The 56,959-nt window shown below is 45.2% G+C and carries 55 protein-coding genes, 1 tRNA gene and 5 pseudogenes; 24 read left to right on the forward strand and 37 right to left on the reverse strand.

Annotation, left to right across the window (positions count from 1 at the left end; genetic code table 11):
* Window positions 1–550: 550 nt before the first annotated feature.
* The 6 genes from H8S52_RS10160 to H8S52_RS10185 all read right to left on the reverse strand — a co-directional run bounded on the left by H8S52_RS10160 (window position 551) and on the right by H8S52_RS10185 (window position 11,521).
* On the reverse strand, window positions 551–6,391 hold the full coding sequence (locus tag H8S52_RS10160) for an N-6 DNA methylase (RefSeq protein ID WP_002560999.1): 5,841 nt from the start codon (window positions 6,389–6,391) through the stop codon (window positions 551–553).
* A complete protein-coding gene (locus tag H8S52_RS10165) occupies window positions 6,381–6,833 on the reverse strand; it encodes a DUF1896 domain-containing protein (protein ID WP_002561000.1) in 453 nt (150 codons plus the stop codon). Before H8S52_RS10165 ends, H8S52_RS10160 begins: the two co-directional genes overlap by 11 nt.
* A gap of 239 nt (window positions 6,834–7,072) precedes the next feature.
* Complete coding sequence (topB, locus tag H8S52_RS10170; protein WP_002561001.1) at window positions 7,073–9,160, reverse strand: type IA DNA topoisomerase; 2,088 nt, start codon at window positions 9,158–9,160, stop codon at window positions 7,073–7,075.
* A 61-nt stretch (window positions 9,161–9,221) separates the two neighbouring features.
* Window positions 9,222–10,790: a DUF3945 domain-containing protein gene (locus H8S52_RS10175; RefSeq protein ID WP_002561002.1), complete on the reverse strand. Its 1,569-nt coding sequence runs from the start codon at window positions 10,788–10,790 to the stop codon at window positions 9,222–9,224.
* Between the two features lie 20 nt (window positions 10,791–10,810).
* Window positions 10,811–11,161, reverse strand: a complete 351-nt coding sequence (locus tag H8S52_RS10180; protein WP_004291454.1) for a helix-turn-helix domain-containing protein — start codon at window positions 11,159–11,161, stop codon at window positions 10,811–10,813.
* Window positions 11,162–11,164: 3 nt separating this feature from the next.
* On the reverse strand, window positions 11,165–11,521 hold the full coding sequence (locus H8S52_RS10185; protein ID WP_002561004.1) for a helix-turn-helix domain-containing protein: 357 nt from the start codon (window positions 11,519–11,521) through the stop codon (window positions 11,165–11,167).
* A gap of 280 nt (window positions 11,522–11,801) precedes the next feature.
* Here H8S52_RS10185 and H8S52_RS10190 point away from each other — a divergent pair, with 280 nt between their 5' ends.
* The 5 genes from H8S52_RS10190 (at window position 11,802) to H8S52_RS10210 (ending at window position 15,924) form a co-directional block, all read left to right on the forward strand.
* Window positions 11,802–12,101: a helix-turn-helix domain-containing protein gene (locus H8S52_RS10190; protein ID WP_019131010.1), complete on the forward strand. Its 300-nt coding sequence runs from the start codon at window positions 11,802–11,804 to the stop codon at window positions 12,099–12,101.
* A gap of 31 nt (window positions 12,102–12,132) precedes the next feature.
* Window positions 12,133–12,438 carry a helix-turn-helix domain-containing protein gene (locus H8S52_RS10195; protein ID WP_002561005.1) on the forward strand — a complete coding sequence of 102 codons (306 nt, stop codon included), beginning with the start codon at window positions 12,133–12,135 and terminating at the stop codon, window positions 12,436–12,438.
* Window positions 12,439–12,628: 190 nt separating this feature from the next.
* Window positions 12,629–12,832: a helix-turn-helix transcriptional regulator gene (locus tag H8S52_RS10200; protein ID WP_002561006.1), complete on the forward strand. Its 204-nt coding sequence runs from the start codon at window positions 12,629–12,631 to the stop codon at window positions 12,830–12,832.
* Between the two features lie 52 nt (window positions 12,833–12,884).
* The gene (locus H8S52_RS10205; protein ID WP_186909737.1) at window positions 12,885–13,817 is read left to right on the forward strand and encodes a DUF1837 domain-containing protein; all 933 of its coding nucleotides are present in this window, start codon (window positions 12,885–12,887) and stop codon (window positions 13,815–13,817) included.
* Window positions 13,801–15,924, forward strand: a complete 2,124-nt coding sequence (locus tag H8S52_RS10210) for a DEAD/DEAH box helicase (RefSeq protein ID WP_004355287.1) — start codon at window positions 13,801–13,803, stop codon at window positions 15,922–15,924. Before H8S52_RS10205 ends, H8S52_RS10210 begins: the two co-directional genes overlap by 17 nt.
* Before the next feature lie 102 nt (window positions 15,925–16,026).
* On the opposite strand, the gene H8S52_RS10215 is transcribed toward H8S52_RS10210, so the two are convergent.
* The 3 genes and pseudogenes from H8S52_RS10215 to H8S52_RS10225 form a co-directional block, all read right to left on the reverse strand.
* Complete coding sequence (locus tag H8S52_RS10215; protein ID WP_002561010.1) at window positions 16,027–16,389, reverse strand: hypothetical protein; 363 nt, start codon at window positions 16,387–16,389, stop codon at window positions 16,027–16,029.
* Between the two features lie 12 nt (window positions 16,390–16,401).
* Complete coding sequence (locus H8S52_RS10220; RefSeq protein ID WP_002561011.1) at window positions 16,402–17,637, reverse strand: site-specific integrase; 1,236 nt, start codon at window positions 17,635–17,637, stop codon at window positions 16,402–16,404.
* 331 nt (window positions 17,638–17,968) lie between these two features.
* A pseudogene (locus H8S52_RS10225) lies at window positions 17,969–18,094 on the reverse strand (AraC family transcriptional regulator); the annotation flags it as partial.
* Between the two features lie 101 nt (window positions 18,095–18,195).
* Here H8S52_RS10225 and H8S52_RS10230 point away from each other — a divergent pair.
* From H8S52_RS10230 to H8S52_RS10250, 5 genes are all read left to right on the forward strand, one after another.
* Entirely contained in the window at window positions 18,196–18,705 is a 510-nt protein-coding gene (locus H8S52_RS10230) for a nitroreductase family protein (RefSeq protein WP_186909738.1), read from the forward strand.
* An 8-nt stretch (window positions 18,706–18,713) separates the two neighbouring features.
* The gene (locus H8S52_RS10235; RefSeq protein WP_186909739.1) at window positions 18,714–19,391 is read left to right on the forward strand and encodes a type 1 glutamine amidotransferase domain-containing protein; all 678 of its coding nucleotides are present in this window, start codon (window positions 18,714–18,716) and stop codon (window positions 19,389–19,391) included.
* Window positions 19,392–19,469: 78 nt separating this feature from the next.
* Entirely contained in the window at window positions 19,470–19,709 is a 240-nt protein-coding gene (locus H8S52_RS10240; protein WP_100738405.1) for a hypothetical protein, read from the forward strand.
* Entirely contained in the window at window positions 19,687–20,082 is a 396-nt protein-coding gene (locus H8S52_RS10245) for an RteC domain-containing protein (protein WP_186909740.1), read from the forward strand. Before H8S52_RS10240 ends, H8S52_RS10245 begins: the two co-directional genes overlap by 23 nt.
* A gap of 172 nt (window positions 20,083–20,254) precedes the next feature.
* Window positions 20,255–20,545 carry a helix-turn-helix domain-containing protein gene (locus H8S52_RS10250; RefSeq protein ID WP_255470043.1) on the forward strand — a complete coding sequence of 97 codons (291 nt, stop codon included), beginning with the start codon at window positions 20,255–20,257 and terminating at the stop codon, window positions 20,543–20,545.
* A gap of 41 nt (window positions 20,546–20,586) precedes the next feature.
* Here H8S52_RS10250 and H8S52_RS10255 read toward each other — a convergent pair.
* The 6 genes and pseudogenes from H8S52_RS10255 to H8S52_RS10280 form a co-directional block, all read right to left on the reverse strand.
* Window positions 20,587–21,316 (reverse strand): annotated as a pseudogene (locus tag H8S52_RS10255) (hypothetical protein).
* Between the two features lie 12 nt (window positions 21,317–21,328).
* A complete protein-coding gene (locus tag H8S52_RS10260; protein ID WP_186909741.1) occupies window positions 21,329–22,234 on the reverse strand; it encodes a relaxase/mobilization nuclease domain-containing protein in 906 nt (301 codons plus the stop codon).
* Window positions 22,200–22,583, reverse strand: coding sequence for a MobC family plasmid mobilization relaxosome protein (locus tag H8S52_RS10265; protein WP_128577441.1), 384 nt, complete (start codon window positions 22,581–22,583; stop codon window positions 22,200–22,202). Before H8S52_RS10265 ends, H8S52_RS10260 begins: the two co-directional genes overlap by 35 nt.
* A gap of 156 nt (window positions 22,584–22,739) precedes the next feature.
* On the reverse strand, window positions 22,740–23,741 hold the full coding sequence (locus tag H8S52_RS10270; RefSeq protein ID WP_186909742.1) for a toprim domain-containing protein: 1,002 nt from the start codon (window positions 23,739–23,741) through the stop codon (window positions 22,740–22,742).
* A gap of 308 nt (window positions 23,742–24,049) precedes the next feature.
* The gene (locus H8S52_RS10275; RefSeq protein ID WP_186909743.1) at window positions 24,050–25,282 is read right to left on the reverse strand and encodes a VapE domain-containing protein; all 1,233 of its coding nucleotides are present in this window, start codon (window positions 25,280–25,282) and stop codon (window positions 24,050–24,052) included.
* Window positions 25,263–25,571 carry a helix-turn-helix domain-containing protein gene (locus H8S52_RS10280; RefSeq protein ID WP_186909744.1) on the reverse strand — a complete coding sequence of 103 codons (309 nt, stop codon included), beginning with the start codon at window positions 25,569–25,571 and terminating at the stop codon, window positions 25,263–25,265. The genes H8S52_RS10275 and H8S52_RS10280 overlap by 20 nt, the downstream gene beginning before the upstream one ends.
* A gap of 339 nt (window positions 25,572–25,910) precedes the next feature.
* On the opposite strand from H8S52_RS10280, the gene H8S52_RS10285 reads away from it, so the two are divergent.
* From H8S52_RS10285 to H8S52_RS10300, 4 genes and pseudogenes are all read left to right on the forward strand, one after another.
* Entirely contained in the window at window positions 25,911–26,198 is a 288-nt protein-coding gene (locus H8S52_RS10285; RefSeq protein WP_186909745.1) for a helix-turn-helix domain-containing protein, read from the forward strand.
* Window positions 26,199–26,202: 4 nt separating this feature from the next.
* Window positions 26,203–26,376: pseudogene (locus H8S52_RS10290) on the forward strand (DNA-binding protein); the annotation flags it as partial.
* A gap of 187 nt (window positions 26,377–26,563) precedes the next feature.
* Window positions 26,564–27,868: an AAA family ATPase gene (locus H8S52_RS10295; RefSeq protein WP_186909747.1), complete on the forward strand. Its 1,305-nt coding sequence runs from the start codon at window positions 26,564–26,566 to the stop codon at window positions 27,866–27,868.
* Window positions 27,846–28,382, forward strand: a complete 537-nt coding sequence (locus tag H8S52_RS10300) for a hypothetical protein (protein ID WP_175631453.1) — start codon at window positions 27,846–27,848, stop codon at window positions 28,380–28,382. Before H8S52_RS10295 ends, H8S52_RS10300 begins: the two co-directional genes overlap by 23 nt.
* A gap of 216 nt (window positions 28,383–28,598) precedes the next feature.
* Here the strand turns inward: H8S52_RS10300 and H8S52_RS10305 are convergent.
* Window positions 28,599–28,694 (reverse strand): annotated as a pseudogene (locus H8S52_RS10305) (DNA-binding protein); the annotation flags it as partial.
* Between the two features lie 339 nt (window positions 28,695–29,033).
* Between H8S52_RS10305 and H8S52_RS10310 the strand changes: the two are divergent.
* Both H8S52_RS10310 and H8S52_RS10315 read left to right on the forward strand, forming a co-directional pair.
* Window positions 29,034–29,321, forward strand: coding sequence for a helix-turn-helix domain-containing protein (locus tag H8S52_RS10310; protein ID WP_186909748.1), 288 nt, complete (start codon window positions 29,034–29,036; stop codon window positions 29,319–29,321).
* A gap of 4 nt (window positions 29,322–29,325) precedes the next feature.
* Complete coding sequence (locus H8S52_RS10315; RefSeq protein ID WP_186909749.1) at window positions 29,326–29,607, forward strand: helix-turn-helix domain-containing protein; 282 nt, start codon at window positions 29,326–29,328, stop codon at window positions 29,605–29,607.
* A gap of 108 nt (window positions 29,608–29,715) precedes the next feature.
* On the opposite strand, the gene H8S52_RS10320 is transcribed toward H8S52_RS10315, so the two are convergent.
* The 7 genes from H8S52_RS10320 to H8S52_RS10355 form a co-directional block, all read right to left on the reverse strand.
* Complete coding sequence (locus H8S52_RS10320) at window positions 29,716–30,156, reverse strand: hypothetical protein (protein WP_186909750.1); 441 nt, start codon at window positions 30,154–30,156, stop codon at window positions 29,716–29,718.
* A 219-nt stretch (window positions 30,157–30,375) separates the two neighbouring features.
* Complete coding sequence (locus tag H8S52_RS10325; protein ID WP_186909751.1) at window positions 30,376–30,726, reverse strand: hypothetical protein; 351 nt, start codon at window positions 30,724–30,726, stop codon at window positions 30,376–30,378.
* A 53-nt stretch (window positions 30,727–30,779) separates the two neighbouring features.
* Window positions 30,780–32,015, reverse strand: coding sequence for a site-specific integrase (locus H8S52_RS10330; RefSeq protein ID WP_186909752.1), 1,236 nt, complete (start codon window positions 32,013–32,015; stop codon window positions 30,780–30,782).
* Window positions 32,016–32,617: 602 nt separating this feature from the next.
* Window positions 32,618–33,616 (reverse strand): virulence RhuM family protein, encoded by a 999-nt coding sequence (locus H8S52_RS10340; RefSeq protein ID WP_007480398.1) that lies wholly within the window; start codon window positions 33,614–33,616, stop codon window positions 32,618–32,620.
* Between the two features lie 2 nt (window positions 33,617–33,618).
* On the reverse strand, window positions 33,619–34,482 hold the full coding sequence (locus H8S52_RS10345; RefSeq protein WP_232305922.1) for a hypothetical protein: 864 nt from the start codon (window positions 34,480–34,482) through the stop codon (window positions 33,619–33,621).
* Window positions 34,472–35,062 carry a hypothetical protein gene (locus H8S52_RS10350; protein WP_007480396.1) on the reverse strand — a complete coding sequence of 197 codons (591 nt, stop codon included), beginning with the start codon at window positions 35,060–35,062 and terminating at the stop codon, window positions 34,472–34,474. Before H8S52_RS10350 ends, H8S52_RS10345 begins: the two co-directional genes overlap by 11 nt.
* 7 nt (window positions 35,063–35,069) lie before the next feature.
* A complete protein-coding gene (locus H8S52_RS10355; protein ID WP_223804907.1) occupies window positions 35,070–36,347 on the reverse strand; it encodes an ATP/GTP-binding protein in 1,278 nt (425 codons plus the stop codon).
* A gap of 310 nt (window positions 36,348–36,657) precedes the next feature.
* Here H8S52_RS10355 and H8S52_RS10360 point away from each other — a divergent pair, with 310 nt between their 5' ends.
* The 4 genes from H8S52_RS10360 (at window position 36,658) to H8S52_RS10375 (ending at window position 38,845) form a co-directional block, all read left to right on the forward strand.
* Window positions 36,658–37,065, forward strand: a complete 408-nt coding sequence (locus H8S52_RS10360) for a TIR domain-containing protein (RefSeq protein WP_007480394.1) — start codon at window positions 36,658–36,660, stop codon at window positions 37,063–37,065.
* A 12-nt stretch (window positions 37,066–37,077) separates the two neighbouring features.
* Entirely contained in the window at window positions 37,078–38,058 is a 981-nt protein-coding gene (locus tag H8S52_RS10365) for a caspase family protein (RefSeq protein WP_007480393.1), read from the forward strand.
* 7 nt (window positions 38,059–38,065) lie between these two features.
* Window positions 38,066–38,608, forward strand: a complete 543-nt coding sequence (locus H8S52_RS10370) for a toll/interleukin-1 receptor domain-containing protein (protein ID WP_007480392.1) — start codon at window positions 38,066–38,068, stop codon at window positions 38,606–38,608.
* Between the two features lie 63 nt (window positions 38,609–38,671).
* Window positions 38,672–38,845, forward strand: coding sequence for a hypothetical protein (locus tag H8S52_RS10375; protein WP_007480391.1), 174 nt, complete (start codon window positions 38,672–38,674; stop codon window positions 38,843–38,845).
* A gap of 58 nt (window positions 38,846–38,903) precedes the next feature.
* Here the strand turns inward: H8S52_RS10375 and H8S52_RS10380 are convergent, their stop codons facing one another.
* The 6 genes and pseudogenes from H8S52_RS10380 to H8S52_RS10405 form a co-directional block, all read right to left on the reverse strand.
* Window positions 38,904–40,208, reverse strand: coding sequence for a sigma-54 dependent transcriptional regulator (locus H8S52_RS10380; RefSeq protein ID WP_032536786.1), 1,305 nt, complete (start codon window positions 40,206–40,208; stop codon window positions 38,904–38,906).
* Window positions 40,205–42,543 (reverse strand): annotated as a pseudogene (locus tag H8S52_RS10385) (hybrid sensor histidine kinase/response regulator). The gene H8S52_RS10380 and the pseudogene H8S52_RS10385 overlap by 4 nt, the downstream one beginning before the upstream one ends.
* A 129-nt stretch (window positions 42,544–42,672) precedes the next feature.
* The gene (locus tag H8S52_RS10390; RefSeq protein ID WP_119204089.1) at window positions 42,673–44,031 is read right to left on the reverse strand and encodes an efflux transporter outer membrane subunit; all 1,359 of its coding nucleotides are present in this window, start codon (window positions 44,029–44,031) and stop codon (window positions 42,673–42,675) included.
* Window positions 44,032–47,145 (reverse strand): efflux RND transporter permease subunit, encoded by a 3,114-nt coding sequence (locus H8S52_RS10395; RefSeq protein WP_118122380.1) that lies wholly within the window; start codon window positions 47,143–47,145, stop codon window positions 44,032–44,034.
* Window positions 47,142–48,266: an efflux RND transporter periplasmic adaptor subunit gene (locus H8S52_RS10400; protein WP_032536655.1), complete on the reverse strand. Its 1,125-nt coding sequence runs from the start codon at window positions 48,264–48,266 to the stop codon at window positions 47,142–47,144. Before H8S52_RS10400 ends, H8S52_RS10395 begins: the two co-directional genes overlap by 4 nt.
* Window positions 48,263–48,802, reverse strand: a complete 540-nt coding sequence (locus H8S52_RS10405; RefSeq protein ID WP_333473178.1) for a GNAT family N-acetyltransferase — start codon at window positions 48,800–48,802, stop codon at window positions 48,263–48,265. The genes H8S52_RS10400 and H8S52_RS10405 overlap by 4 nt, the downstream gene beginning before the upstream one ends.
* 291 nt (window positions 48,803–49,093) lie before the next feature.
* Here H8S52_RS10405 and H8S52_RS10410 point away from each other — a divergent pair, with 291 nt between their 5' ends.
* Both H8S52_RS10410 and H8S52_RS10415 read left to right on the forward strand, forming a co-directional pair.
* Window positions 49,094–50,179, forward strand: a complete 1,086-nt coding sequence (locus H8S52_RS10410; protein WP_186909754.1) for a sensor histidine kinase — start codon at window positions 49,094–49,096, stop codon at window positions 50,177–50,179.
* Window positions 50,160–50,915: a LytTR family DNA-binding domain-containing protein gene (locus H8S52_RS10415; protein ID WP_186909755.1), complete on the forward strand. Its 756-nt coding sequence runs from the start codon at window positions 50,160–50,162 to the stop codon at window positions 50,913–50,915. The genes H8S52_RS10410 and H8S52_RS10415 overlap by 20 nt, the downstream gene beginning before the upstream one ends.
* Window positions 50,916–50,938: 23 nt before the next feature.
* On the opposite strand, the gene mobA is transcribed toward H8S52_RS10415, so the two are convergent.
* The 3 genes from mobA to H8S52_RS10430 form a co-directional block, all read right to left on the reverse strand.
* Window positions 50,939–51,361, reverse strand: coding sequence for a conjugal transfer protein MobA (mobA, locus tag H8S52_RS10420; RefSeq protein ID WP_032536658.1), 423 nt, complete (start codon window positions 51,359–51,361; stop codon window positions 50,939–50,941).
* A 279-nt stretch (window positions 51,362–51,640) separates the two neighbouring features.
* Window positions 51,641–52,108 carry a DUF3408 domain-containing protein gene (locus tag H8S52_RS10425; protein ID WP_032536670.1) on the reverse strand — a complete coding sequence of 156 codons (468 nt, stop codon included), beginning with the start codon at window positions 52,106–52,108 and terminating at the stop codon, window positions 51,641–51,643.
* Between the two features lie 303 nt (window positions 52,109–52,411).
* On the reverse strand, window positions 52,412–52,609 hold the full coding sequence (locus H8S52_RS10430) for a hypothetical protein (RefSeq protein WP_032536659.1): 198 nt from the start codon (window positions 52,607–52,609) through the stop codon (window positions 52,412–52,414).
* Between the two features lie 65 nt (window positions 52,610–52,674).
* Between H8S52_RS10430 and H8S52_RS10435 the strand changes: the two genes are divergently transcribed.
* Window positions 52,675–52,986, forward strand: coding sequence for a helix-turn-helix domain-containing protein (locus H8S52_RS10435; protein WP_032536671.1), 312 nt, complete (start codon window positions 52,675–52,677; stop codon window positions 52,984–52,986).
* Window positions 52,987–53,039: 53 nt separating this feature from the next.
* Complete coding sequence (locus tag H8S52_RS10440; protein ID WP_032536661.1) at window positions 53,040–53,345, forward strand: helix-turn-helix domain-containing protein; 306 nt, start codon at window positions 53,040–53,042, stop codon at window positions 53,343–53,345.
* Between the two features lie 150 nt (window positions 53,346–53,495).
* Here H8S52_RS10440 and H8S52_RS10445 read toward each other — a convergent pair whose 3' ends face one another.
* The 5 genes from H8S52_RS10445 to thiL form a co-directional block, all read right to left on the reverse strand.
* The gene (locus H8S52_RS10445) at window positions 53,496–53,633 is read right to left on the reverse strand and encodes a hypothetical protein (protein ID WP_255470037.1); all 138 of its coding nucleotides are present in this window, start codon (window positions 53,631–53,633) and stop codon (window positions 53,496–53,498) included.
* Window positions 53,634–53,692: 59 nt separating this feature from the next.
* Window positions 53,693–54,067 carry a hypothetical protein gene (locus tag H8S52_RS10450; protein ID WP_032536663.1) on the reverse strand — a complete coding sequence of 125 codons (375 nt, stop codon included), beginning with the start codon at window positions 54,065–54,067 and terminating at the stop codon, window positions 53,693–53,695.
* Window positions 54,068–54,069: 2 nt separating this feature from the next.
* Window positions 54,070–55,305, reverse strand: a complete 1,236-nt coding sequence (locus H8S52_RS10455) for a site-specific integrase (RefSeq protein ID WP_118164605.1) — start codon at window positions 55,303–55,305, stop codon at window positions 54,070–54,072.
* Between the two features lie 245 nt (window positions 55,306–55,550).
* Window positions 55,551–55,623 (reverse strand) — tRNA-Phe (locus H8S52_RS10460).
* 233 nt (window positions 55,624–55,856) lie between these two features.
* Window positions 55,857–56,918 (reverse strand): thiamine-phosphate kinase, encoded by a 1,062-nt coding sequence (thiL, locus tag H8S52_RS10465; RefSeq protein WP_186909756.1) that lies wholly within the window; start codon window positions 56,916–56,918, stop codon window positions 55,857–55,859.
* Between the last annotated feature and the right edge of the window lie 41 nt (window positions 56,919–56,959).

The following is a 56,959-nucleotide window of genomic DNA, read 5'->3' on the forward strand; positions in this document are numbered from 1 at the left end:
TATTATTACTGCCGCATAACGATTACAAAATTACACAAAAAAATATATCTAACAAAAGTGGGAGGATTTTTTAACTTTTTACCATAGACATTTTATTAGGGAAGCGTAGGTTCAACTGGTAAGTACAAATAAGTAGAAATGTTTGAACAACAACGTTTTAGGAAGTTGAAAAAAATCAAGTTTCTCTCTCGGTATAACGTTTATTTTGGCCAATATCTTCTTTAGTTTGGCATTTGAGTATTTCCCATTCGTGTTCTATTTAGCTCCTTATTATGAGTATGTAGCAAGTTGCTTATCAAATTCAGCCTCTTTGAGGGTCAAATATGGTTTTGCAAATGGTGACTGACAAGACATAAACAAGGTCAGCAGGATTTTTTACATAAATGGACATGAATGTATATAACCTAAAATAAGAATAAATTTTAATAAGGGCTGCCCAAAAAGAAAAAAAATGCAGTTGCCATCCTACAGATACTTGCAGAAAGGATAAAATTTACTTTTAGACCTTTTGGGATAGCCCTTATTAATACTTCAGATAAAATTCCTAAGGTTATATTTTCAATCCTTTGGACCGGGTTTCCTCCTTGGCATACAGCCCCGGATGCCCAGTTATGGTGTGATTGGCGATAATACTTTCCGATGGATTGCGTATTTGCGGTGATGTATCTTCGGGATATTGCCTGATACCGTTTCGCACACCTTTCGCTTCCGGTTTGACCTGTTGCCCTTCATGCTCCTTTTCGGTGATTTCGGGTGTAGGCGGCGCAAGTTCCAGCTGTATCTTGCGGTCAAGGGCGGCAAGTTCGGACTTCAACTGTTTCAGTTCTTCCTCCTTCTTCCACACCTTGCCTGCTATCTCCTGCAACTGCGGTATCTCACGTTCCAAGACCTCATTCTTCGCTTTATACTGGTCGATGATGGAGGGGATTCTCTCAATCGCGTTGAGGAAGTTGCGGGCGGCGGCCAACGGGTCAGCCAGCGCCAGATGCCCGTTGTTGTAGGTGTACTTGTAGTTCCCCTCGACCACGAAGCGGTTGTCGGTAAACTCCAATCCCTCTTTGAGTATCCTTTCGCTGACCACCTTTATCGGGAAACCGTAAAACTCTCCAACCTGCGTGTACAACCCTCCGGTCGTGGCATTCTTGGCTATCTCCTGCAAACGCTTTCCGATGACTTTCTCATCGGCGGAATCCACTCCGTCCACCTTTATTATATTAAGGTGATTGCCCTCCTTGTCGGTCTGCACCACAGAGAGGAAGCGGTTCCAGTCCTCCGTCATGGCATCTATGAAAGCTGTGTTGTTGCCCAGCTCGCGGGTCTTCGATTCCAGCTTGAACTCCGAATCACGCTTGCCCTTGTTGAACGACTTGCGTTCCCCTTCGAGCGAGGCGATACGTTTTTCCAGTTTCGCCTTGTCCAGCAGGTCGGTGTTGCCGGATAGCAACGCCATATATTCCGAGAAGTTCATGCCCGATTTCTCGTCCATTGCCCCCTCGTCGATGGTACGCGCTTCCATAGCACCGCTTTTAAGCTGGCTGATGAAAGTCTGCTTGCAGTGCAGGAGGTTGAACTTGTAACTGTCCAGTGATTTTTCCACCGCGTAGATTATTACGTCCACGTTGTTCCCGGCGAAATGCTTGGCTATCTCGTTGCCTGCTCTAACTCCCCGTCCGTCACGCTGTTGCAGGTCGGACGGTCGCCACGGCGTATCAAGATGATGAATTGCCACACACCGTTTCTGTGCGTTCACACCCGTTCCGAGCATGGAGGTGGAGCCGAACAGCACACGCACCGTCCCGGCGTTCATGGCATCTATCACCGCCTTCCGAGCCTTGTCGGTCTTGCACTCCTGAATGAAGCGCACCTCGCTTGGCGGTATGCCGTAGTCCTCCGTCAGTTTGCGCTTGATTTCCGAATAGACGTTCCACCCATCGCCCGGCTGGTAAGTCCCCAAGTCAGAGAAAACGAACTGCGTGCCTTTCTGCGCGTCGTATTTTTGATAATACTCCGCGATTATTTTGGCACAGTGGCTCGCCTTGTTGTCGGGGTGGTCTTCGTAATGCGGGTCTATCATGCGCATGTCGAGTGCCATCTTCCGGGCATAGTCCGTGGCGATAAGCATCTTCGCCTTTTCCTCCGTTTCCGAAAGCGGCAGTCTGCCCAACAGGGTGGCGTCGCCCGTCTTGGCGAATTGCATCAGCTTCTGTATGAAGTCCTCCTGCTCCGGCGTGGGCGGTATGTGGTGCAGTATCTCGTTTTTGTTGGGACGGTCCACGCCCACATCCTCCGCCGTGCGGTAGTCCGTGATTTCATTATAGAAGGCGGCAAGCTCCGGCACTTTGATGAAGTAGCGGAAACGCTCCTTCTGCACCACGTTGTTCGTCACGTTGAACTCAAAATCCGTTGTCTTCTTGGCAAATATCGCCGACCACGCATCAAAACATCGAATGTCCTGCCGTTCCAGCTCCTTCGGGCGCAGGTACTTGAACAGCAGGTACAGCTCAGTCAGCGAGTTGCTGATAGTCGTGCCGGAGAGGAAGGTCGCCCCCAAGTCCTTGCCCGTGCGCTCCTGTATGGTGCGGATAGCAAAGAGCATGTTCAGTGCCTTCTGGCTTCCCTCGCTGTTCCCCAATCCCGCCACACGGTCGTGGCGCGTGTTGAAAGTCAGATTCTTGAACTGGTGCGATTCATCAATGAAAATGTGGTCGATGCCCATCTGCTTGAAGTCCACCACGTCGTCCGTGCGTGACTTTATGGCGTGTTCCACCTTCTCCAATTTCGCTTCAAGGTTATGCTTGCGCTTCTCCAGACCTTTCAGCATCGCCCGCGATACGTTCTTTCCCTGCTGGCGCAGCACTTCGAGGTTTTCCTCCACCGTGTCAAGCTCCGCTTGCAGGATGCGCTGCTGCAACTCCGGCGACTGCGGTATCTTGCCGAACTGGTCGTGCGACATAATGACACAATCGTAGTCGTTGTTCTTGATGTTGTTGAAGAAACGCACGCGGTTGGCGGTCGAAAAGTCTTTCTCCGAAGCGTACAGAATCCTCGCGTTGGGATATGCCGCTTGATAGGTGGCGGCAATCTCCGCAACATTGGCTTTCAGCCCGATAATCATCGGCTTGTGCGCCAAGTTCAGACGCTTCATTTCATGCGCGGCGATGCACATTATCAGCGTCTTGCCGGTTCCAACCTCGTGGTCACAAATTCCGCCGCCGTTCTGTTTCAGCATCCAGACGCAATCCATCTGCGAGGGATAGACGCTCCTGATGCCCCGGCTTGCCAGCCCTTTCAGATTGAGGTCGGGAAAAGTCTGATGCGAGCCGTCATACTTCGGGCGCACGAAACAGTTGAACTTGCGGTTATACATCGTCGTCAGCCGCTCCTTGAACTGTGGCGACTGCTCTTCGAGCCATTCGGAGAAGCCGTTTCGTATCTCGTCAATCTTGGCGTTGGCGAGCTGTATTCCCTCGCTGTCGCGCACCTTGATGTCGTTGCCATGCTCGTCCCTGCCGATGGACTTCATCATGTCGGGACAGGTGTTGTGCAGGGCGTGTTTCAGAAGGTGCATGCCGTCATAGTTACGGTAATACCCCTTCACCAGAAACTCGTCCGTGATTTTCATGGTGCGGTAGCCGCACGCCACCGAAAACTCGTCCATGCTTGCAGAGTAGGCGATTTTCACCTCCGTGTCGAACAGCCGGCTCATGTAGGCGGCATAGACACCCGTCGGAATCCAGCGTTCCCCGAAATTGAAATCAAGGTCTTCAAAAGCGATGCGCGGCGGTTCGGCATCTTTCAGAGCCTCCAACGCCTGCTTCACCTCCGGCATACGTTCACTTTCGGGGTTTTCGCCCATCCAAGCCTCTATGCGTTCCGCTTTCTCTATCACGTTTCCGGCAATAAAGCGGTCCTTAATCTCGTAACCGGTTACGAGCGGATTGTAATAGATGCGCCCTTGCAGGGCTGTGAGCAAATCCTCCGCCGTACTGTCGGTTATCTCCCGCATATAGTCGAGATCGACAGTGCCGAACTTGTTGAGCGACGCGGACAGTGCTTCTTCGGGTGAGCCGACGTTGGCATGGCTCTCCACGGAGAAGGAAACGGGACGCTCGAAGATGTCCGCCTTGACAAACTTCCCGTTCTCCGCCCGTTCCAGCGAAAGGATGTCACGCCCGCCCGCGTCCATCATCACTAACTTCACGTTCTGCTTGGCGTTGAGGTTGCCGTAGCGCATGACAAACTCATCGTAACAGGTGTTTAGATGCTCTCGCCACGGGACATTTGCTTCATGCAGGTTCGATTCATAGCGGTACAGCCGCTCGTAGGCGTCACGGAGTAAAACATACTGTAACGCCTTCTCCTTCTGGTAGCCTTTCAGGTCGAGCGGCTGGAATGTCGCCCCGTATGGCGTGATGTCCTTCAGGTAGCCGATGTTATGACGCCCCCTGTCAGCCACCAGCGACCCTTCGCGCAGGTGCATCTCCGGCGTGCGGTGGTAGGCACGCGGCGAAAGGTCCACGACTTCTTCCTTCGGCTTCTCCGCTTCGATGTCGGGGAAAAGGGAGGTCGCCACCGCTTCCGGTGGGGTATCTGTAACGGCAGGTGCGGTGACTGCTTCCGGCTGTGTTTCCTCCTGCCGTGGTTGCTCACGGGGAGTGTCCGGCACGGCTTTCACTTCCATCTTTTCCGCCGCCGCTTGTTTCTCGTTATGCTGCCTTGCCAGTTCCCGAAGTTCCTTCCTGCGTTCCGGCGTCAAATCCATCATCATCTCGTAGAAGCCGTTGATGGGAGGATTGGTATCCCAGTCCAACGTGGCATAGATGTCGTCCGGGTCGGCAGGCTTGGCGGTGTTCTCCGTTTTAGCCTCCTTGTTCTCTGTTACAGTCTTAGGGGTGGTAGCCGTCGGCACAGCCGTAACATTTTGTGTGACATGCACCTGTGGCTTGGGTAGAACGCGCCTTGCCGAGCTTTCCTTTTTCGCCTCCTTTTTCTTTTTGGCGGTTTTCGGTTGTTGGCTGACTTCTTCCGTCATCCCCCAGAGATCGAGCAAGGATAGCTGCACACCGTCAGAATATTTCGGACGTGGCTCTATCTCCGGCTTTTCCTCTGTGGGTTGCGGTTTCTCCGTCGGAGTTTCCACCGCCTGCATCGAAGATGTTGTTTCCATCTTTATGGCAGTACGCTCCACCTCCTTTTGAACGGTAACTTTTTCTTCCGTTCCCGACTGCCGGATTGAACCCGAATACAGACGCATGGCGAGCCTGTAATGGAAATCCTCGTCGAGCATACGGTGCAAATCCCCGGCGATGCCTGCTGCCTTGCCCTCGTGCAGATAGACCATAGCGGGCTTCCCGTATGGGTCGGTGTCAAGTTTCGCCGTCGTATGCACGATGCGTTCCGGGTGGTGGATGAAATAGGCGTTGTCGGTCAGGTCGGTTTTCGTGTCCGTCTGTATTACGGTCATCAGCCGCTCGTCCTGCGACATTTCCTTCTTGCTGAGGTTCTTTTGCAGGACAATCAGGTCACTGCCCACTTCTGTCCCCGCGTTGTCCGTGAACAGGTTGTTGGGCAGGCGTATCGCGGATACCAGATCAGCCTTACTGAACAGCTCGTTACGCACGGAGGTCTTGGTGCTGTTCAATACCCCTTGCGAGGTGATGAACGCCACGATACCGCCGTCACGCACGGCATCCAGTCCTTTGAGAAAGAAATAGTTGTGGATGGCTTTCTGGGCGGAGCGTCTGCCGAATGAGTCGCTCCGCTGAAACTCAGGGTCGAACACGGCTATGTCTCCGAACGGAATGTTGGACACCGCCAAGTCGAAATAATTGTTGAACGGTCTTTCGATTTTCTCAAAACCGCAGGTGCGCGTTTTCTTGCCGGGATAGAGATGCCTCAGGATTGTACCCGTGAGCAGATCCTTCTCGAAAGCCATCACATCCGCATTGGGGTTGTGCCGCAGCATGGAATCCACGAACACGCCAACCCCCGCCGACGGTTCGAGCATACGGGCGGGGCGGACGCTGTAATCTGCCAGCACGTCCGCGATGGTGTCGGTTATCTCTTTGGGGGTGTAGAAAGCGGTCAGCACGGACGCTTTCAGCGAATCCACAAACCGCTTGTACTCTGTTTCGTCCTTGCTGTTCTCACGGATAAGCCTGTGCAACTCCACTGTCGGGGCGAACAGTTCGAGGTCGGATTTCGCCCACCGGACGGCATCCGTCAGTTCCTTTGCAGGGTTGAGGATACATTTCAGACCGCCGAAACCGCAGTACCTTTGAAGTATGGCACGCTCTTCGGTTGTCGCTGTCCTGTTTTCCCTGTCAAGGATGAATGCCGTCCGTATCGCCTCGATGTTGTCCCGCAGTTTCTGTTTGCGGTTAAACGCCATATTCCCCGATGTAAAGGACGGTTGCCCCCGTCAGCTCCGTGTAGAGCAGGTCGTAATCGGAAGACAGGGCGAAGTTGTCGTCCGAAAGGTCATAGACGGAGAACACGTTGCCGACAAGCGGCATGAGTTTCAGAATAAAGGCTTCTTGTTTCTCTTCCGGCACTTCGTCGAAAAACTCGCTCTCCACGACTTCACGGAGAATGGCGTACCGGGAATAGCGCAGCCCGCGCAGCAGCGTGTCCATCGCCTGCTCTTGCGCGCCATCGGCGGGATAGCCTTCGAGCCGCGCCTTTTCATACGTTTCGGCGGCACGGTCGGCCCGTTCCCGTATGAAAGCGGTGTCAGTCGCCTGTTCAAACTTGTTCGTGCGGAGGTAGTCCAGCAGGTACAGACCGTAATAGGAAAAGTCGGTCTGACCCTCGTTTTTCTTCTTGTTGTTCATTACTTTGGAGTTTAGTGGATTGATATTTAACGGGATAATTGATTGGAAAAAGGAAGAAAAAGGCACTCGGTATCCCTCCGAGTGCCACCACTAAATCCAAAGTATGAGTGTAATCCGGTATCGAAGAACAATTCATTACTCTGAACAAGTGGCAAAGTTAGTGCAAATCGAAGACAATACGAAAAAAACTTGTTTGTTTCTATTGTTGAGATGCAGCCTAACTTATCAAAAGTTAGTGATTATTTCCTTTTTTTCGGATAGGAAGACTTGCATTTCTTTTCCGGGAACACGAACGTCGTGTTATATTCCCCGTCAAAGGCGACTATGGCATCGAAGTTCTTGCCCTGCTTGCTCTTGAAGCCTTTGAGCGGCTTGGTGTGCCCGTCGGTGAGCAGGTCTTTGATTTCGTCGTCGGACAGGGTGCGTCCCGCTTTCTGCCGGAACACGGGCAGTCCGCACTCCGTGTTGTCGCAACGTACCACCTTGCCGTAGAACCGCATCCTGCCCGTGCCGCACTTGGGACACGCGCAGCCGGAATCACGGCTGCCGAAGAGCTTGTCGCACGAGAGCAGTTCGGAGGTGATTTCCCGTGTGTACGCCTCTATCTCCTTGCGGAAAGTGTCGGCGGGCAGTTCCCCGCGCTCGATACGTGCCAGTTCCTTTTCCCATTCGCCCGTCATGGCTACATCGGCGATGCGCATCGTCTTCACCACGGAATTGAGGGCGAGTCCCTTTTCGGTGGGAACAAGCGACTTCTTGCAGCGTTCCATGTAACCGCGCTTGAAAAGCGTTTCGATGATGGACGCTCGTGTGGCGGGAGTGCCGATGCCGCAGTCCTTCATCGCCTGCCGCAGCGCGTCGTCCTCAATTTCCTTGCCCGCTGTTTCCATTGCCGAGAGCAGGGTGGCTTCGGTATGCAGCGGCTTGGGTTTGGTCTTTCCTTCGGTGATGGAGGTGGCTTTCAGCGTGAGCGTGTCGCCATCCTGCCAGCCGGGGATGGTAGTTTCCTCCTTTTCCTCGCCATAGACGGCACGCCATCCGGCTTGCTTCACGACACTGCCTTTCACGGTGAACTCCACTCCGGCACATTCTGCCGTGACAGCAGTCACGTCCTTGACGCATTTTTCGGAGAATGCCTCTATCATTCGTCCGGCAATCATCTGATAAATGGTGCTGTCCTCTTTGGAGAGGAAGAGCGGTTTCTCTCCCGTGACGAGCAGGGCATGGTGGTCTGTTACCTTGCCGTCATCCACGCTACGGCGTGTCGGGATGGCTTTTGCCCGCACCTTGTCTTTCCATTCGGGCTGCGTGCCGATAAAGGCGAGTAGCTTGGGGATTTCAGCGAACACGTCTTCGGGGATGTAGCGGCTTCCCGTTCTCGGATAGGTTATCAACTTCTTCTCGTAGAGCTTCTGCGCGATTTCAAGCGTCTGTTCCGCCGTGAAGCCGTGCTTGGCGTTGGCTTCTTTTTGGAGCGTGGTCAGGTCGTACAGCAAGGGAGTTTCTTCCGTCTTCTCCTTACGCTCTGCTTTCGTTACCGTTGCGCTGCCTGCCGCCTTTACCTTATTATATAGCTCCGTTGCCGGTTCTTTCGACTTCCATTTCTCGGAGGATGAGAGTTTCACGACCTCGCCGTCGCAACCGTCTGTTGCGATATGGAGCTGCCAGAATGCTTCGGACGTAAAACGGCGGTTCTCCCAATAGCGTTCACACACCATCGCCAGCGTGGGTGTCTGCACACGCCCCACCGAATACGTGCCATGTCCGGCGGCTATGGATAACGCCTGAGTGCCGTTGATGCCCACGAGCCAGTCGGATTCGCTCCGCGCTTTGGCGGCGAGGTATAGGTTGTCGTACCTGCTGCCGTCTTCGAGGTTGCGCAGTCCCTCACGGATAGCCTTGTCGGTGAGCGAGCTGATCCACAGACGCACGAAAGGAGTGGTGCAACCCGTATAGTGGTAGAGGTAGCGGAAGATAAGCTCTCCCTCGCGTCCGGCATCGGTCGCCACGATGATTTGTTCGCTTGTGTCGAACAGTCTTTTGATGACTTTTATCTGCGACACCACGCCGCTGTCGGGCTTGTAACCTTTCTCCGTCCTGACCTGACGGGGGACGAGCGTGAATGTGTCGGGAATAATCGGGAGGTTGTCACGGACAAATCCGCGCACGCCGTAGCCGTCGGGCATGGCAAGCTGAACGAGGTGTCCGAATGCCCATGTCACGGCATAGCCGCCTCCTTCGAAATATCCTTCCTCTCTCTTTGTCGCGCCCACGATGCGGGCGATTTCACGTGCCACGGAGGGCTTTTCTGCAATGATTGTCTTCATGTTTTCTTGCTTTTTTGTTGATACTTTGGATTTTATTTTGGATTCAGTGGCGGACACGGGATTACATTTTCATGCCTTTGTTGTTCTTCTTTTTCGGCTTCTCCTGCTGCTGTTGCTGGCGGTCGTCCTTTGGGGCGGTCTGACCTTTCTGCAAAGGCTCTTTCAGGTTCTTTGTCGCCTCGTTGGTTTTGCCCTCGTTGTTCACCGCCACCTGTGTGCGGCTCTCGTTGGACGGGGCGACCTGCTGGGCGTTGTCGGGGTTCGTTTCGTAGCGGTACGGGCGGCCCTTCTCCGGGTTGAACTTGATATACATCGTGGCATGGAAGCCCTGCTTGTCGGTCACGTTCTCCAGTTTCACGGCTTTACCCGCCACGTAGTCGGCTTTCTGCTTGTCGGTGAAGTTCACGCCGCTCCATTTGCTGATGGGGCGGATGCTGCCGTCCTCGTTCATCCACGTGTTGCGGCGTTGCTCCTTCTTGGTCTGTGCGGCATTTTCCCCGCCTTGCGCCTGACTTTTCGAGGTGTCACCTTTGGCTTCCTGCGTCTGTGCGGTACGGGGCGACCTTCCGGTTCCCGGCACGAACTCCACGCCGCGCTGCTCCACGTTCACTTGAAGGGTGGTGACGAACTTCCTGCCGTCGTTGCGCTCGATGAGCTTGTCGCGCACGGGCAGTCCGGCGCGGAGCATGTCCTGCTCCTGTTTGGTGATTTCCGTCTTGCCGATGCGCTCCGGGATGCGCACCTTGTTTGCCGGAATGTCCGTGATTTCATTCGTCTTGCGGTCGATGCTGATGTAGGAGGGGATGATTTCGCCCGTTTCCCTGTCCACAATGTCCACGACCCTGCCGAGGTTGCCCGTTTCGCGCAGGTTCTTCCGGTCATCGTCGGAGAATTTGTGTTCCTTGTACTCATCTAACTTCTGCTCCTTGCGGATGAAGTGCGGCACGAGGCTGACATTTCCCTCGCCGTCCTTCTTGAAGGAGAGGCGGGCGTCCAGCTCGAATGATTCGCCGCCGAAGGTGGGCTTGACCTTTACCAAGTCGGACTTGCCGTAGTGGAGCATCTTCGTAAGGTCTCCGGACTTTTCAAGGTCGTCACGCTTCACGCCCCATCTGTCCTCCAGCTCCTGCCAGTTGATTTTGCTCTCGTTGATGGGTTGGTAGCCCTGTCTGCCCTGCGTCTGTTGCGGGCTTTCCTGCTGTTCTTTCTGTTGTTCCATGTTTTCCTGTTTTTGAGGTTCTTGTTTCTCTGTCTTTTGTGCCGCCATCTCTTCCTGCACCTGCTGTTGATAAGGGAAGGTGTCGATTTTGTGCGGTGCAAGGATTTGTTTGTTCTGGTACGGATGCTGAAGCAGGTCTTTCATCACGCCAAGCATGGAATCCACTTGGTCTGCCGCGATGCGGTAGAAACCGAAGCGGCTGGGTTCCTTGCACTGCCGGAAGAAGTTCTTGAAGAAGTTGTCCAGCACGTCGCCGTGTCGGTCGAATTGCAGGAAACTCTGCGCGTTCTCAGCTTTCGCAGGGGTACGCTTGGGTGTGTCGTCTGCATTCAGCCCGGCTACCACGCTGATCTCGCCCGTCTTCTCGTCACGGACTACCAGCACGTCCTTTTCGTCTTTTTTCTTTGCCATTTGAAAAATGTTTTAATGGGTTATTTATGAAAGAAATTATGGATACGAGCCTTGTAGAAGGCTATATCTTCTTTTTTGAAGTCCTTGATATGGTTGGAAAGGAATGTCAGCACATCCTCCTCGCTGTAATAGGTTTTCTTGCCCAGTGTCTTGTAGGGCAATGCGCCGACACTGCGGTAGCGTTGCAGTGTGCGCTTGCTTATCTGGAGCAGCATGCACAAATCCTGATTGTCGAAAAGGCGGATGCTTTCCGTGATAGTAGGCTGTTTCCCCTCAGCCTTCATCGCCAGCAGCAGTTCGTCCTGACGGTCGAGCCGTTCCATCAGCTTCTGCATCCAGCCCTCGAAGTTGTTTCGTGTGAGCAGTTCCATGACCTATGTCCTCCTTCCTTTTGGTTTGCCGCCAGTGCGCAGCGTGTGGTTGCGTTTCAATTCCTGCGGTGTCGCCGCGTCCTCGTTGACGGCACACGCTTCAAGCAGGCGGTCTATTTCCGACTGCCGGTAGCGGCATTTACCGCGAAGCACGACATAACCGATGCGTTGCTCGCTGCGCATACGCTGGAGGGTGCGGGTACTCACGTTAAGCAGGTGCGCCGCCTCGCGTGTGGTGAGCAACCTGTCGGGCGATGCCGCTTTCTTGTCGCCGGAGGCGGCACGGACGTGTGCCGCAATCTCCGCTATCTGTTCCGTCAATGACCGGAAGGCAGAACTTTCCATCGTTATCACTTTCATATTCAGTCCTTTATTTTTGTTTATTTTCATGAACATAGGCTGCGCCTCGGCATACCGTTCAAGCAAGTTTGACGCTCTACACTCGGCTTGCTCTATGTTTCTGCGACAAAATTCGGCAATAAACAAAAGGGGCTTTAACAACTCACTACGTGACTCACGTAAGATTTTTACGGAAGATGGCTCCGTAACCCGGTCAAACGGTGCAACAGGCAGCCTTTCAGCGGAAAACGGTACGTGTTAAGGGCTGCATCGTTACCTTTGCGGGCAAACCGATAATTGCATGAATATGGAAATAGTATCTATCGAGAAAAAGACTTTCGAGATGATGGTGGCGGCATTCGGCGCACTCTCGGAGAAGGTCGCCGCCCTAAGGCGCAAAAGCGACACGGGGCGCATGGAAAGATGGCTCACGGGCGAGGAGGTCTGCGGGCAGTTGAGAATAAGCCCGCGCACGTTGCAGACGCTGCGCGACAGGCGGCTTATCGGCTACTCGCAGATAAACCGCAGGTTCTATTACAAGCCGGAGGAGGTTAAGAGGTTGATACCGCTTATCGGCACGCTCTATTCGCACGGCAGATGATTTGATTTATTCACCCACTGAATCCGAAGTTATGATGAACGAGACCAACGATGTTTTTACGATGGAAGACGAGCCGATAGCCTCTGTGATGCAGGATATGCGCAAAGGCTCGAAATGGCTGTCTGTATTTCTGGAAAGTTACCGCCCTCCGCTGGACGGGGAACGTTACCTGACTGACGGTGAGGTGGCGGAACTGCTCCGTGTCAGCCGACGCACCTTGCAGGAATACCGCAACAACCGCGTGTTGTCCTTCATACTTTTGGGAGGGAAGGTGCTTTACCCGGAAACGGGGCTGCGCGAGGTGCTGGAAGCGAACTACCGCAAGCCGCTGGAGTGAGGCGGCCAACATGAAAAAGGAAACGGGCGACATTTTGTGGTGCTGCCCGTTTACTTTTTATATACTTGGGTGTTTTAATGACCTTAAAACCAGTTTTTTGATTGATCCAACCAATTTCTATCGTTAGAAATTCATATAGTTAATAAAAAGTTGTAACTTTGCATTTAACGCAATCTAAAAATTAATTGTAATGGCAATTTTAAACAACATTAAAAATGTACTATCAGAAAAAGGAGTTATGAGCAAATGGTTGGCAAAACAATTACAGAAAGATCCTGCAACAGTATCTAAATGGTGTAATAATCATTCTCAACCTGATTTGTACACATTTGTTCGTATTGCAAATTTGCTTGATGTTGATGTTCATGAACTTATTTGTCATACAAAAAAATAGTATCTAAAGGAATATAGATGTTTCACCATTTTTAAGCATGTAAATAAAGTGTATGAGCAATAAAATTTGGAATTTTGATATATTAGTTGATGATTGTTTTGTTAATTTTAATACAAAAAAGCAAGAAATAAATCCAGATCATAATGACAGGTTATTATCAGTTGCTAATGGCTTTGAAGATGGCAGTTGGAGATATCGTCAATTCAAAGAATTTGTTTTCAGTAATATTGCAGAAACAGCTTTGTCTGCACAAGAACGAGAGAAATTAATAGATAATGATTACGGTAGGCTTATTGAGGCTGCCAAACATTTACGACTTGTTGACAAAGAGCAGAATGGAAAGGGAAGTGAAATAGCGGAAATTATTCTATATGGCATAATGAAGAACCATTATAAAGCCTTATCTGCAATACCTAAAATTTTTTATAAACAGAATGATAATGATAATGCAAAGGGCTCTGATTCTGTACACATTGTAATTGACCCAAATGGAGGCTTTCAACTTTGGTTAGGAGAAGCTAAATTTTATAATTCTCTTGAGGATGCGCGATTATACGAACCAATAAATTCTGTTGAACAAATGTTGCGCAAACCTATTATGAAAAAGGAATGCGGAATAATGACCAATCTCAATGAACTTGATAAACAAATTGAAAACCAAACATTACTTAAAAAGATAAAAGAATGTTTCGATGAGAATACTTCCATTGACGAAATACTACATATACCTATTCTTTTATTACATGAATGCCAGATAACAGCAAGTACTACTGAAATGAGTGATGAGTATAAAAATAGTATTATTTCTTTTCATAGAGATCGTGCTCATTCGTTTTTTAAGAAGCAGATCAACAAGCTTAGTTCTGTTCATAAGTATTCGGAAATAAACTTTCATTTGATTCTTTTTCCTGTTCCTGATAAAACAAAAATAGTAAACTGGTTTATTTCACAAGCAAAAAATCTCAAAAATGATGCAGACGAATGATATATATAATACATGTTTAGATATAAGTAATGTTCTAAATGCTGGTGATATAAGTAATGCAAGATCCAAAGTAATTACATTACTTCATGAGATTAATGGTACTAACAATAATTCATATATGGAATTAGTCAACCATCTTATTCGTGAAGTGGGGCTTTTACCGTATATTGATACATATACTGCATCTTGGGAAGATCGGTTTGTATGTGAAGTTTTTAAAGTTAATATTGGAGAAAGAAAACCTTGTGTCTTACATACTGCTCAATCACAGGTATTAAAGAAGTTATTAGAAGGGAAAAGCGTTGCGGTGAGTGCTCCTACAAGTTTTGGTAAAAGTTTTGTTATTGATGCATTTATTGCGATTAAACAACCAATTAATGTTGTAATATTAGTACCTACGGTTGCTCTTGCAGATGAAACAAGAAGACGAATTTGCCGAAAATTCTCTCATCAATATAAAATAATTACAACAACAGATGTAGAACTTGCGGAGAAAAACATATTGGTATTTCCGCAAGAAAGAGCTTTTGCCTATATAGATAAACTTCCTTCAATTGATATTCTAATCGTTGATGAGTTTTATAAGGCAAGTACAAATTTTGATCTTGAAAGAAGCTCCACTTTACTCAGTTCAATGGTAGAACTCGGAAAGAAAGCTAAACAAAGATATTATCTTGCCCCAAATATCCATGAAATAGAAGAAAATGTATTCACTGAAGGGATGACATTTCTGCGTATGGATTTTAAGACCGTTGTAACGCATGCATGGCGGTTATATAAAAGCAGACCAAAGAATGAAGATAAACAGAGTTTTAAGACACGTAAACTTATTGAATTAATAAATACAGGTATAGGTAAAGCTTTGATATATACCGGCACATATAAGGGAATTGAAGAAGTAACAACAATTCTTAACAGAAATTTATATAATAAAGACTCTGAACTGCTTGCTAATTTTTCTGATTGGCTGGAATGCAATTATGGAGAAAAGTATATTCTTAAAGATTTAGTCAAACATGGTATTGGTATTCATAATGGTCAGCTACATCGTTCTCTTAGTCAAATTCAAATAAAACTATTTGAAGAACAGAATGGGTTAGATTATTTGGTATCGACCTCGTCTATAATTGAAGGAGTAAATACTCAAGCAGAGAGTGTCGTTTTATGGTCAAATAAGAACGGGGCTCATAAGATTGATTATTTTACCTTTCGCAACATCATTGGACGCGCAGGCAGAATGTTTCGTTATTTTGTAGGTCGTGTCTATATGCTTGAAGAGCCACCAAGTCAAGAAAATACTAAATTGAGATTAGAGTTTCCTGATGATGTAGTAAAAAAACTTGATGGAAATGACCCCGGTATAAAATTGAATAATGAACAATATGTAAAAATTCAACGATATCAAGATGAAATGATAGAACTTCTTGGAACGGATATTTGGCATAGAATTGAAAGAATACCACAAATCAGAAGTTGTAAACCATCAATGTTAAAGATAATTGCGGAAAAATTGAAAACTGATTCCAATTGGCCAACAAATTGCGATGCTTTACAAAACAATAATACATGGGAATGGAGGGATGCTTTAGGAGATATCATAGAAATTTTGGAATATCATCGAAAAGGACATTTACGGTATTATGCATGTGCATGTAGTAATGGATGGAAAATGACTATAAAAGAGCTATATAACACAGTAAAAGATTATGGTATTACATATGAGGATATATTTACATTTGAAAGATATGTATCCTTTAATCTCTCATCTATTATTGCGGTAATTAATATTATACGTCAAGAACTTTATCCTAATTCCTCAAATATCGCCAATTTTGTATATAAAGCATCAAATGCCTTTTTACCTAAAATTGTATTTCAACTTGAAGAATACGGATTACCGAGGATGATTAGTAAAAAGATACAAAATGCAGGTCTTATAAATCTTGAAGACGATTCTAAAGAGATTACAATCGTTATACAGGAATTTAACACGATAGGAATTGAATACCTTGAACAAAAAATACCTAATCTCCATTCATTTGACAAATATATATTAAAACATTTTATGAACGGAATTCGTTGCATAACGACAAATCAAAAGAATTAAATAATAGCCATATTATTACCTCTATATTTTTTGAGATATGATATGGCTATTTAGATAAGGATCCATATAGAAATTCTTTCGTATAATTTTCATTTGATATCTTCAACAGTACGCAGTTTTTCCGTTCTGTATAAACATCACGTATGTTTGCCGCTTCTCTTGTGAGAGAACCTTTCCTACCAGCCACATGCGGAACAGGTAGGTGTTGTAGGTGTTCAGCCGAAAAGCAATCAGAATAATGATTTCAGGCGCGTACACGTCCGCGTACAGCCCGTTTTCAAGCTGCATGTAGCGGCACACCTTGTAGTCGTTCAGCACGTCAGACTTGCGGACGGCTTTGATGACGGCGTTCACTGCCGGGACGGTCGTATGGAACAGTCCGGCTATTTCGGTGGCGGTCATCCACACATCGTTACCGGTTACGCTGACCGCCTTGTCCTCTATGATGATTATGTCACGTTTCATGGCTCCTCTTTTTTAGATGGTGCAACCTGCAAATTCCTCGACGTTGTTTAACCTTGCGGCAAGGTTTTCCATATCCTGATTGAGTTTTTCTTTGGTTATCTTCGCGTAAATCTGCGTCGTCTTTATGCTCTTGTGTCCAAGCATGGAGCTGACCGTTTCGATGGGTACGCCGTTGGAAAGGAAAACTGTCGTGGCTGCCGTGTGGCGGCTTTGATGCCACGTGATATGCTTGGTGATGCCGCAACGCTTGGCGACGGCACGGATACCGGCAAGGCACGTGTTATAATGCGGAACGGGGAATATCCTGCCGTTCTCGCATAGCCCACGGTATTTGCCGATTATGCGGTTGGCGATGTCAAGCAGGCGGATGTTGGACACCACGCCCGTTTTCTTGCGGTTGATGTTTATCCACTCGTGTTCGTCGAAATAGGTACGGATATTCTCTTCCGTGAGGTTGCGCATATCCGCGAACGACAATCCGGTGAACGCACAGAACAGGTAGAGGTCGCGGTACAGTTCCTGTTTGGCGTTTTTCAGTTTCCCCTCCATCAGCAGGCGTATTTCGTCTTTGGTCAGGAAACTGCGTGTCGTTTCCTCCTTCTTGATTTCATACTCGCGGAACGGGTCGCGTGTCAGCCACTCGTTGTTGATGGCTATGAACACCATTGTCCGTAGCGGGCAGACGTACAGCCACACGGTATTGGTGCAGCAGTGCTTGTCCGTGCGCAGGAACATCTCGAAGTCGGAGATGAAAGCGGGAGTAAGCTCTTTTAGGGCGATGTCCTTCACATGGTAGCGGATGTCGAGGAACTCTTGCAGGTGCTTGTAAACGACACGGTACTTTTCCAGTGTACCTTTTGCTTTCATGCCTGCTTCCACCTGTTTCTCATAGTTCTCGTTGTGCCGACGGAACACCTGCATCAGCGTGTGGTAGCGGTGTTCCAGTCCGAGAAAGGCGTTCTTTACCTTCTCCGCCGTGACGAAGTTGTCACGCTCCATGATTTCCTGATAGTGTCTGTTGATGCGCACCCGCATCTTGTCAAGCATACGGTTCGTTTCGAGTGCCGCCGCGCTTCTGCCCGTGACACGTCCCCCTTTGGTGTCCCACAGCTTCGGATCGACACTCAACTTGCAACTGAACTGCGTCTGGCTGCCGTCCACCGTGATGCGTCCCATGACGGGAACCGTCCCGTCCTTTTTCACTACCTGACGCTTGAGGTAGTAGATTACTGAAAATGTACTCTTCATCGTTCTTAATTTTTGGATTTCAAAATTAGTTGGTGAAGAGTCCGGTGTCGGTACGCAAAACGGGGAGGAACGGCGCAATCTTTTTTCCGTAACCGTATTTGTTACGTGAGTTGTGGGTAACTCACTATAACATAGTGTCTTGTTTCGCCATTCGTACCCGTTTGTCGCATTTTCGGACATGGTTACGAACAAGTAACGTTGCGGCGTCAAGATTTGGCTTCGGCAAGGATTGTAATGGCTTCACGAATTATCGCCACTTTAACTAAAACCCTTGTAACTCAATTCTATCACTATATCTTTCCGCATTTCACTTTTTTGTAGTAACTTTGCATTGTAAACCTGTTCCGGAAAGGATATAAACTAATTCAAAAAATGTATGTTCATGCTCTTTAAGAGGAGATTCTTCGAGCTCTTTTACGCTGATTTCAAACGGCTGATGTAGATTTTCCTTTTTCATGTTGCAAATATACTGTATTTAGGAAAATATATACTAAAAACAAAGAATGAAATCGGTATAATTTTGCTCTCTGAAATAATCTTTTAAATTATATATGAATTATGAACTTCTTAGAATTAGTAAAAGAACGCCATTCTGTTAGGCATTATGCACAGCAAGTGGTAGAAAAAGAAAAACTGGACTACATTTTGGATTGTGCTCGTTTGGCTCCTTCGGCAGTCAATAAACAACCGTGGACATTTATTGTAGTACAGAGCGATTCCCAAAAACAGAAATTAGCTAAGTGCTATCCGGCAAAATGGTTTACGGAAGCTTCTGTATATATTGTTGTATGCGTAAATACTGATATTGCATGGAAACGACAGTTTGATAATAAAAACCATGCTGATATTGACGGGGCTATAACTACTGAGCATATTTGTTTAGCAGCAGCAGAACAAGGGTTAGGAACTTGTTGGGTATGCAATTTTGATGTTGCGATTTGTAAGGAAAATCTTGATTTAGAAGCATATATTCAACCTATAGCAATAATTCCCATTGGCTATCCAATCAGCAAAGAACATCAACTATCTACGAGAAAGGAAATTAATGAAATTGTTTCATATATATAAATTAGGAAATGAAAAAGAAGATATTATTTGTTGTTACCAGCCATGATAGATTGGGAAATACCAATAATCCAACAGGTTATTATTTATCAGAAGTAAGCCACCCTTGGTCTGTTTTGATAAGTGCTAGGTATGAGATAGATTTTGTAAGTCCCAAAGGTGGTAAAGCTCCAGCAGAAGCAGTCGATTTGACAGATGAAATAAATAAAGCGTTTTGGGAAAACTCGGTTTATCGATTTAAAATAGAGCATACATTAAATCCCCAAGAAGTTAATCCTGTAGAATACATTGCAGTTTTTTATGCTGGGGGACACGGAGTTATGTGGGATTATCCTAATAACCAAGATTTAGGAAGAATAGCTCAAACAATTTATGAAAATGGGGGTGTTGTAAGTGCTGTCTGTCATGCGTCAGCAGCTTTATTGAATGTAAAATTATCAAATGGAGAGCTATTAATCAAGGGTAGAAAAATAAATAGTTTCACGAATGAAGAAGAAAAATTCCTTAATACAGATTCAATAGTACCATTTATGCTTGAAACAGAACTAAAAAAAAGAGGTTGTCTTTTTGAAAAATCCGGTTTGTGGAAGTCACATGTTACAGTAGACCATAGAATTATAACAGGACAAAACCCTCAATCTGCCTTAGAGGTTGGAAAAGCTATTTTGCAAGAATTAGAAAATCTATAAAATTGAAGCAATATAGTGAGTTTCTTTATTTTAGGATAATAAGGAATACTCACTATATTCTTAGTTATAGCAATTAATATGAATAAATTATTACAACAGAAGTTTTTTCGATTATTATCGGAATATTCTCAACGTAAAGTTTCTGCATCCGAGTTGATAGAAGCTATTAATGAATTAGCAGCCTATGTAGCCGATTTTAGTATTAATGAGCAAGATTATAGCGTATTAGTACGTTATTTCTCCTTTGGCTTGCATCGTCTTAAATCGTATCGAGTGCGGTTTGAGCAAGAAAAAAATGCCCTATTTGCACTTAATTGATGAAACGATAGGACTTTTAAACACCGAAATTCGCCTTATCGAATGGCGTATCAAGTACCCGGAACAGCTACAGCAACGTACCAACAAACAAGTCCTTTCCCCTCTATATCTCGCTGACAAAACAGCCCTTATCAACATCATGGAAATGGTAAGCGGTCTGTTCCTCTCCAAAGACATCGTGTATCAGAACGGTAAGCCCGCCTACTTGGTGGACTTGGCGAAAGCTTTTGAATGGCTGTTCAATATCAAGATAGGCGACTGTTACCAAAAGCATGAGGACGTGATAAAACGGAAACCGGGCAAACTGACCGAGTTTCTTAATGGACTGGCAGACCTTATCAGAAAGGAACATGACAAGAAAGAATATAGATAATCAGTGACTTATGATTTATTTATAGGGGATTCCATTAGCTCCCCCATAATTTCTTTGCGCCTGTTTTCTGAACTTTGCTTCATCAATCGATTGACAGACCATAATGTATAATCAGAAAAATGAAGCAATCATGTATATAGAGAATGACGATTTCAGCGTATGGATGTAGAAGCTGTACGCCAAACTGGAAGAACTTTGCAAGGATGTACGGGTACTGCGCAATGCCGACAGGGTGCTGCCCGAAGATGACAACCTGCTGGATAATCAGGACTTGTGCCTGCTGTTCAAAGTAAGTATCAAGACCCTGCAACGCTACCGGGCTATCGGTGCGCTGCCGTATTTCACAATCAGCGGAAAAGTATATTACAAGGCTTCCGATGTCCGGGAGTTCATCAAGGAGCGGTTCAGCGTTACCACGCTGCGCCAGTTCGAGAAAGAACACTGCACGAAGAAAAAGGAGTGAATTAAAAAGCCGGGGCGGTTCTGCTCCGGCTTTGCTTTGGCTTATGGCTTGCCCAGCTTGTCGGCTTCCTCCTTTAGCTGCTCGGCTTGCTCGTTCAACAGCCTTGCCCGTTCCAACGCTTCCGCCTGCTTCCTGCTGCGGTATTCAAAGCCTTTCACCGAATCGGTTAGGCTTCGGATGAAAGCGTTGTCCCGTTCCCGGCTGAACTTCGTTTCCAGCAAATCAAGGCTGTTGCCGTCTGCCTTTCCTTTCATCAGGATATAGCGGTATTTTATATCATTGTCCTGTAACCGCTGCATTCTTTGTATAAACCGCACATTCAATGCAAGCGACACAAGACAAATGATTATCCCTGCTGAAAGAAGAAAGAACTTGGGTTTCAGGTAGGGAGTTACCCGGTATATCAGTTTGTCATGCCATGAAACGGGCGTTGTTTCCCCGGTCGGTGTATCATCAGCCGGGAACAACACCTTTAACCGCTCCTTGAAATATCGGTGCGAGGTCACGATAAGCCCCTTTATATCTTCAAGGTCTTGTTTTTGGTTCTCGGACTGCCCTTTTCCGATACTGCCGATTTGGTTTAGAATCTCCTGCACCATGTTTTCAGTAATGCCGGATTTACCTTGCATTTCCGAAATGCGCTGTTCGATAACGTCCAGTCGGTTAATCGTTTCCTCCCGGCTGGCTGGCTGGCGTTACCTGCTTCTCCTGCCGTTCTTTCAGTTCCGTAACCATGGAGAGAAGCCCCTCCAAAATTAAGTTATTTTCCATGTCCTTATAATTTTAAGTGTCGTTTCTTTTTCTTTCACCGGGATTGTCGGGTGTTTCATCAGCCGGAGAGGACGGGGCGGAGAACAGACCGCCCAAGCCTGCCAGTAACGGACTGTCGGCTTTGCCCAGTGTCTGCGATAGCTCCTGAACAGGTGCGGAAACCGTCTGTCGGTTGCTTCCGGTAGTGTTCAGCCCCGCATCCCCGAAACATTTATCCAGCTTGGAGAAACTGAAACTGCGGTCTATCTCCGAACCCTTGAACGTATATTCGTCTTTGGAAAAGGATATACCCTGCACTTCGCCAGTCTGTTCCCTGTACTTGAAATGAATCCCGATACCCTTTTCTGCCAGCCGGGTTTGTAACTGTCGCCAGTTCCTTGATTTCCCGATTTCATCCTTTACGGCATTGTAAATCTCGTATTTGGATTTGTCCGGTTCTCTCAAACGGTGCTGCTTTACATGCTCCTTGCCTTTAGCGAAATAAAGCCCGTGTTTGGCTTTCAGCTTCTTGCATACCTGCTCGTTGCGGTACATGTCGTTCCTGTCCGAAATAGTCTTGCCGTTGTTGTCTATGCGGTTGAACACGATATGCACGTGCGGGTGTTCCCGGTCTTGGTGGCGCACGATAATATACTGCGTATTGGTGATTTTCATTTCACGCATGTACTCCTGTGCAAGCTGTATCATTTTCCCGTCTGTCAGCTTGGGTGCGTCCACCGGGGAATAGCTTAGCGCAATATGTCCGACAGGCTTTTTCAGGTCGGGGTTCATCCCGGCTTGCAGAATGAAACTGCGTATGATGTCCCGGTTGCTTTCCGCTAACACTCCCTCCGAATGAAGCAAGGCAGCCTGTTCCTTGCCCAGCACGTAATTTACACAGCCTTTAAATCCGCTTCCCTTTTTTATTTTTCCAATCATCCGACAGTTGGTTTATGATTTCGACAATCCTGTTTTTGAGTTTCACCAGTTCCACCGCCACCAGTGCGAACCCTCCGGCATTCGCCCGGTGCGCCAGTTGGTTGATGTTGTTGGCTTCGCTCGCCAGCTTGCGGATAGTGTCCGCATCCTGCCTGTTCAGCCGGGGCGTTACCTCTGCCGAAACGACCGCCTGCCGGACGTACTCGCTGACGTGCAGCCTGGCTTCGGTGGCTCGCTTCCTGATTGCGTAGAACTGTAACTCGGTCAGTTTCGTGCTGACTACCCGGTTCTGCTTGTCTATCCGGCTTTTTGCCGGGCGACCTCCCGGCTTGTTCCTTATCCCTGTCATGTGTTTTTGCTTTTAGGTGGTATCTTAAAAATTGTGACCAACGGGAGAAATTTTCTTTGCTGTCAAGCAAAGCAAGGTGTTTCGGTCTACCGAAACATAACCTTGCTCTCCCTAATCACACAGCCTGCCGTCGGTTCATGCCGCCAGCCTTGCAGGTCACATCCTTAGCCCTCTCTTTCTTTTTTCACCCGGATTTTGTCTGTTGCCCTGCTCCGGCTGGGATATGTTGCCGGGCTGCTTCATCCTGCTTTCAAAGCCCCGCTTTTCCGGCTGGCTTGCCTTTATCCCACGCAGATAGTCGTTCAGGTCATTGTGACCGCTGTACAGGTGTGATGCGTCACGTACACGCCATTTGTATTCCTGCCTTATGGCTTCAACCGCTTTCCTGCCTGCCTCGTCATTGTCAAGCATACAGTGTATATGACCGTAACCAGCCAGCGGATATAAGGCCTTATCTACGTTGGCGGTGGAGTTCAGGATAACGTAATCCTGCCAGTCGGTACAGGGCATACCCAGGCTTTCCCGCTGCCGGATAGTGAGGAATGAAAGATAGTCCATAAAGCCCTCGAACAAGAAACAGGTATCTCTCGGTTCTCCCTTTTGCCTTATGTGGGTGATGTCTTTCGATGTGCTGCCCTTGAAACGGGGATTGCGAAGCTCGTAACCTCCTGAATTATTCCTGAACGCCAGCGCAAAATAAGGCTTGCCACCGATGCGGTAATACATCTCCTGCACGTATGGGGCTGCCGTTCCGGGGGAAATCCCCCTTTCCTGCAAGTAGCGCATGAGTGCCGGATTCTGTAACGACTGTATTCTGCGTATCTCTATCGGGCTGGCTGCCTGCCTTTTCGTGTCCCTTTCGGGCAGCTCTTTCCCGTGAAAGGAAAAAGAGGTAGTGTCGCCCTGCTCCAGTCGGCAGATAGCACCGTAGGCGTTGCACCCGTTCTGCTTCATCACAAGGTCGATGAGCGTCCCTCCCTCGCCAGTTCCGTAGTCACACCATAGATTGGCGTTATAATCCACTTTGAAACTCGGTGTGTTGTCCTCCCGTAAGGGGCTGCGGTACATCCCGTAGCTTCCTTTTTCCGTGACGGGCTGGATTCCCAAAGAGTTTAGGTAATCCTTGATACTGATATTGTTGGCTTCCTTGTAGGTCATAATCTTTATTTTTTTATTTAACGATAGTAATAATGAAGCAAGAAGCGAGTAAGAAGAAGCACGGGACACTACTACATCTATCTTTTTCTTTTTCAACGGATTGTAGTACATGTAGTAACATAGTAATTATTTATCCTTTAAAAAAGGAATAAATATATTCTATATATTATATGCCGTTTTTTCTTTTTCCCGGATTTTCCAAAAGTTTGGGATTCTATCTTACTTCATACTACATAATTGATAAACTGTTGTTTATTAAATTGTTATGTATGTATCAAACAATATGTAGAAGCTACTACATTCCGGTTCTACCCGTAATCATCCCCTGTACGGGAAGCCGGAACGGGCTTTATCCTGTACCCATATACCGGATAATGGTTGTTGTTGATGCGCTTCTGTACCCGCTTGAAACCGATTTTCCGCAATGATTCGCCCAGCCTTTTTTCGGATAGCTGGACGGGGGATATATTACGCAGGTATGCGAGTACCTGTGCCGTTGTCATGAAGAACAGGGCTTCTTCCTCCTCTGTCGGCTTCTCAAAGTATTGTGTCAGCATCTCAAACTCGATTGTCTGTACCTCAAATTCCGCATTTGTCAGGTGCAGTTCTTCAATCTCCGCATCATTGAACCAGTAGCGCACGCCCTGACGGTACAGGTACATGATTTCGGAATAGACGTTATCTATGCGGATGCTTTCTGCCGTGGGCTTGTCTATGTGCAGCACCTTGAACGGCAAAAAACGCCTGCTGCCTGTCGGGTCGGTCAGGAACTCGTTGCCGTTTACCGAAGCCATGAAGCTGGCGAGGTGGGGGTATTCCTCTATGTAAACATCATACGGTCTGCGGTATTTTACTGCCGGGGTGGTGATAAGGTTCTTCAAGGCGTTCTCGTTCTGCTTGTTGAGTTCCTTTAGCTGGTCGTCAATGTTGATGAACAGGTATTCGGCTATCAGTGTCAGGATGTCTTTGCCCTGCGGGTCTATTTTTCCGGTGAACAGGTAGTTCTTAAGCGGTGTCGGGCAAAGGTTGTCCAGCCACCACGATTTAAACTGTCCCTGCTTGTCCCCAGTCAGCACCAGACAGGTATGATTCTGACACCCCGTGTCGTTCATCGCGTTGGCTACCACACCGATAAGCCATTTCGTGAAATATTCCTCCCATTTGCCGGGGTTGGCTACCTGTACAGTGTTCAGAAGCCTGCCGATATGCCCGTGTTCGGCAGGATTCAGTAAGGGCAGGGCGTTGAAGCATTCCCGTATGGGATGTACCTTTCTTGCGAAGTCGCTTTCCAGTATCATACGGATGTTCTCGGCAGAGGTGACAATACCAGCGGTTGCGTCCAGCCTGCGCCTGAACGAGTTCAGGACAAATTTTGTAACAGGCTGGTACAAGTCCGAAGAACCCGCAGCCCGGTATTCCGTCCGGCTCTTTACGGTGTTGAACCGGAAATCGTACAGGACGTTCAACATGCTTTCGATGCGCTCGTTCTTTGACTGCCAGCCCTCGATATGCCGTGTTTCATCACCTCTTTTCTTTTTCATCGGGAAGTCTGTTAGAAGCCGGGACATACTGCTGCTGCATCCACTTTTTGAGTTCCTCCATGTCGAAACGCAGGGTACGCCCACGCTTGACACAGGGTATCAGTCCCTTGCTGGCTAAATGATACAGGTAATTGACCGAATACCCGGTTATACCGCTGGCAACGGATATTTTGACTAACAAAGGCTCTTTTCCGTCCTGCCGTTCTTCGGGTTGTGCGCCCATGACCGGGGCAATCATCTTTTCGATGTTCTCCAGCCGTTTGAAAATTTCTTCGAAAGGATTATTCATAGGTGCTTGTTTTTTGAATTAGCACCACAAATAAAATAAGAAAAATCGGTAAAAAACAAAGCGTCAGCCGTTTGGAATCGCTTTGCTTCGCTCTGCACCAAATTAATGTCGGCAAATAGAAAACGGCTTTGTGTTCATTACCTTACTTATTTAGGGAATGGAGAAAAAACAGGTTTTTTGTTATCGGTTCGTTTCTTTCATGTTGTTTTTGGGTTGGTGGTGGACATTTTCGGACACGCAAGGTCATTTATGGACAGAGGGAAACAACCTATTATTCAGCATTATATATTTGCACCAGTGAAGAAATACGGAGTATTGACAAGAATAAATATATCGGTTATGGAAATAGTGACGATTGAAAAGAAAACTTTTGAGCTTTGGAAACAGAGGTTTGAAAACTTTGTGGGTCGTGTGGATGCGCTCTGCGTGCCTTTACGCAGGAAGCGTGACAAATGGCTGGATAACTGCGAGACCTGCCGTTTGCTGAACGTTTCAGCCCGGACGATGCAGACCTACCGTGACACGGGGAGACTGCCTTATTCGCAGATTAACGGCAAGATTTACTACAAGGCTTCGGACGTGGAAGTCTTTCTGCTTAATCAGGTAAGGGACAATTCTAAAAAGTAGGCGTATGAATTTGATAACGAAAGATTCCGAAACTACGCTGGTGCTGTTTTCTTCACTTGACAGGGTGCTGGAAAACGTGGAGTACGTGGCAATGAACTATCGCCCGGTATTGAACGGTGAACACTACCTGACGGGCGATGAAGTGTGCAGGCGGCTTTGCATCAGCAAACAAACTTTGTAAAATTATGGCTGACTTAAAGAATTCGCTATAAATATACTGTGTTGTAAAACAGATATTTATATCTATGCTTGGAATAAGAACAAAAAACAAAATATATTGTTCTTATATTGAGAAATTGCTTTCAAAATTTGGGAGTATACAAAAAATACAGTTAATTTGCAATACTATATATAACAATAGAAAGATGAATACATTAGTAGAACTATCTATCAAAGATTTTAAAGCTATCAAACGGGCTGATGTGCAGCTTGATGGTATTACTGTCGTGTCAGGTATAAATGGATGCGGTAAAAGTACAATGTCTAAATTGTTATATTATATATTTCGAAATGCAAATTCATTTGAAGAATTGGTCTTGCTTTATACAAATAGTCAGATTCGTCCTTATTTAAATGTCTTAGAACAGATTCAATCTTTACTGCTATATCGTAGAGATACCAGTAATTATCGAAGATTATACTTTAGAAATATAGAATTGACTAGCTTGGAGAACACTCATGCCTTTTTAGATTTAGTAAAAGATTTGTGCGCAAGATTTTTAAATTTGGAAAGTGATTTGCAAAAAGCAGGAAATTCAATTATTACTGAACGTTTACGTTTAATATTACGCTCAACTTTAAAATCCGGTGAAGATAGAGATACAAAAAAAATGTTAGATGCCTTAGTTGGAAGAATTTCTGAACATCTCACAAAAGCTGAGCAGTTAAATGTTGAACGTCCATATCGGTTGTTGAAAGAAAGTTTGAATGCGGCTTTTGATGTTAATTTGTCAAAAAGTATTGTTTTAAAAGAATATGGAGATGCTATCTTAGGAGAGAATCTTTCAAATGTTCCTTTATTGCATTATATAAAAAAAGTTGCTTATATTGACACTCCTATGGTTATAGGAATGGAAACATCTTCTCAACAACCAATATATTGGAAAGAATTGAATTTATTGTTAAAGCAACCACCAAGAAGAGGATATAAAAGAACTATTAATAATATAATTAAGGAAGATATAATTAAAGGAGATGTTTCTTTTGACGAAGATGGATTCTCTGCCGGGTTTAAGTATAAGAGAGAAGATGGGAAAGAGTTTGATTTATTAGAGTGTGCTACTGGTATTAAATCATTTTCGTTGTTACAATTATTGTTGAAAAATTTATTTTTAGATGAAAATACATTGCTTATTATTGATGAGCCAGAGGCACATTTACACCCTCAATGGATTGTAGAGTATGCACGTTTAATAGTTTTATTACATAAAAAAGTTGGTGTGAAGTTTTTTATTGCTAGTCATAGTACAGACATGGTTAGCGCTATTAGGTATATTGCAGAAGAGGAAAAATGCTTATCCTCTCTGTCTTTTTATGTGGCAGAGAATGAAGAACAAAAAAGTAATGCTTTTGTATTTCGTCCATTAGGACATGATATTGAACCTATTTTTGAATCCTTTAATAAGTCGTTTGAAAGATTAGATTATTATGTCAGTAAAAAGAAAAAATGATAAAGAGGTTGTTAAACGACTATATAGAGGGGAAAAAGCAATTCGTAATTTTGTAGCAGGCAATAGTATTATGATAAATTGCTTAGATTTTATTCAGACTATTTTGAAAAATGAAAAATACAAAGAAAAACAGTGTCCTTTTGACCAAGAAATTGCTTTAAATCTTGATAAAGTTGAGATTTTGGCTAAAAAAGGGACGCTACGAGATAAAACTGTAGATTTTGTAGTCTGTTTAGAAAAAGATTGGCTACTTCTTGTTGAAGCTAAATTGGAAGTTGAGAATGTTGCAAATATTGCAAAAACAATACAAGATAAAATAGAACATTCAAAAGTTCTTTTGCGTTCATGTGATAACTATATTCATTCAGAGGAATCAGTTGTTGTCCTATTAAATAATAAACACTATCAAGAACAATCTAATAAATTGAGGAAGCTATTAATTGCGAAAAATGTCAATATAAAACCTTATAGGGTATGTGATTTTTATAAAGAATATTTTATGCCTATTTGTTAATATATACTGTTTTATAATTTAATCAGAAAATTAGTATATAAGGGCTTAAATGTAAAAAAAGTAATTCTATTATATTGGGGTTATACTCTATACTCCTAATATTTCTTGTGTAAATATCAAAATTTGAGATATTATTGTTACATCTACTTTATAAAAGTTTGTTTGGCACAAACAAGCTTTTATAAAGTACTATTATCTATTGTGAATTAAAGCTTTGTCCTGCCGTTCTTCGGGTTGTGCGCCCGTGACCGGGGCAATCATCTTTTCGATGTTCTCCAGCCGCTTGAAAATTTCTTCGAAAGGATTATTCATGAGTGCTTAATTTTTGAATTAGCACCACAAATAAAATAAGAAAAATCGGTAAAAAACAAAGCGTCAGCCGTTTGGAATCGCTTTGCTTCGCTCTGCGCCAAATTAATGTCGGCAAATAGAAAACGGTTTTGTGTTCATTACCTTGCTTATTTAGGAAGTGAGGAAAAGACGGGATTTTTGTTATCGGTTCGTTTCTTTCATGTTGTTTTTGGGTTGGTGGTGGACATTTTCGGACACGCAAGGTCATTTATGGACAGAGGAAAACAACCTATTATTCAGCCTTATATATTTGCACCAGTGAAGAAAAACGGAGTATTGACAAGAATAAATATATCGGTTATGGAAATAGTGACGATTGAAAAGAAAACTTTTGAACTATGGAAACAGAGGTTTGAAAATTTTGTGGGTTGTGTGGATACGCTCTGCGTGCCTTTGTGCAGGAAGCATGACAAATGGCTGGATAACTGCGAAACCTGCCGTTTGCTGAGCGTTTCAGCCCGGACGATGCAGACCTACCGTGATACGGGGAAACTGCCTTATTCGCAGATTAACGGCAAGATTTACTACAAGGCTTCGGACGTGGAAGCATTTCTGCTTAATCAGGTAAGGGACAATTCTAAAAAGTAGGCGTATGGATTTGATAACGAAAGATTCCGAAACCACATTGGTGCTGTTTTCTTCTCTTGACAGGGTGCTGGAAAACGTGGAGTATGTGGTAACGAACTATCGCCCTGTATTGAACGGTGAACGCTACCTGACGGGCGAGGAAGTATGCAAGCGGCTTTGCATCAGCAAACGGACGTTGCAGGATTACAGGGATGCGGGACTGCTGGGGTATGTGCAGCTTCCGGGAAAAATCATCTATCGGGAAAGTGACATCATGGATTTGCTGGAAAGGTTCTATCAGAAATGAAATCTTGAAAACTATATGTAAAGCTATCTTATTTTCTATATTTATTGGCTTAATGATTAGGAATCAGCAATAATACGATTTTTAACATTATTGCTGGCTCTATAACTATTAGCCTAAAATTTTATTTTTAAAAGTAAAGGCTATGATAAAAGCTATAAAGGTAGATGTTAGTCCATTAAAAAGATTGAGATATATTTCAGCTTCGTGATATTTATCGTTATTATTCATCTCTAACAAAATATTTTTAATATTATCCTTTTTTTCTTGTATCATAATAGAGGATTGAGGAACTGTATTTAATGCTAAATCTAATTCTTCATAAGCATTTAGTAATTCTTTATAGATTGAATTTTTCTCTTGGTAACAATAGAATGTTTTGTTTACACAGATGACAAATCCTATGAATAATAAGACTGAAAAAAAGTATAATACTCGTTTTCTGAAAGAACCCAAAGAACCTCCTTTTCCATTATTATATTTAGAAAAAAATAGTATTGACATAATTAGTAACAAGCAGTCAATAATGATAAAAACAAAAGTATCGTTCATATTTCTATATATTTAAAGGTATTAGATAGCAAAGATAAGGGTAAAAAGACTTAAAATGACACTTCTAAATCTTTTATAGTTGATACACTACTTATTAGCGGTGTGTCATATTTGAAATGATTTCTTGAAATATAGAGGTTAAGATTGCAATACAGCCAGCAACTATGCTTTCTTTGAAACTGTGTTGCTGACTGTATTATATTAATTCTAAGAAGGAAATCAATAGATGTTTAAATTGACGTTTGGTGAGATTTCAATATTTTCTATTTTAATTTCTTTATTGGAAATAAAATCGAATGTACCTTTTCCATATAATCGTGTAGAAAAGTCTTGTTCGATACTGGAGTCACCATGTGATGCACCTAAAAGAACCTTTGCAGTAAAACTCATGTCCTTAAAGCTGAAAGTTTTGTTAGGTATATCGACATAAAAGTTATTAGGAGATATACTAATATCCCAATCTTCTACTCCATAGTTTCCTGGATTAGTATTATTGATTACATCATCCCAATAATTTAAATTAATTTGCAATTGTGTCAAAAGCTGACTTCTTATCTCTTCTAATTTCATAAATTAAATATTTTAAATTCATATCGGCAAATATATGCAAAAAATATTATTTTTCAAAAGGATAATTTCTTTTCAACGGCTTGCATATCCCTTAGTATCGTTTGGTCTAATACTTTCGCATAATGCTGCGTCATTCGGGTGGATGAATGCCCCAGCATTTTAGCCACGTTCGGCAGTGACACGTTGTTAGCCAGTGCGATAACCGAAGCGAAACTGTGCCGGGCAAGGTGTGTGGTCAGGTTCTTTCTGATATTGCACAGGTCAGCGATTTCCTTCAAATAACTGTTCATGCGTTGATTGCATATGACAGGCAGGCAGAGGCTTTTTTCCCGGCATATGGGATGTTCCTCGTATTTTTTGAGGATGGCAAGCGGAACCGGCAGCAGGGGGATGTTGCAGACAGAAGATGCCCGATGTCTGCGCTCTAGTTTTACACGTCCTTTTCTGATCCACCAGTCACCGTTGTTGTCCTGTACGAGGTTGTCTTTTGTCAGTGTGGACACATCGGCGAAGGCCAGCCCGGTGAAGGCGGCGAAGACAAAGATGTCGCGTACCAGTGCCAGCCGGGGGATGGTGAATTCTTTCTCCATGATGCTTTTCAGTTCCGGATAGGTCAGGAATACGGGATCGGTTTCGTCCTGTGCCATCTTGTATCCGTAGAACGGATCCTTGCGCATCCATTCTTTGGCCAGGGCCATGTTTGTAATACGCTTGAAGCATTTCATATAACGGACAATGGTGTTCCGGCAAAGGCCGGCTTCCGTTTTCAGGAAAAGGTCAAACGTGGCAATAAAATCGGAATTCAATTCATGGAACGTAATGTCTTCTTTCCCGTAAAAGTCAGGAATGGCCTTTTGCAGCTTTTTCATCACGTTGATGTAACGGTTGATGGTTACAGGCGCATAATCTATGTTTACTGCCTTTTTCATTTTTTCTATTTCTTCGTTCATTGTACCGAGCAGGGTACGCATTTCCGTCTCTTTTCCGAATACCCGTTTCAGAAGAAGTTTGGGCGTGATCAGTGCAAGTTCGAGCATCAGTTCCTTGTGCTTCTGCAAAGCCAGGGCACTGAGTTCTGCGATGTAGGCGTTCAGTTCTTTGGCAGTCCTGTCCTTTCCCTTGCTGCATCCTTTGGCGGAATCCCATTGTTTTGGCAGAACGCTCCGCTGTATTCTGGCCTCTTCGTAATGCCCGTCAATGGTTATACGCATAAGAATGGGTGCCTCACCGTTTTTCAGAAGTTTTGTCTTCAGAATGAAGAACAGGATGTTCATTGTTCCTTGTTTCATACTCGTTTCCTTTTAGTTGTTGGACATGTTTTACTTTGTCAACCGGAAAGGGGTGGAAGAGACGTCTTTTCGGTGGCTTTTTATTTGAAGGATATGAAAACCACCGAATTTTTCCGGAAAAACCACCGGAATAGGAAAAACGGAATTTCCTTTGGAAATTTATATTTCTAGGATACGGCGTTTTTTTCTTTTCGTCCGATCTCTTTTTCACCACATTCAAGCAGGTCTGCAAAAGTACTCTTTAGTGCCTGAAAGATGATTTTGTAAACAGTTGAAAGTAAGTGAAGTATAAAGCTAATGGTGGTTTTTTTAAGGGGCTTGGAAAAACCACCGAATGGGACATTTTTAAATTCTTAAATCTGCATTTTTTTGTAGGTGACAGAAATAAAAAATCCCCCGAAATTGCTGAATTTCAGGGGATTTCAAGAGTGAAAAGTTCTTTCGAGTGGTGCCACCAGGAATCGTAACATATCTACAAGTGGCTGTATATCATTACTTTTCAGAATCACATTAACAGCAATCTCCTCCTATTGCTCCACCGTTGGACTTCTGTGTTTTGCGCATTGTGGAAACGGATGATTTCTTGGTGCAAAGGTAGTGAATTAGTTTGGATTATTATCGTTCTTGTCCTTTAATCTTTTGATTTCTCTATCAAAATCGCTTTCAAGCAAGTCCATTTCACGTTTGCGATAGATAGCAAACTCCTTTTCTGCCTTTTCAATCGCCTGTTTATGTGAAATACGTCCTTTACCAATCAAGACCTTCCGTTTGTGTGCAATAATCTGGTTGTCCAGTGCTTCTATCCAGTCTTTCATTGTCATGGGATTCATTTCCAATGCTTGGAACTCGGCAAAGTCCAAGAAACCGGAAACAAGCAGATTCAAGCGTTGTAGTTCAATCTCAGACAAATAATTTTTAGCAATCTTCACATCATCTTTAGTCACATAATTACCCTTGAAGTTTGTCATACCCACAAATGGCTTTTCATTATCCACGCGATGATAGATAACTTCGGCTGCCGTATTCTCATGAACCGCATAATGCAGCTTGTTCTGTACTGTGGCAAAAAACATTTTTGTCATCTCGTCACGAGGGTCGTAGTCTGTCGCTGTGGCATAAATGTCCGTAACCTGTTGGTAAAAATTACGTTCGCTACTACGAATATCCCTGATGCGCTGTAACAATTCACGGAAATATCGGTTTCCTCCCTGTTTCAATCGCTCGTCATCCATAGCAAATCCCTTTTGGATGTATTCGTGAAGCCGTTGGGTAGCCCAGCGACGGAAACGAGTCGCCACCTGCGACTGGATACGATACCCCAATGCTATAATCATGTCAAGATTGTAATGGTCAATGTTACGTTTTACCTGACGATTGCCTTCCTGGCGAACTAACAAGAATTTCTTGTTAGTTGCCTCTATGGTCAGTTCTCCATCTTTATATATATTATCCACATGTTGGCTGATGTTCTGTTGTGTTGTACAATATATTTCCGCCAACTGATTTTGCGTCAGCCATAAATCCTCATCGGCAAAACGCACGGACACACGAGTTATCTCGTTATCGTCTTGATAGAGTATTATTTTGTTTTCTTCGCTCATAATTAGTGATTATCTTTTTTCTTTGAATTTGAACGATAAAGTCTGTCGGTAATTACACCCCTAAATATGTCCTCATTGAGAAACTCTAAAACACGGTTCAAATCTGCAACATTATTTGTTGGTAAAACCAATTCTTTATTTTCATTTATTTGGGCATTAACTCCGTATTTATTTAATAGGCTTGTTTTTGTTCGAGATGCTTTTCTCATAAAAGTTGAAATATTGTCAGTGTTCGACAACAACTTTATAAGCCGACGTGTCTTTATGTTTGCTATATGCTTTATGCTTTCGGTATTTACATTAATTCCATCTAATTCTCCAAAGGATTCAATTTCAGCATTTGTAGCTTCTGTAACAAAATTTATTAGTGAGAATATTTGATTTGCGACTGTATAACTTTGGAAATATAGCTTTCCCTCCTCGTACAACGCATGAATCTTATCTTCGACAATAAAAGCAGAGTTATTCATTTTTGCAAATACATTTCCATATTCAAACCGCAAGACCATTTTGCGTTGCAACATATTTTTCTTATTAAAGATCTGAAAATAGAACTTTCCATCATCGTAATAAAAGATGCTTTTAGGCATATCTTCATTTATATTGTATTCGGACATGTCAGCCTGATTACATGGTATACGAGCAAAATCTTCAGGTAAGTCATAATGCACGTACGTTATATTTTCTCCGTTCCGACTAACAATATTGCCATCGAAAACATCTTCTTCTATACCTTCTGGTTTGAATGTAGCCCCACTATTTATAAATAGGTTTTTAATCTCTGTTATTATCTCTTCTTTTAGAGGGATATGTTTTACTGTATTATCAGGCATCAATGCATAAAATTGGCTCATATTATTTTTCATTAATGATTAAACCCATATAATCTGTCACTTCAACAAACTTTTTAATCTCATTCTTATTCCTGATACATTTTTCAGAAATTAGTATATAGGTGTTTTCTTCTGTATATACTTCATAATAGCGATACCCCCATATTGAACAAAGTAAATTATAGTTGTTGTTATTATAACTTGCAATCGCAATAAAGCAGCATTGAAGTATTATGCAAACAAATAATACCATAAAATCAAGTTCGTCGGCAAATATTGTCAACCAAGGGATTATAGACGAAATTACCTGCTCCGCACTGTTCAGAGATAAATTTGAATAAGATTTCACTTGAATAGTTTTTCCCTCCTTGTACTTGCTAGATTTTTTACAAAGAAAAATTTTGATGCCGATAAGACATATTAATGTGAATCCAAAACTGATATTGATGCCCCACCATTCAAAACTAGTAGGAAATATCCTATTTTCTAGCATTTCATCCCAAAATCGAAAATAATTCGTGCTATCCTTAATGACACCTATTAATCCTAGTGACAAGAATGTTGGTGCTGTTACCGTGGCGGTGAACAGAAATTTAGAAACAAAACTTACCATCGGAAGATTATTTTAAAGATGAAAATAATTTGTTTATCTCCTCTTCTGTCTCAAATATGGGGGTTGCGCCGTACTCGCCATTAAGATAGCTGTTTTGAAGCATTTTATCAAAGCGCACATTATATAAATTATCCATTCTTCCAAATGAACTGATACCGTTATTGTCTTTTTTCATCAACCATATTTCATCTCTCCTGAATATCTTTTGATCCATTAAAGAACTTTCATGAGTGGTGAAAATCAGTTGACTTGAAACATCTTTTGAATACTTATAAAACAATAAAATTATTTGCTTAATAAGTGATGGATGCAAGCTACGTTCCATTTCATCAACAATAAAGACTTTCTCTCCTTGAATCAAGTCCAAGATAAGTGGAATATAATCAAATAAACGTTTTGTACCATCACTCTCATCGCCAAGCGAAAAAAGCTCGACATCAGTTTCATTCATTTTTTTATGTACTGTCATCAATTTCTTAGCCTTAATTTCACCATCAATCAAGTTGATTAAATACAAGTTATCGTCAAATCTTAATGCTCCAAATGCTTCATCTGTGTTGGATTTTGACAAATCTGCTTTTATTGCACGTTGTAAATCTTGTGGAATACCAAGTTTTTCAAATTGTACTTCTATTAATTTTACACTATCAACGCCAGTATTGAAATATCTTAAAAGTGCCCCAAAACCACGTTTTAAATCATTATCATCAGCAGCTTTAAGTAATACACCTTGCTTATACGGAGTATCAGGGAATATAATTTTAAGAGAATTTACGAACCAGTCTATAACAGAATCCAAATCTTTAATATTTGATACATTCTCATGAATGTTACGACTCATGACCTCATGAAGAAACAATTGTCTTTGTGGTGTCGCTTTTGCAAGAAATGACAAGAATTGTGATTCTTCTTCTTTTGGATTGAGTTTAAGAAGATATGAAATATCAAAATTGGATTTTTTTGTATTCCTTTGAAAAATAACACATTCATTGTTTTTGTTTATTTGCTTAAGCCATTCTAAGCTTATTTGTTCTGCATTGTAGCTAAAGCCATATTCATATTTTTTGTTTCCACAAAGTATATGATAAATAATGGTTGTATCTTTTTTCTTATTTTCCGAGCTCAAACGAAAGGGGTAAAAATCTATTAAATCATCTGTACGAGTACCCCTTAAAACAAGTTTTTTACCTAACTCTATCGCCTTGACAAAATTGCTCTTTCCGCCAGCATTTGCTCCAAACACTGCTGCTGATTTTAGCACCCACTGTCCTTTAGTCGGCTCCATTTTATGGTCCTTTTTCAAAGAACCTTTGTTGGGCTGAAGGAGTAATATTTCTTTATCCTTAAAGGATAGGAAATTTTCTATTGTGAACTGTTGTAGCATAAGTATTGACTAAATAAGTTGTTTAACACTGCAAATATAGTGATATTTTCTCATTTGCACAATATATTACGTATGATTTTGTGATATATAGTATTTACAATGTGATTTTTTCTCATCTTGAATATATAATACTGAAAAAGTTTGTATATTTGCATCGTGAATTCGAAATTAAGACCCTGGTGAAGGACCAGAGAGTTCACACTCTTGTATTATGTACAGAATATTTATTTCGCATTCGTGGTCATATTCAAGCGATTATGACAAAATTGAATTATTTTTACGTCAAGAAGGTATTCGCTTTTACAACCATTCTGTCCCCCAGAATGACCCCATTCATACAAATGGCTCAGACAAGCAATTATCTGATGCAATAGAAGCAAAAGTTAAAGGGTGTAGTTGTGTCATTATCCTTGCTGGAGTATATGCCACTTATAGCAAGTGGATTAACAAAGAAATTGAAATGGCACAGAAATATCGCAAACCAATTATTGCGGTTCAACCATGGGGGGCAGAACGCACATCTTCTGTTGTGAAAAATGTAGCTGATGTCATTGTTGGCTGGAATGCCAAATCCGTCGCAAACGCGGTTCGAGAATATGCTATATATCAATACCTTTAACACAGAGGCCGTATGAAAAAAGCACTGTTAATTGGAATCAATGATTATCCTGCGGGAAATGAACTGACAGGATGTATAGAGGATATCAATAACGTTAAAGCTGTAATTGAACGACATGGCGATGGTTCTCCGAATTTTGGAGTTAAAATGATGCCAAATGTACAGACTTCAGGAGAAGTAATGGAGGCTATTCAAAAACTTTTTGCTGGAGATAATGATACAGCTCTTTTATATTTCTCTGGGCACGGTTACGCAAATAACACAGGAGCAGAGATTGTTATGCCACAGGACATATCCACTCCCGGTCTGTACTATACAGGAATACAGATGTCAACTATAATGAATATTGTCAATAATTCTCATGTTCATAACAAAGTTGTAATCTTAGACTGCTGTCATTCTGGAAATATGGGGAAGTATAATCTTCAAGATGCTGGCAGCATTTTAAATACAGGAGTTTCTATTCTAACAGCTTGTCGTGAAGATGAAGTTGCGATGGAAGCTGGTGGCCATGGCCTTTTCACAGAGTTACTCTGCGCTGGACTTAATGGAGGAGCATCAGATTTCTGTGGGAATATTACTATAGGTGGTGTGTATGCATACATTGATCGTTCTTTTGGACCATGGGACCAAAGACCAGTCTTTAAAACCAATGTTACAGAATTTGCACCATTACGTAAAGTAGAACCACAAGTGTCGTTGTCAGTCATTCGTGAACTAACAAACTTGTTTGTGGATCCGAATAAAGATATAGCACTAGATCCATCTTTCGAGGACACAAACGACCCGTCTGTGCATCATGAATACGTAATACCCTATGCAGACCTAAATAATGTTAAGAAATTTAAACTGCTGCAAAAACTACAAAGCATAGGATTTGTGAAACCTATAGATGAAGAATTTATGTACTTTGCAGCAATGCATAGTACCGGATGTAAGTTAACAGAGTTAGGAAAATATTATTGGAGATTAGTAAACGAAGGAAGAATTTAATTTGAATATGGAATATTTTAGCGAGGCACATTTTCGTGCCATAACGAACAGAATGTCTCTTTACGAGCAACGCACATACAGCGATAATTATCAAGGATTACCAATGAATGAGCAGTTTGATATATTTCTTTCTTACAACATTTCCGATTCGGATGTTGTAAAAGGTATATTTTATGCTTTATCAAACATGGGATTCAAGGTCTATCTTGACTGTATTGTCGATGCTAACATGAAAAGAAATGAGACAGATAAAAATACTGCGAAAAGGATACAGCAAAGATTAAAGAATAGCAAATCTTTAATTTACGCTCAATCGCCTGATGCTGGAAAAAGTAATTGGATGCCATGGGAATTAGGGGTAGTAGATGGACATACAGGCAAATGTATGATTATGCCTGTTACGAAAGATGCTAAGCCTGTAAGTCCTCGGCGTGAATATCTACTTCTTTATCCTTACATTATGCCTTATGGAATTAGAGAAGAAATGAGAGTTTTCACAGAGCAATATTCTATTTATGGGGAAGATATTAATTCGTATATACGGAAATAATTTGTAACATCAAGCAGTGTGTTCTCGACTGCATAATTCGAGATGTGCATAATAAGGAAGAATATGGCAACAAATCCACCGTCTGGAGACGGACATCGCAATGGCGCAGTGAAAAATCGTTCACAGGTTTTTAATCCCAAAACAGAACAATGGGTAAAAAGAGATAAAGATACCGGGCGTTTCATGGATGTCAAACAAGATGGTACCCCGTTTAAGGGTGTGCGAAAAGAAAAGTGAGTTTTTAACGAGGGCAAGAGTTTGATACTTGCCCTTGTTTACTGCTTATGGTTACAATTTACAATTCAATTCCATATTCTTTCATCTTTTTATACAGCGTTGTCCTGCCTATTCCCAACAACTTGGCAGCAAGATGTCTCTTTCCCTTCGCCTGCTCTAAGGCACGGATAATCCGTTCTTTCTCTTCTGCTTCACTTTTGAGAGCGAAGCTGGAAGGAAAGGAAGATAGCTGTTCTCTGCCTAACTCCAAATCGTTATCAGTTATCATGTTGCCTTCCGCGTGCAGGACAGCCGTCTGTATCTTTTGTTTTAATTCACGGACGTTGCCCGGCCACGGATAGGCAAGCAGGATGTTATTGGCGGAAGCATTGAATCCTTTGATGTTACGCTCCAGTTCCTTGTTCGCCAGTCCGAGAAAGAACTCCGCCAACGGCAATATGTCCTCTTGACAGTCACGCAAGGGTGGTACGGTTATCGTGTATTCTTTCAGGCGATAGAGCAAGTCCTCACGGAAACGCTTTTCGGTGACGGCTTTCTGCAAGTCGTCGTTAGTAGCCGCCACGATACGTACGTCGGCGGTCTTGTCCTCTTTCGCTCCTATCGGACGATAGCGGTGTTCCTGTATGACACGGAGTAACATACGCTGCATTTCCATCGGAAGGTTGCCCACTTCGTCAAGGAACAATGTGCCGCCTTCGGCTTCCTGAAAATACCCCACATGGGCAGAATCTGCTCCCGTAAATGCCCCTTTGACGTGTCCGAAGAAGGCGGACTGTGCCAATGTCGGGGACAACGCTCCACAGTCCACCGTTACGAAAGGTTTTTCCGCACGTTTGCTTTGGGTATGCACATAACGGGCGATGTGTTCCTTGCCCGTGCCGTTCTCTCCGCATATCAGCACTCCCAAACGGGTGGGCGCAACCAACCGGACACGCCGCTTGATTTCCTGATATGCCGCTCCCTGACGGACGAATATTGGCACCTGCCCCTGCCTTTTCTGTTCCTGTGCCTTGTGCAGTAAACGGATGAGAGGGACAAGCCTGTCCTCCACCAACAGTTTGGGGATATAATCGGCAGAGCCGAGTTTCATACTTTCCACCGCCGTATGCACCTCGGCATAGTCGGTCATGACGATAAACGGTTGCGGCTTTTCCTCCTTGCGCATCCATCGTAACAGGTCGATACCCTCTCCGTCAGGCAGACGAAGGTCGGCAAGCACGATGTATTCCTCTCCGGCTTTCATCAACAATTTCTTGGCGGTGGAAAGCCGATACGCCTGTGCGGTGTCGAAACCGCCTTTCTTCAAAAGGTTGCAGATATAATCGTTATATACGGGATTGTCCTCTACCACTATTACTTTCATTGCTTGTCCTCCTTTCGTGTTTTAGCTTGTCCCACTATCTTGTTACCCATAGCCAACATTGCATCTATGGCTTTGCTGATTTCTTCGTCCGCACAATTCTCCTCCATACGCAATAGGCGGTGCAGCTCCCTGAGTGGTTTGTCTGCACGGATTACCGCCCACGAACTGCGCAAACGATGTACCTGTATATCCAAAGCCTTGCGGCAAGCATTGCCCCAGCTTCCTTTATGGCTTGCATATCCTTTTCCGTCTCGGTTATCAGCTTGTCGAGCATTGCCACCTTGTCGCCATACGCCAACAAGGATGTCAGGTCGGGCTGTTCCTCCTTGTCAGACAGCAAGGGGGAAAGGCATTTCTCCGACACCGCCATCAGTTCCGACAGGTCAAACGGTTTGAACAGGCAGGCGGAAAAGCCTTGTGACAGCAGTTCTTCTTCGGTACAGCTTCCCGATGCCGTAGCGACTACCACAGGAATGGTCTTCGAGTTACCGATGTCCGATGAACGGAGAAGTTCCAACACCTCGTAGCCGTTCGTTTCCGGCATCTTCAAGTCGGTAATCAGCAGGTCGTAGTCATTTGTACGTATGGCTTCCATAAGGTCGCCCGTATTGTTGCATATCTCGCAATGGATGCCGTAATGAGCATACATATCCCTTGCCATCGAAAGAAGAATGTCGTTGTCGTCCAACATAATGACCGAATATGAGCGTTCAAAGTATGGCTCTTGATATTGCTCTTGCATTTTCTTCTTTTCGATGCCAGCAATATCAGCGGTTTGCATGGGTAATTCTATTGTGAAACGACTGCCTTTGCCTTTCTCGCTGTCCAACCGGATTGTACCGTCCAACATATCCACGATACGTTTCACTATCGACAAGCCCAATCCGAAACCGTCCTGTGTGGCGGCATTGGAGAGACGTTCAAATGCACCAAACACACGTTGCTGTTCTTCTCCACTCATTCCGTTGCCTGTATCTTCAACTACAATAGAAAGAACACTACCGTTATATTCCATACGAAACGATACGTTTCCGCTTTGCGTGAACTTGACAGCATTGGATAAAAGATTGCCGCAGACCTGCATGATGCGCTCCTTGTCACCCATCAGGATAACATCATCGCAACATTCCACCGTAAAACGCAAGTCTTTTGCTTCCGCCAAAGGAATAAATTCTGTCAATAAAGCGTCTGCCATGCCCTGCAATCGAAACGGGGCGCTATTCGCATTCTCCTTTCCACTATCCAGCCGGAAAAAGTCAAGTAATGTGTTCAACATGGCAATCATCCTACCGGCTGCCTGTAAGATACTTTCTGCATAGCGGCTTATGTTGTCCGTATCGTGTCCTTGTATCAGTTCCGCATAGCCGTGTATGGCTGTCAGCGGTGTGCGCAGTTCATGGGTAATGGTGTGCATGGCTTTCTTGCGGGAGGAAATCAGTTCCTTGTTTTGCATATCTGATTCATAGAGTTGCTTTATCAGGCTGACTGTCTTTGATTTATACCGTATAATACGGCGTATATCCCTGTGAATAATGATATAAGAAACAACCAAAAGAAGAAAGAGACAACCTGTCAGACTGCCGATTTGCAGGAACGAACGTTCACGCATGGCGGTTATTTCCATCTCACGCCCTTGCAAGTCACTTTCTATTTTCCTGTCCATCTGCCCGATAAGCGATTGCAGTTGTCGGTTCAGCTTATTGTTACGCATGGCGAGGCTGTTGGTTTGTGCTGCTAAACGGCGGCTTTGTGCCTGTTGTTGTGCTATCTCCTTGCTGTTCAGTGCATGGAGCATGTTAGTCGTGGCGGTTGTTTTCGGCTTTTCTTTTTTGCCAAACAAACCTAAGAAACCTTTACGTTTCGACTTCTGTGGTTGTTCCTGTGCGCTTCTTGCCGCAATGACGGGTACACGCTCGGCAATCCTCTGGTTCAAACTTTCCTGTTCATCTAATACTTCCACAATGCCCTGAAGTAACCTTTCCTTGCTTTCCAACAAGTGGCGCACACTGTCTATTTGTCTTGCTGGATAAACCGTTTTGAAACGGCATAGCATACTGTCCACTGCCATACGCCGAATATGGTAATGCTCCAAATCCTCGTCTTCCCACTCCAACACACTTTCGCCCAAAAGAGAAAGCCCGGTCATTTCACCGTAAACATGATGTATTTCTTGGCGGAAGTTGTTTATCCGTTGGTTCTCCGTTTCCAATGCCTCAATCTCTTTCCATTCATAATGCCACAGATACATGATCCCACCTGCCAACAGGCACATCAACAGGTAACCAGCGGCAACCAGTATGCGGAGAAATCTCGTACTCATGAAATTCAGTTTCATTCATATATTCTTTTTATCAAACAGCCCGCAAATTTCTTTGACTCATGGGCAGTGCCTCTTATTTCCTTTTCTTTCACCCTTGATTTGTCAATGTCTGACTTTGATAATTGCGAAGCGCCGCTTCGTTTTTTACCTGCATCCTCCACCCAAAGCATGGTAGAGGTTGATGATTCCCTGTATCTCGCCAAACCTGTCCTGCGCCTGTGCTTGTTCTGCGCTCAGCAGGGATTGTTGTGTTGTAAGCACTTCCAGATAGCTGGTGGAAGAATGGCTCATCAGCAGTTCTGTCTTTCGCACAGCTTCACGCAAGGTTTCAACCTGCCGGGTGTTTATCTCATATTGCGACTTAGCCGTCTGCCAGGTGGTTAATGCATCGTTCACCTCCTTTCCTGCGTTCAGCAATGACTGTTGGAATAATAATTTGGCTTCTTCCTGTTTAGTTTGTGCAATCTTCAAGTTGGCGATATTCGTGCCACGGTTGAATAGCGGTTGTGTCAGGGAACCGATGGCGTTGAACAACCATTGTCCGGGATTGGTGATTGCTCCACCTCCATTGTTAGTCCAACCCAATGTGCCCGAAAGAGTGATATTGGGGTAGAAGGCAGAGCGGGCTACATGGGTGGCGTAAAACGCTTGTGCCAGTTCCATTTCAGCCTGACGCACATCGGGACGATTGGAAAGCAACTGCAAAGGAACTCCGATAGAGATAGTATCAGGGAAGGATGCTTCGTCCAGGCTACTCCGTTCAATCGGTTGCGAAGGCATGGCAAGTATCGCAGACAAAGCATTCTCTGTTTCAGAGACACTTTTGCATATAGCCAGTTGCGATGATTCAAGTTGCATCACGTTTGCCTTTGCCTGCAATACCCCGGCTTCATTCGCCTTGCCCACCTTTTTCAACGCTTCGAGTGTGCGCACGGTAGCCCGCCAGTTTTCCAAAGTCCGATTGTTTATAGACATTTGTTCGTCAAGCAAGGCAAGTGTATAATAACTGTCTGCTATCGTGGCGATGAGTTGTGTCTGTACGGCTTGCTGATAGTCACGACTTCCCTGCCATGCGACAACCGCGCCACGCTTCGCAGCCGTGAATTTACCGAATATATCCAGTTCCCAACTTGCGGTCGCCCTGACATTGTATGTCTTTGCGGTCGCCCCATCGTAGCGGCTACCACCACCTTCGGCATTGATTCCCAATGAAGGGAGATAGGACAGTTTTGCCGTCATCAAAGCTGCCTCAGCCGCTTCAACCCGCAGGCGTGCCACATTGAGGTCTGTATTTTGCTCAAGTCCTGCCTCAATCAAAGACTGAAGTTCCCGGTCGGTGAACATCTCCCGCCATGACATGGAGGCGATGTTTGTTGTATCAATATCAACAGATAAGTTCCAATACAGATTTTCTGTCCGGATGCCAGCCCGATGATACCGGCTGTATGTGCCGCAGCCGGTAAGCATCAAAGTTGATAATATAAATATGGTTGTCTTCTTCATTTAATTACGTTTAACTCGTTCTTGAATGTATTGAAATGTGATGAACAGCGACGGCACGAGGAACAGCAATGCCAATGTACCCACTATCATGCCGCCTATTACACCTGTGGCAAGCGAGCGGCTGCCATTGGCACCCACGCCATGGGCCATCATCAGCGGAATAAGACCGAACACCATCGACAAGACGGTCATCAGGATAGGGCGCAGGCGAACCTTTGCCGCGCTGTATGCCGCCTGTGCCAATGTCATGCCTTCCGACCGTCGCTTACCAGCATATTCGGTCAGCAGAATGGCGGTCTTGGCAAGCAGTCCGATAATCATGATCAGTCCGGTCTGCATATAAATGTTGTTCTCCAATCCGAACATCCATGCGAACAGGAAGCTGCCCATCAGTCCGCAAGGCACGGACAGCAACACGGCAAACGGGATGAACACGCTTTCGTAGAGGGCGCACAGTATCAGGTATATCAAGACCATACAGAGCATGAATATCATTGCGGCATTGTTGGTGGTCTTGCTCTCCTCACGCGATAATCCCCCGAACTCGTAGCTGCAAGTGGCAGGAAGCACCTCACGTGCCGTCTCGCCAATCGCCTTGATGGCCTGACCGGAACTGTAGCCCGATGCCGGAGAGCCGTTGATGGCGATGGCATTGAAAAGGTTGAAGCGCGTAAGGTCGGAAGGTCCGTTGGTCTTGGTCAGGCGCACGAACTGGCTCAGCGGTGCCATGCTGCCATCGGAAGTACGCACGTACATCAGGTTGAGCGACTCCGTATTGATGCGGTACTCCGCCGGTGCCTGCATAGTGACGTGATAGAGTTTGGAGAAACGGTTGAAGTCCGATACATACGACCCGGTATAATACCCGGAAAGCGTGGACAACACATCGGCAGGAGATACGCCCGACTGCTCGCATTTCGCCGCGTCAATATCCACCCAATACTGAGGATAGTCTGCGGCAAAAGACGAATAGACCTCTCCGATTTCGGGACGGCGGGACAGTGCCTCTACAAATTTATCAGCCTCCTTCTTGAATGCGGCAACGTCTCCGCCCGTTTTGTCCTGCAAGTAGAGTTCAAAACCGTTGCCCATGCCGTAGCCGGCAATCATCGGCGGTGACATGGCAAACACCGTGGCATCGGGAACATCAGCGGTAGCGGCATAAATCTTGCCTATCACGTCATCCACCGATTGCCCTTCATCCTTGCGTTGGTTCCAATCTTTAAGTGTCATGAAATACATTGCCTGTGAAGGACCGGAACCGCTGAATGAGAATCCTCCGACCGCTCCGCTGTACTCAATCTCAGAGATGCTGTCAAGACGGTTGTTGATACGCGCCATCACCTTGTTGGTCTGCGCCATGGAGGAGCCGGGCTTTGTGTTCATGCTTACCATCACCGTGCCGGTGTCTTCCTGCGGAATAAGTCCTGTCTTCGTGATATTGACCAGCAAGACCAGCAACCCGAACGAGGCGGCAATCGTTCCCCACAGCAACCATCGGCAATGGATGATATACAGTACACCACGCACATAACGGCGGCTCAGACGCTCGAATACGGCATTAAATGCCTTACGGAAGCGTGCCGCAAAATTGTTCTTCGTGTTTCCGTGCTCGTCGATATAAGGTTTCAGGAACAAAGCACACAACGCCGGAGAAAGGGTGAACGCATTGATAGCCGATATGCCCACGGCAACCGCCATCGTGATACCGAACTGGGCATAGAACGCCCCGGAAGTGCCGCCCATCATTGCCACAGGGATAAACACCGCCATAAAGATAATGGTAGAGGTGAGAATGGCGGACGAAACGCCCTTCATGGCATCATCGGCGGCAAGTACCGGCGACTGGTAGCCTTCGTCGAACTTCGCCTGCACCGCCTCCACCACCACGATGGCATCGTCCACCACCGTGCCGATGGCAAGCACAAGGGCGAAAAGCGTGAGCAGGTTGATGGAAAAGCCTATCAGCGACATCACGGCAAACGTGCCGATGATGGAGACGAAGATGGAAACCGTGGGAATGAGCGTGGACTTGATGTCCTGCAAGAACACATACACCACCACGATAACCAGAAGTATCGCCTCGATAAGCGTCCGTATGACAGAATTGATGGAGGCATACAGGAACTTGTTGGTATCGGTCAGCACCACAAACTCCGCACCTTCCGGCAGGTCGCGTTCAATTTCATCGAGCACCTCGTGAATCTCATTGATGGTGCTTGAAGCGTTGGAGCCCGCTTTCTGGTTGATGAGCATGAAGGCAGCCGGATGTCCGTTCACTTCGGTGGAATAGCTGTAGTATTCATCGCCCAACTCCACGTCGGCGACATCTTTCAGCCGCAACACATCACCCCCGGGCAGGGACTTGATGACCAGCTCGCCGAACTCTTCCGCTGTGGAGAGGCGGCCGCGATACTTCATCGTGTATTCGTTTGCCGTGGGGTGATTGGCTCCGAACGAACCGGTTGCCGCCTCGATGTTCTGCTTCGCCAGCACGGAGGAGATGTCATCGGGAATCAGTCCGTACTGTGCCATCTTGTCGGGGCGCAACCAGAGGCGCATACTGTAGTTGGAACCGAACAGTTGTGCCTTTCCCACACCGCCGATACGTTTCAATCGCGGCTCCACGTTAATCTTCACGTAATTGTTGAGAAAGGTCTGGTCGAAACGGTTGTCGGGGCTATAGAGGGCGAATGTCAGCAACTCGGCGTTCTGCTGCTTCTCGGTGGTGACGCCGGTCTTGGTCGCTTCTGCCGGAAGCTGGCTCAACACGCCGTTCACCCGGTTCTGCACATTGACCGCCGCCATGTCGGCGTTGGCACCCTGCTTGAAATAGATGTTGATGGAAGCATCGCCTGTATTGGATGCCGTGGAGGTCATGTAGGTCATGTCCTCCACGCCGTTGATGGCCTCTTCCAGAGGAACAATCACGGCTTTCTGCACCGTCTCGGCATTCGCGCCGGGATAGGTAGCCCATACGTTGATGGTGGGCGGGGCGATGTCGGGATATTGCTCCACGGGGAGGGCTTGTATGGCGATAACGCCCATCAGGACAATCACCACGGAGATGACACCCGAAAATACCGGTCGGTCTATGAAGAAACGCAGGTTCATGGTTTTGTGGTTTTAGGTGTGACAATCATTCCTTCCTTTAGCTGCCCCACACCTTCGGTGATGAGGGTGTCGCCGACGGACAAGCCCTGCTCTACAACGAAGTGGTTGCCGTCGTTCAGGCGGTCTACGGTCAGGTAGGCAGCTTCGGCCTTTCCGTTTTTAAGGCGGTAGGCGATAATCTTGTCCTGTAGTTCCACGGTGGCGGTCATGGGAATCAGGATGGCATCCGTATTCAGCACTTGCAGGATGACGTTGCCGATGGTTCCGCTCAGCAGATGCCTGTTGATGTTGGGAAACAGGGCCTTTATCTGTACGGCACCGGTCGTGGGATTGACTATTCCGCTGATGGTCTCTATTTTCCCTTGTTTCCCATAGACGGAACCATTGTTAAGTTGGAGGCTAATCGGAGGCATTTCACATATGATTCTGTCAATCGAACCATATCTGGCCTCGAACTGCCTAAGTTTGTTTTCCGAAATGGAGAAATAGGCATACATTTCCGAATTGTCCGACACCACTGTAAACGGTTGTTCGATGGTGGGACCGACGAGTGCGCCGACGCGGTAAGGGAGCGTGCCTATAACCCCGTTACTCGGACTCTTGATTTCGGTGTATGACAGCTCGTTCCGGGCATTTGCTTCCTGAGCTTTTGCTTGTTCCAGCTCTGCCTGTGCCACTACTAATTGGTTTCGGGCAACAGACAGTTCGTAATCGGATATGACTTTTTCATCGAACAGCGACTGTTTGCCGTTCAACTCGATACGCGCTGTTTCCACTTTTGCCCGTGCCGCGCTGACATTGGCGATTGCGATGCGCAGTGCAGCCTGATAGGGCGTTTGGTCAATGACAGCCAGCACTTGCCCTGTCGCTACTTGCTCTCCCTCTTTCACGCACAGGCGGATGATGCGACCCGATACTTGAGGTATGATGTCCACATCCTGTCGTCCGCGAATCGAAGCGGAATAGGTTTCTTCCAATTCAATGGGTTGGGAAGAAACCACCATGACGGGCAATGCCTGTCCCGTTTCCTCTCCTTGCTGTTCCTGTTTGCAGGCTGCCAATGAAGCAGCCAGCAGGGTTGTTGCCGTGATGCCGGCAATCCATGTTCGTCTATTCATCATCTTTGTCTGTTACTTTTCCATTCTTTATTTAATATCGCATAGATGCAGGTGTCCTCATAGCGTGGTGCGCCGTCGGGATGGCATACAAACGAGATAAATTCCTTCATACATCCTTCATGTCTCATTCCGAGACGTTCACACAATCTTTTTGACCGCAGATTATCGTCTTCTACAAATCCATAGATACGCCGTGCGCCGCTGTCATGGAAAAGATAATCCAGCAGTCCTGTTGCCGCTTCGTATGCCAATCCCTTGCCTTCAAAGCGTTGGTTGAAGTGCCAGCCTACACTAAATGTGTCGGTATATTCGCGCAAGGCGAAAACATCGCCAATGATGAAATCGTCTTCTTTCAGACACACGGCATAGCGTAGCATATCCTTAGGCGAATTGGATATATAAGCCAGTGCCGATTCCACGGGACACAGGCGGTCGCCGACAAAACAATTGACACGCGGATGAGAAAGGTATTCCAATAAACCTGCGGCATCCTTTTTCTGGAAGTCTCTGATGATGAGATGTTCTGTTTCAATAATCATACTTATCGCAAATTTTGGGTGCAAAGATCTTTTGTGCCCATTGTGCAGACAATCGGCATACCATCGAAACGGAGAAAACTACTTCCGAAACGACGAAAGCGGCTTCCGAAATATTGGCTAACGTAGGTCCTAATAAATCATAGTTGTGTATCTCTAAGAGAAATTACCGTTCGTTTCGATACTCATTTTATCCATTTCAAATACGGTTTTATCTGTTTCAGCCTATCTTATCCAGTCAAATGAGGAGTAAAGTATTATCTTTGTGGAATATGAAGTAACTTTGCATGAGGTATGGATAAAGGGAAAAAGATTAACTGGAAGAACGGTCTTCTGCTCTCGGCCGTCTCCTATCTATTATATATCATCATTTGGTTGGTTCTTGATTACGAGACCGCCCGTCAGTTGCCGGAAATGGCACTGATAGATTATATGGTGGATTTCCTGCTGTGTATGCTTTTCACATACACCTCACTGGGATTCTGTTATATCGTGTTCAATGTGTTCCCGTTCAAAGCCTCTTATGTCAGGGTCATCGTATATGCCTCGTGCCTGCTGATGCTCAACAATCTGGAGGCTTTCGGTATGATCTCACTTTTTAATTTTCTTTGGAGCGGACCAGGGAATAGTGTTCTTGACGAACTTCTCAACATGAAAGGCGCATATACTTTTGCCATGATAGCCACCTTCCTGTCAAGTGTCTATGCCAATACTTTCTACTTGCAATCCTACATCAAGGCACGCGACGAGAAGCAGGCGCTTGAAATGGCACTGATGAAGGAAAAGGAAATCGCCTTGCAGTCACAACTCAACTCCCTGAAACTGCAAATCAACCCGCATTTCATGTTCAACAACTTCAACAACCTGCTGGAGCTGATTGAGGAAGATGCGGGGCTTGCCGGGAAGTTCCTGAACAACCTGTCGAAAGTGTACCGGTACATTATTGTAAATTTAGACCGGGACCTGATACCCGTTGCAGACGAAATAAGGTTTCTGGATTCGTACCTGTTTCTGATGAAAGTACGTCACGGCGGAGGTGTCATTGCGAAAATCAGTCCGGAGGTCAAGGAATGTAAGGGATTTCTGCCTCCTGCCGTGTTGCAGCTTCTTGTGGAGAACGCAATAAAGCACAACGGCTTCTCAATGGAGCATCCGCTGTTTATTTCTATTACATCATCGGAGAACTACATTACTGTGCATAATCTTAAATCTCCTTTGCTGTCGCGAATGGAATCAACGGGTTTGGGACATAAAAATATCATGGAGCGGTACGCCTTGCTCTGTGACAAAAAGGTTAAGATAGAGAATACCGAAAACTTCTATTCGGTGAGTTTACCTATCATTAAAAACATCATGACACATGAAGATACTGGTTCTTGAAGACGAGCAGCGTAACGCCATGCGCCTCATAAGACTGCTGAACGGTATTGACACAACGTTCACAATCGAAGGTCCACTGGCAAGCATAAAAGAGACGGTCGAGTTTTTCCAATCAGGCAAGGCGGCAGACCTTATCCTTGCGGATATCCGCCTTACCGACGGCCTGAGTTTCGAGGCTCTGAAATACGCCCCGGCAACCGTCCCCATCATATTCACCACCGCATACGATGAATATGCGGTACAGGCTTTCAAGTTCAATAGTTTCGACTATCTCCTGAAGCCAGTGGATGCCGATGAGCTTGAAGCAGCCATAGACAAAGCCATCAAAACAGGCAGGAATTATGCCGACGAGAACCTTCGGCAGCTTTTCGATGCCTTACAGAAGAACCAATTCCGCTATAGGGAACGCTTCCTATTGCCCTATCGTGACGGCTATAAGACAGTTCGTGTCTCAGACATCAACCACATTGAATTGGAGAATAAAACCGTTTACCTCCGCCTCAATAACGGAACTTCCGAAGCCGTCAATGTGTCAATGGACGAACTTGAACAGCAACTCAACCCGGACTGTTTTTTCCGTGCCACCCGCCAGTACATCATCAACGTGGAACACGTATTGTTTCTTGGCAATTATTTCGGCGGCAAACTTATTGTCCGCTTGAAGGGGTATCCTGACACAAGAATCACAGTCAGTAAGGAGAAGGCTCAACGGCTGAAAGAGTGGATAGACAGGTGAGGCCTAAAGTGTCTTCTTCGAATTTATTCCTTCCGTTGTTCCCACTTGGCATACATCTCCCGTGAAAGTTCCATAATCTCCCGGCTCAGTTTCACAAGGTCAATGGTATGTTTCTCCAACTTGTAGAGCAATGCCATCGCCTTTTTCTCCGAAAAATGGCAGCGTAATTCCTTTACTACTTGGTTGTAGTTCGTGCCGATGCCACGGAACTGGGCGTGAAAGTCGGACAACTTGGTGCAATATTCCAACATCGCCTTGTCCACCTTCAGCACCTTGAACTTCTGCCCGAAGAAATGCGCTTTGAGGAAAACGGCTTTTGCGTACATCTGTGATTCCTCGTACATCGTAAGGAATCTGTTCCATTCCATATCGTCGAAGCGCACCATTACGCAGTGCGTCTTCGGATTCAACTTGGGATTTCTCCCGTACTTACTGGTCTTTTTCATTGTCTTGTCCTTTCTATTTAATGGTTCATACATGGTCTAATCTCTGATTAAAAAACTTGGAAATTATCCGACTGCGGAGGATAATTCTGCCCACGGCAGTGCAAGGATTTTCAGTTACCGGAATCAACCGGAGTAACTGAAAATATATCTTGCTGTGTCTTTGAGGACACAAGAATCCTCCGCCTGTCGGATTGGCTTGTCAGTACAATAACTCTTCCGGTGTATCGGTCAAACCGATGGAGTGTATCCACCGGCTTGACCGGTTCCACTACAATCCGCTCAGAGCTTGCGCCACTGCTCGATGTCATCCCGGTAGGTTTCAAGGTGCAGGCGGACAAGGTTCTCGACCATTCCCGATGCGCTCATACCCCTGCTGCCGAAGTAACGGACTATCCTGTCCAAGCTGTCGCGCACCTCGCCGCTGACAAACACGGGCTTACGGTCGGTTATCTTGGGTACTCGCAGGTAAGTGGTACGGTACTCGTCCAGCGACAGCTTGCGTTGTTTGCTGCTGACACGCTTCTGTGGCACTGCCACTTCTTGGGGTGTTTCGCCTGACGGTTCATCCACCGTCGCTGTTTCCGCTTTTTTCGTGACGGTCTTGCCGGGTTGTGCCAGCTGTTCCGGATTCAGACCGATGTTCCTGTAGAAGTCGTCCATAGACTTCTCACTGCGGGATTCCCTGCGTCCCATTCTTTCCACGATTTCACGAGCCTGCTGCTCACTGATACTTGGTTCTCTTTTCATTGTCATAAAACAGGTTGATTAAGTTATTACTGTGGTCTTGGTCAGTACCTCGACCGATTGTTGCAAGCAAAGTAAGAAGTTTTAGTACAGTCAATCAATAACTTGGATTCGATTAGGCAATATTGTGAGACTTTGCTTTATGGTGATAGAGATATCGGTGAGGACTTCACAGATTTGCCGGATCTGAATAGCCGGAAGAACAAAGGTGCGATTACAGTCAGGTTTGAATTAAGCCCTTGTTTTCTCTCTTTTTACATTCCTGATTTCAAGAATTAAGAATATAGCCCCAATCTGTGCCAACCTCTACCAACCTGTACCATATGCTTCCACTTCCTGGAAATCCATTGCCGGATAACAGATTATGTATTCCTTTACGGCAAAAGGAATACGTAACGAAAAGAAAGAGAGTATGGAAATTTCAGTCGCAGATAATCGACTGACGGCATACCGGACAATGATTACCGTATCGGCGCAACACGCTGCCACTTTCTGGAAATGCATTGCAAGGCAGTAGATTATGTATTCCTTTGTGGCAAAAGAAACAGTAACAATAAAAAAGTATGTATATGGAAATCGTATCTATTGAAAGAAAGACCTTTGAGGCGATGGTCGCCAAGTTCGACCGTTTCGTCAGTCGCATGGATGCCATCTGTCGGCGGCACGGAGAGAAGAAGATGGGCGAGTGGATGGACAATCAGGACGTTTGCCGGATGCTCAACATCAGTCCCCGCACATTGCAGACTCTGCGGGACAATGGGACGCTGGCTTACTCGCAGATAAACCACAAGACGTACTACCGTCCCGATGACGTACAGCGCATTGTTTCCGTTGTGGAGGACAGGCGGAAAGAGGCGAAGTTCAAAGGAAGAACTATATAAACTTGATGAAATGAACGAAGTAAACTAACAATACCCACTAAATCCAAAGTAACATGAATGAACTGATAAACAAGGACAGCGAGTGGATAATCCACTTCATGGGCAGTCTTGACCGACTGTTGGACAATGTAGAGCATCTGACCGCCAATTACCGCCCGACACTGAATGGAGAGCGTTTCTTCACCGACAAGGAAGTGTCGGTACGGCTGAAGGTGAGCCGCCGGACACTTCAGGACTACCGCAATGAAGGGCGTATCGCCTATATCCAGTTGGGTGGCAAAATCCTCTACCGTGAATCCGACATCGAAAGGATGCTTGCTGACAGCTACCGTTCCGCTTACCGACAGACGGCAACCTGATTTTCTTGAAGGAGCGCAGTTTGCCGTCTGACCTGTGATTGCGTCAGCAATGGACTTTCGGCAAAAAGAGAAAGGAGCGGCTTACAGACGGTGCGTCAAAATTCCGCTTCGTCTGTAAGTCGCTCCTCTCTTCTTTCTTCTGATTTCCCGTCAGTCGCTTGTTCCCGTTGCCGGATGCTCTTCAAGCGAGTGGCAGGCAGTGACAAGGTTTTCGGGTTGAATACGCTCAAACTCGTTTGAGGAAGATTCTGCCCGAAATGGCTTGCCACCCGACCTTGCCGCTGCCATTAAACCATACGCTACCTTTGCATCCGTGCATCGGGAACGAGTGGCTGACGGAATGAACCTCAACTATACCATCGGTTATTACCTCTGACGCTGGCAACAAACAGTGTAATCGGTGTAGCTTTCTTAATGGTACTAATTTCATTTATTATAAACCGTCTGAACAAAACACTCTCTTTACTGCATATCCTGAATGCAACGGCGATAATCACTTCAATGTTATAGACATCGTAACTGATGCCATCCGGTTGCTTGAGATACTTCATCGTGTCAAGTTCGTTCAGTTCCTTGTTCTTGTAAATGGAATGAATTGCCTTGCGGACATTGCATGAGAACACCCCGAACAGGTCGGCTATCTCGAACTTGGTCATCCATATAGGTGCAATCGGTATGGTGACTACGCCTGTTTCATTGATTGTTATTATTCCTCTATCCATATCTATCGCATTACTTTAGACATCACGTTCTTTACATTATTCATATCGCGCAGAATAGAGGAATCCAACACACGTGCATAGTGTTGCGTCATTTTTATATTGGAATGGCCGAGCATTTTCGCTACATTCTCAATACTCACACCGTTGGCGAGACATACAGAGGTCGCATACGAATGGCGAGCTACGTGTGTGGTCAAGGTCTTGTTTATCAGACATAAGTCTGCGATTTCTTTCAGATAGCTGTTCATTTTCTGATTGCAGGGAACTGGCAGCAGCCTGTTTTTCTTTTGGCAAGTCGGATGTTCCGCATATCTGCGGAGAATCTCCAATGGAATATCAAGCAAAGGAATGTTACACATGTTCTTCGTCTTTTGGCGAGGCTTGCGAATCCATAGGTTGCCATTGGAGTCTTCTACGATATGTTCCGGTGCCAGTTGTTGCACGTCTATGAAGGCTAACCCAGTGAACGCTGCAAAGATAAAGACATCACGGACAATGGTGATACGCTCTAACGGAAACTCCTTGTGATAGATAGTGAGTAGTTCATCCATTGTCAAGAACTCACGGATAACCTCTTTCTCATGAAACTTGATGCCGATGAACGGGTCTTTGGTAATCCATTCGTTAGCAAGCGCAAGATTGGTTATCTTCTTCAAGCACTTCATGTAGCGGATAACCGTATTCTGCTGGCACTCCTTCTCTGTTTTGAGGTAGAATTCAAAAGCACGTACCAGTTCACCATTGACTTCCGACAAAGGCAAATCCTCCTTACCGTATTTCAGTTTGATAAGTTCCGCAAGATAACGCTTACAACTTTCATAACGGCGGACAGTAATCAGGGCATAGTCCTTTCCGATAAGTTCACGGCATTGGTCGTTATGTTGTTGGATAGTTTGAATAAGTGTACGGGCAACTTCCGGTGCTTGGTCTTGTCCGAAGAACTTTTTCTGCAACAGGTGAGCGGTGATGAACTGCCCTTGTTCTTCCAGTTCATTGAAAGTCTGGTGGAGTTTGATTCTTGCATCCTCGATATAAGCATTCAAGTCACAGGATTTGCGGCTTTTGCCTTTTGCGCATTCCTTCGCTTGATTCCACAAGGCAGGCTCGATACTCTTACGGATATTGTTTTCCACTCGCACACCGTTCACCGTGATGCGCATACACACGGAGGCTTCCCCGTTTTTCAGCAGTTTGGCTTTCTTGATGAAGAAAAGCACATTGAATGAGTTTCTTTTCATGTTCCTACAATTTTTTTCGTTGGACAAAAGTAGGAAACCATACACGCTTTCTTGATACGCAAAACATTGCAAATCAACGAGAAGTAAACTCATTAGGAGGAGATTTATACCCCACCGTTTTTGCTCCACCTTTTGGAACACCGCGAACGGTAATATTCTGCCGTTTTTTGCGTTCCGCAGGGAAACAAAAAATCCCGATTTCGTTTGGAAATCAGGATTTTACTGCCTTTTGCTTTTCTTCAAAGTGGTGCCACCAGGAATCGAACCGGGGACACAAGGATTTTCAGTCCTTTGCTCTACCAACTGAGCTATGGCACCATTTTTATCTCTTTTGCGGTTGCAAAGGTAGTGAAAGTTTTGGACTATGCAAGAGGTTAGGAAATAAAAAACGCTGATAATTCTCTATATGGTTAATTATCAGCGTATATTTTTTAGAGGAGTATGGAATAAATCCGTTATTTATGCCTTCTTCTTTTATTTTATTCTTGAGGTTTTGTCATTTTCGGATTTCTATTTGCTATCCTCTTTTCCCCGGTTTTGGGGCATTTTGTCTATTCAACCTCTTCCTGCTGAGCGGCAGATTCCTCTTTAAGCGGATTCCAGCCCTGTGCCTTCAGTTCAAATTCCTGTCCGTCGCGGCTGATGAGGGCACATCCCAGTTCCGGTTTAGTAATATGGCCTATCAACTTGATGCCTTCCATTTCGGAAACCTTTTCATGGTCGGCAATGGGCACGGTGAACAGCAGTTCGTAATCCTCACCGCCGTTGAGGGCGCAAGTCGTCAGGTTCATGTTGAACTCCTCTGCCATGATGGCCGTTTGGTAGTCGATGGGAATATGCTCCTCATAGATGCGGCAACCGACCTTGCTTTGCGTACAGATATGCAGTAACTCCGAGGATAGGCCGTCGGAAACATCCATCATGGAAGTAGGCTGAATACCTTCTTTAGCCAACTTCTGAATAATGTCGCGGCGGGCTTCCGGTTTCAGTTGCCGTTCCAGCAGATACTCTTTGCCAGCGAAATCAGGTTGTAAATCTTTGTCACCCCCTTTAAGGACGCTCTTCTCACGTTCCAGCAGTTGCAAGCCCATATAGGCTGCACCTAAGTCGCCGGAAACACAGATAAGGTCAGTCTCTTTGGCGCCGTTGCGATAAACAACCTTTCCTTTCTCACCTTCACCGATACAAGTGATGCTGATTGTGAGTCCCGTATAGGAAGAAGAGGTATCACCGCCTACAATATCCACTCCGTATTCCTCACAGGCAAGGCGGATGCCGGCATACAACTCTTCCATATCCTCTACGCTGAAACGTTTGGACAGTCCCAGCGAAACGGTGATTTGCCGGGGTGTACCGTTCATGGCATATATATCGGAAAAATTTACTACGGCCGATTTATATCCCAAATGTTTCAAAGGTACATACGTCAAATCGAAATGTACGCCTTCCAGTAACAAATCGGTGGTTACCAGCACTTCTTTGTCCGCCGGGTAGGAGAGGACGGCGGCATCATCCCCGATGCCGTACCGGCTTGATTCGTTTTTTAATTCGATACTCTCGGTCAGGTGGCGGATGAGGCCGAACTCACCGAGAGTTGCTATTTCTGTTCTCATCTTAATTAGTTGAAAGGTTAAAGTTGATAGTTAAAAGCGAA

The sequence above is a fragment of the Bacteroides sp. NSJ-48 genome (assembly GCF_014287405.1).
Classification (GTDB): Bacteria; Bacteroidota; Bacteroidia; order Bacteroidales; family Bacteroidaceae; genus Bacteroides; species Bacteroides stercoris.

Coding starts and splice junctions, on each gene's coding strand:
- H8S52_RS10160 (WP_002560999.1), bottom strand. CDS start 6,391: ATGGCGTTTAACCGCAAACAGAAACTGCGGGACAACATCGAGGCGATA.
- H8S52_RS10165 (WP_002561000.1), bottom strand. CDS start 6,833: ATGAACAACAAGAAGAAAAACGAGGGTCAGACCGACTTTTCCTATTAC.
- topB (WP_002561001.1), bottom strand. CDS start 9,160: ATGAAGACAATCATTGCAGAAAAGCCCTCCGTGGCACGTGAAATCGCC.
- H8S52_RS10175 (WP_002561002.1), bottom strand. CDS start 10,790: ATGGCAAAGAAAAAAGACGAAAAGGACGTGCTGGTAGTCCGTGACGAG.
- H8S52_RS10180 (WP_004291454.1), bottom strand. CDS start 11,161: ATGGAACTGCTCACACGAAACAACTTCGAGGGCTGGATGCAGAAGCTG.
- H8S52_RS10185 (WP_002561004.1), bottom strand. CDS start 11,521: ATGAAAGTGATAACGATGGAAAGTTCTGCCTTCCGGTCATTGACGGAA.
- H8S52_RS10190 (WP_019131010.1), top strand. CDS start 11,802: ATGAATATGGAAATAGTATCTATCGAGAAAAAGACTTTCGAGATGATG.
- H8S52_RS10195 (WP_002561005.1), top strand. CDS start 12,133: ATGATGAACGAGACCAACGATGTTTTTACGATGGAAGACGAGCCGATA.
- H8S52_RS10200 (WP_002561006.1), top strand. CDS start 12,629: ATGGCAATTTTAAACAACATTAAAAATGTACTATCAGAAAAAGGAGTT.
- H8S52_RS10205 (WP_186909737.1), top strand. CDS start 12,885: ATGAGCAATAAAATTTGGAATTTTGATATATTAGTTGATGATTGTTTT.
- H8S52_RS10210 (WP_004355287.1), top strand. CDS start 13,801: ATGATGCAGACGAATGATATATATAATACATGTTTAGATATAAGTAAT.
- H8S52_RS10215 (WP_002561010.1), bottom strand. CDS start 16,389: ATGAAACGTGACATAATCATCATAGAGGACAAGGCGGTCAGCGTAACC.
- H8S52_RS10220 (WP_002561011.1), bottom strand. CDS start 17,637: ATGAAGAGTACATTTTCAGTAATCTACTACCTCAAGCGTCAGGTAGTG.
- H8S52_RS10230 (WP_186909738.1), top strand. CDS start 18,196: ATGAACTTCTTAGAATTAGTAAAAGAACGCCATTCTGTTAGGCATTAT.
- H8S52_RS10235 (WP_186909739.1), top strand. CDS start 18,714: ATGAAAAAGAAGATATTATTTGTTGTTACCAGCCATGATAGATTGGGA.
- H8S52_RS10240 (WP_100738405.1), top strand. CDS start 19,470: ATGAATAAATTATTACAACAGAAGTTTTTTCGATTATTATCGGAATAT.
- H8S52_RS10245 (WP_186909740.1), top strand. CDS start 19,687: ATGCCCTATTTGCACTTAATTGATGAAACGATAGGACTTTTAAACACC.
- H8S52_RS10260 (WP_186909741.1), bottom strand. CDS start 22,234: ATGATTGGAAAAATAAAAAAGGGAAGCGGATTTAAAGGCTGTGTAAAT.
- H8S52_RS10265 (WP_128577441.1), bottom strand. CDS start 22,583: ATGACAGGGATAAGGAACAAGCCGGGAGGTCGCCCGGCAAAAAGCCGG.
- H8S52_RS10270 (WP_186909742.1), bottom strand. CDS start 23,741: ATGACCTACAAGGAAGCCAACAATATCAGTATCAAGGATTACCTAAAC.
- H8S52_RS10275 (WP_186909743.1), bottom strand. CDS start 25,282: ATGAAAAAGAAAAGAGGTGATGAAACACGGCATATCGAGGGCTGGCAG.
- H8S52_RS10280 (WP_186909744.1), bottom strand. CDS start 25,571: ATGAATAATCCTTTCGAAGAAATTTTCAAACGGCTGGAGAACATCGAA.
- H8S52_RS10285 (WP_186909745.1), top strand. CDS start 25,911: ATGGAAATAGTGACGATTGAAAAGAAAACTTTTGAGCTTTGGAAACAG.
- H8S52_RS10295 (WP_186909747.1), top strand. CDS start 26,564: ATGAATACATTAGTAGAACTATCTATCAAAGATTTTAAAGCTATCAAA.
- H8S52_RS10300 (WP_175631453.1), top strand. CDS start 27,846: ATGTCAGTAAAAAGAAAAAATGATAAAGAGGTTGTTAAACGACTATAT.
- H8S52_RS10310 (WP_186909748.1), top strand. CDS start 29,034: ATGGAAATAGTGACGATTGAAAAGAAAACTTTTGAACTATGGAAACAG.
- H8S52_RS10315 (WP_186909749.1), top strand. CDS start 29,326: ATGGATTTGATAACGAAAGATTCCGAAACCACATTGGTGCTGTTTTCT.
- H8S52_RS10320 (WP_186909750.1), bottom strand. CDS start 30,156: ATGAACGATACTTTTGTTTTTATCATTATTGACTGCTTGTTACTAATT.
- H8S52_RS10325 (WP_186909751.1), bottom strand. CDS start 30,726: ATGAAATTAGAAGAGATAAGAAGTCAGCTTTTGACACAATTGCAAATT.
- H8S52_RS10330 (WP_186909752.1), bottom strand. CDS start 32,015: ATGAAACAAGGAACAATGAACATCCTGTTCTTCATTCTGAAGACAAAA.
- H8S52_RS10340 (WP_007480398.1), bottom strand. CDS start 33,616: ATGAGCGAAGAAAACAAAATAATACTCTATCAAGACGATAACGAGATA.
- H8S52_RS10345 (WP_232305922.1), bottom strand. CDS start 34,482: ATGAAAAATAATATGAGCCAATTTTATGCATTGATGCCTGATAATACA.
- H8S52_RS10350 (WP_007480396.1), bottom strand. CDS start 35,062: ATGGTAAGTTTTGTTTCTAAATTTCTGTTCACCGCCACGGTAACAGCA.
- H8S52_RS10355 (WP_223804907.1), bottom strand. CDS start 36,347: ATGGAGCCGACTAAAGGACAGTGGGTGCTAAAATCAGCAGCAGTGTTT.
- H8S52_RS10360 (WP_007480394.1), top strand. CDS start 36,658: ATGTACAGAATATTTATTTCGCATTCGTGGTCATATTCAAGCGATTAT.
- H8S52_RS10365 (WP_007480393.1), top strand. CDS start 37,078: ATGAAAAAAGCACTGTTAATTGGAATCAATGATTATCCTGCGGGAAAT.
- H8S52_RS10370 (WP_007480392.1), top strand. CDS start 38,066: ATGGAATATTTTAGCGAGGCACATTTTCGTGCCATAACGAACAGAATG.
- H8S52_RS10375 (WP_007480391.1), top strand. CDS start 38,672: ATGGCAACAAATCCACCGTCTGGAGACGGACATCGCAATGGCGCAGTG.
- H8S52_RS10380 (WP_032536786.1), bottom strand. CDS start 40,208: ATGAAAGTAATAGTGGTAGAGGACAATCCCGTATATAACGATTATATC.
- H8S52_RS10390 (WP_119204089.1), bottom strand. CDS start 44,031: ATGAAGAAGACAACCATATTTATATTATCAACTTTGATGCTTACCGGC.
- H8S52_RS10395 (WP_118122380.1), bottom strand. CDS start 47,145: ATGAACCTGCGTTTCTTCATAGACCGACCGGTATTTTCGGGTGTCATC.
- H8S52_RS10400 (WP_032536655.1), bottom strand. CDS start 48,266: ATGATGAATAGACGAACATGGATTGCCGGCATCACGGCAACAACCCTG.
- H8S52_RS10405 (WP_333473178.1), bottom strand. CDS start 48,802: ATGATTATTGAAACAGAACATCTCATCATCAGAGACTTCCAGAAAAAG.
- H8S52_RS10410 (WP_186909754.1), top strand. CDS start 49,094: ATGGATAAAGGGAAAAAGATTAACTGGAAGAACGGTCTTCTGCTCTCG.
- H8S52_RS10415 (WP_186909755.1), top strand. CDS start 50,160: ATGAAGATACTGGTTCTTGAAGACGAGCAGCGTAACGCCATGCGCCTC.
- mobA (WP_032536658.1), bottom strand. CDS start 51,361: ATGAAAAAGACCAGTAAGTACGGGAGAAATCCCAAGTTGAATCCGAAG.
- H8S52_RS10425 (WP_032536670.1), bottom strand. CDS start 52,108: ATGAAAAGAGAACCAAGTATCAGTGAGCAGCAGGCTCGTGAAATCGTG.
- H8S52_RS10430 (WP_032536659.1), bottom strand. CDS start 52,609: ATGCATTTCCAGAAAGTGGCAGCGTGTTGCGCCGATACGGTAATCATT.
- H8S52_RS10435 (WP_032536671.1), top strand. CDS start 52,675: ATGGAAATCGTATCTATTGAAAGAAAGACCTTTGAGGCGATGGTCGCC.
- H8S52_RS10440 (WP_032536661.1), top strand. CDS start 53,040: ATGAATGAACTGATAAACAAGGACAGCGAGTGGATAATCCACTTCATG.
- H8S52_RS10445 (WP_255470037.1), bottom strand. CDS start 53,633: ATGGCAGCGGCAAGGTCGGGTGGCAAGCCATTTCGGGCAGAATCTTCC.
- H8S52_RS10450 (WP_032536663.1), bottom strand. CDS start 54,067: ATGGATAGAGGAATAATAACAATCAATGAAACAGGCGTAGTCACCATA.
- H8S52_RS10455 (WP_118164605.1), bottom strand. CDS start 55,305: ATGAAAAGAAACTCATTCAATGTGCTTTTCTTCATCAAGAAAGCCAAA.
- thiL (WP_186909756.1), bottom strand. CDS start 56,918: ATGAGAACAGAAATAGCAACTCTCGGTGAGTTCGGCCTCATCCGCCAC.